At 73.4% G+C, this 56574-nt stretch carries 51 protein-coding genes (2 of these 51 running past the window's edge); 24 read left to right on the forward strand and 27 right to left on the reverse strand.

From position 1 onward, the window contains the following. On the forward strand, positions 1-80 hold the end of the coding sequence (locus tag BMW99_RS00520) for a cold-shock protein (RefSeq protein WP_005486335.1). The gene continues 127 nt to the left of window position 1, outside the view; the window shows 80 of its 207 coding nt (coding positions 128-207); its start codon lies off the left edge, out of view; it ends in the stop codon at positions 78-80. A 298-nt stretch (positions 81-378) separates the two neighbouring features. Continuing rightward, positions 379-2001 (forward strand): chaperonin GroEL, encoded by a 1623-nt coding sequence (gene groL, locus BMW99_RS00525; protein ID WP_069463699.1) that lies wholly within the window; start codon positions 379-381, stop codon positions 1999-2001. A 362-nt stretch (positions 2002-2363) separates the two neighbouring features. Here groL and murQ read toward each other — a convergent pair whose 3' ends face one another. Beyond that, positions 2364-3299, reverse strand: coding sequence for an N-acetylmuramic acid 6-phosphate etherase (gene murQ, locus BMW99_RS00530; protein ID WP_075016032.1), 936 nt, complete (start codon positions 3297-3299; stop codon positions 2364-2366). A gap of 87 nt (positions 3300-3386) precedes the next feature. Then, positions 3387-4355: a MurR/RpiR family transcriptional regulator gene (locus BMW99_RS00535; RefSeq protein WP_079138254.1), complete on the reverse strand. Its 969-nt coding sequence runs from the start codon at positions 4353-4355 to the stop codon at positions 3387-3389. A 96-nt stretch (positions 4356-4451) separates the two neighbouring features. Here BMW99_RS00535 and BMW99_RS00540 point away from each other — a divergent pair, with 96 nt between their 5' ends. After that, positions 4452-4823, forward strand: coding sequence for a hypothetical protein (locus BMW99_RS00540; RefSeq protein ID WP_069462566.1), 372 nt, complete (start codon positions 4452-4454; stop codon positions 4821-4823). A 1-nt stretch (position 4824) separates the two neighbouring features. Further along, positions 4825-5121: a DUF4031 domain-containing protein gene (locus tag BMW99_RS00545; protein ID WP_069462565.1), complete on the forward strand. Its 297-nt coding sequence runs from the start codon at positions 4825-4827 to the stop codon at positions 5119-5121. Positions 5122-5253: 132 nt separating this feature from the next. Here BMW99_RS00545 and BMW99_RS00550 read toward each other — a convergent pair whose 3' ends face one another. The 3 genes from BMW99_RS00550 to BMW99_RS00560 all read right to left on the reverse strand — a co-directional run bounded on the left by BMW99_RS00550 (position 5254) and on the right by BMW99_RS00560 (position 7565). Next, positions 5254-6165, reverse strand: a complete 912-nt coding sequence (locus BMW99_RS00550) for a hypothetical protein (protein ID WP_107451485.1) — start codon at positions 6163-6165, stop codon at positions 5254-5256. After that, positions 6162-6809: an RNA polymerase sigma factor gene (locus BMW99_RS00555; protein ID WP_069462564.1), complete on the reverse strand. Its 648-nt coding sequence runs from the start codon at positions 6807-6809 to the stop codon at positions 6162-6164. Before BMW99_RS00555 ends, BMW99_RS00550 begins: the two co-directional genes overlap by 4 nt. Positions 6810-6890: 81 nt before the next feature. Beyond that, complete coding sequence (locus BMW99_RS00560) at positions 6891-7565, reverse strand: HD domain-containing protein (protein WP_107451486.1); 675 nt, start codon at positions 7563-7565, stop codon at positions 6891-6893. 61 nt (positions 7566-7626) lie between these two features. Between BMW99_RS00560 and BMW99_RS00565 the strand changes: the two genes are divergently transcribed. Further along, positions 7627-8337, forward strand: coding sequence for a copper homeostasis protein CutC (locus BMW99_RS00565; RefSeq protein WP_075016033.1), 711 nt, complete (start codon positions 7627-7629; stop codon positions 8335-8337). A gap of 113 nt (positions 8338-8450) precedes the next feature. Here the strand turns inward: BMW99_RS00565 and BMW99_RS00570 are convergent, their stop codons facing one another. Next, entirely contained in the window at positions 8451-10517 is a 2067-nt protein-coding gene (locus tag BMW99_RS00570) for a HelD family protein (protein WP_075016034.1), read from the reverse strand. 317 nt (positions 10518-10834) lie between these two features. On the opposite strand from BMW99_RS00570, the gene BMW99_RS41065 reads away from it, so the two are divergent. Then, on the forward strand, positions 10835-11005 hold the full coding sequence (locus BMW99_RS41065; protein WP_176735771.1) for a hypothetical protein: 171 nt from the start codon (positions 10835-10837) through the stop codon (positions 11003-11005). Positions 11006-11018: 13 nt separating this feature from the next. On the opposite strand, the gene BMW99_RS00575 is transcribed toward BMW99_RS41065, so the two are convergent. Beyond that, positions 11019-12671: a DNA repair helicase XPB gene (locus tag BMW99_RS00575; protein ID WP_075016035.1), complete on the reverse strand. Its 1653-nt coding sequence runs from the start codon at positions 12669-12671 to the stop codon at positions 11019-11021. Positions 12672-12923: 252 nt separating this feature from the next. On the opposite strand from BMW99_RS00575, the gene BMW99_RS00580 reads away from it, so the two are divergent. Then, positions 12924-13622, forward strand: a complete 699-nt coding sequence (locus BMW99_RS00580) for an LPXTG cell wall anchor domain-containing protein (RefSeq protein WP_075016036.1) — start codon at positions 12924-12926, stop codon at positions 13620-13622. Positions 13623-13734: 112 nt separating this feature from the next. Beyond that, a complete protein-coding gene (locus BMW99_RS43045; protein WP_107451646.1) occupies positions 13735-14820 on the forward strand; it encodes a VanZ family protein in 1086 nt (361 codons plus the stop codon). On the opposite strand, the gene BMW99_RS00595 is transcribed toward BMW99_RS43045, so the two are convergent. Next, complete coding sequence (locus tag BMW99_RS00595; RefSeq protein ID WP_075016038.1) at positions 14783-17308, reverse strand: helicase-associated domain-containing protein; 2526 nt, start codon at positions 17306-17308, stop codon at positions 14783-14785. The genes BMW99_RS43045 and BMW99_RS00595 overlap by 38 nt on opposite strands. 110 nt (positions 17309-17418) lie before the next feature. Here BMW99_RS00595 and BMW99_RS41070 point away from each other — a divergent pair, with 110 nt between their 5' ends. Beyond that, on the forward strand, positions 17419-18504 hold the full coding sequence (locus BMW99_RS41070) for a hypothetical protein (protein ID WP_075016039.1): 1086 nt from the start codon (positions 17419-17421) through the stop codon (positions 18502-18504). Positions 18505-18669: 165 nt separating this feature from the next. After that, entirely contained in the window at positions 18670-19332 is a 663-nt protein-coding gene (locus BMW99_RS00605; protein WP_069466779.1) for an HAD family hydrolase, read from the forward strand. A gap of 7 nt (positions 19333-19339) precedes the next feature. Here the strand turns inward: BMW99_RS00605 and BMW99_RS00610 are convergent, their stop codons facing one another. Then, positions 19340-19606, reverse strand: a complete 267-nt coding sequence (locus BMW99_RS00610; RefSeq protein ID WP_245791114.1) for a hypothetical protein — start codon at positions 19604-19606, stop codon at positions 19340-19342. 155 nt (positions 19607-19761) lie between these two features. On the opposite strand from BMW99_RS00610, the gene BMW99_RS42850 reads away from it, so the two are divergent. Next, positions 19762-20145 carry a cold-shock protein gene (locus BMW99_RS42850; protein ID WP_033173507.1) on the forward strand — a complete coding sequence of 128 codons (384 nt, stop codon included), beginning with the start codon at positions 19762-19764 and terminating at the stop codon, positions 20143-20145. Between the two features lie 159 nt (positions 20146-20304). Here BMW99_RS42850 and BMW99_RS00620 read toward each other — a convergent pair whose 3' ends face one another. The 4 genes from BMW99_RS00620 to BMW99_RS00635 all read right to left on the reverse strand — a co-directional run bounded on the left by BMW99_RS00620 (position 20305) and on the right by BMW99_RS00635 (position 24025). Then, positions 20305-21210, reverse strand: coding sequence for a 1,4-dihydroxy-6-naphthoate synthase (locus BMW99_RS00620; protein ID WP_069466781.1), 906 nt, complete (start codon positions 21208-21210; stop codon positions 20305-20307). Then, positions 21203-21892 carry a futalosine hydrolase gene (locus tag BMW99_RS00625; RefSeq protein ID WP_069466782.1) on the reverse strand — a complete coding sequence of 230 codons (690 nt, stop codon included), beginning with the start codon at positions 21890-21892 and terminating at the stop codon, positions 21203-21205. The genes BMW99_RS00620 and BMW99_RS00625 overlap by 8 nt, the downstream gene beginning before the upstream one ends. Further along, positions 21889-22380, reverse strand: coding sequence for a hypothetical protein (locus tag BMW99_RS00630; protein WP_069466783.1), 492 nt, complete (start codon positions 22378-22380; stop codon positions 21889-21891). Before BMW99_RS00630 ends, BMW99_RS00625 begins: the two co-directional genes overlap by 4 nt. Positions 22381-22642: 262 nt before the next feature. Beyond that, a complete protein-coding gene (locus BMW99_RS00635) occupies positions 22643-24025 on the reverse strand; it encodes an MFS transporter (protein WP_069466784.1) in 1383 nt (460 codons plus the stop codon). A 259-nt stretch (positions 24026-24284) separates the two neighbouring features. Between BMW99_RS00635 and BMW99_RS00640 the strand changes: the two genes are divergently transcribed. Together BMW99_RS00640 and BMW99_RS00645 are read left to right on the forward strand one after the other, a co-directional pair. Beyond that, on the forward strand, positions 24285-25301 hold the full coding sequence (locus BMW99_RS00640) for a DUF3027 domain-containing protein (RefSeq protein ID WP_075016040.1): 1017 nt from the start codon (positions 24285-24287) through the stop codon (positions 25299-25301). Between the two features lie 234 nt (positions 25302-25535). Further along, a complete protein-coding gene (locus tag BMW99_RS00645) occupies positions 25536-28790 on the forward strand; it encodes a sacsin N-terminal ATP-binding-like domain-containing protein (protein ID WP_075016041.1) in 3255 nt (1084 codons plus the stop codon). Between the two features lie 42 nt (positions 28791-28832). On the opposite strand, the gene BMW99_RS00650 is transcribed toward BMW99_RS00645, so the two are convergent. Next, positions 28833-31229 (reverse strand): HAD-IC family P-type ATPase, encoded by a 2397-nt coding sequence (locus BMW99_RS00650; protein ID WP_069465360.1) that lies wholly within the window; start codon positions 31227-31229, stop codon positions 28833-28835. A gap of 30 nt (positions 31230-31259) precedes the next feature. After that, positions 31260-31541 carry a DUF2530 domain-containing protein gene (locus BMW99_RS00655; RefSeq protein WP_075016042.1) on the reverse strand — a complete coding sequence of 94 codons (282 nt, stop codon included), beginning with the start codon at positions 31539-31541 and terminating at the stop codon, positions 31260-31262. Between the two features lie 141 nt (positions 31542-31682). Between BMW99_RS00655 and BMW99_RS00660 the strand changes: the two genes are divergently transcribed. The 4 genes from BMW99_RS00660 to thpR all read left to right on the forward strand — a co-directional run bounded on the left by BMW99_RS00660 (position 31683) and on the right by thpR (position 36235). Next, complete coding sequence (locus BMW99_RS00660; protein ID WP_069465362.1) at positions 31683-33137, forward strand: NCS2 family permease; 1455 nt, start codon at positions 31683-31685, stop codon at positions 33135-33137. Between the two features lie 416 nt (positions 33138-33553). Then, complete coding sequence (locus tag BMW99_RS00670) at positions 33554-33931, forward strand: MarR family winged helix-turn-helix transcriptional regulator (RefSeq protein WP_079138705.1); 378 nt, start codon at positions 33554-33556, stop codon at positions 33929-33931. Positions 33932-34025: 94 nt separating this feature from the next. Next, a complete protein-coding gene (locus tag BMW99_RS00675; protein WP_079175881.1) occupies positions 34026-35525 on the forward strand; it encodes an MFS transporter in 1500 nt (499 codons plus the stop codon). Further along, positions 35522-36235 (forward strand): RNA 2',3'-cyclic phosphodiesterase, encoded by a 714-nt coding sequence (gene thpR / locus BMW99_RS00680; protein ID WP_075016044.1) that lies wholly within the window; start codon positions 35522-35524, stop codon positions 36233-36235. Before BMW99_RS00675 ends, thpR begins: the two co-directional genes overlap by 4 nt. 124 nt (positions 36236-36359) lie before the next feature. On the opposite strand, the gene BMW99_RS00685 is transcribed toward thpR, so the two are convergent. Next, positions 36360-37355 carry an aldo/keto reductase gene (locus BMW99_RS00685; RefSeq protein WP_069466125.1) on the reverse strand — a complete coding sequence of 332 codons (996 nt, stop codon included), beginning with the start codon at positions 37353-37355 and terminating at the stop codon, positions 36360-36362. Positions 37356-37505: 150 nt separating this feature from the next. Continuing rightward, the gene (locus tag BMW99_RS00690; protein ID WP_069466127.1) at positions 37506-38186 is read right to left on the reverse strand and encodes a GDSL-type esterase/lipase family protein; all 681 of its coding nucleotides are present in this window, start codon (positions 38184-38186) and stop codon (positions 37506-37508) included. Between the two features lie 47 nt (positions 38187-38233). On the opposite strand from BMW99_RS00690, the gene BMW99_RS00695 reads away from it, so the two are divergent. Beyond that, positions 38234-39256 carry a hypothetical protein gene (locus tag BMW99_RS00695; protein ID WP_069466124.1) on the forward strand — a complete coding sequence of 341 codons (1023 nt, stop codon included), beginning with the start codon at positions 38234-38236 and terminating at the stop codon, positions 39254-39256. A 303-nt stretch (positions 39257-39559) separates the two neighbouring features. Here the strand turns inward: BMW99_RS00695 and serC are convergent, their stop codons facing one another. Further along, entirely contained in the window at positions 39560-40678 is a 1119-nt protein-coding gene (serC, locus tag BMW99_RS00700; RefSeq protein WP_069466123.1) for a phosphoserine transaminase, read from the reverse strand. A gap of 309 nt (positions 40679-40987) precedes the next feature. Here serC and BMW99_RS00705 point away from each other — a divergent pair, with 309 nt between their 5' ends. Beyond that, a complete protein-coding gene (locus BMW99_RS00705; RefSeq protein WP_069466122.1) occupies positions 40988-43954 on the forward strand; it encodes an FAD-binding and (Fe-S)-binding domain-containing protein in 2967 nt (988 codons plus the stop codon). Positions 43955-44131: 177 nt separating this feature from the next. On the opposite strand, the gene BMW99_RS00710 is transcribed toward BMW99_RS00705, so the two are convergent. After that, positions 44132-45232 (reverse strand): citrate synthase 2, encoded by a 1101-nt coding sequence (locus tag BMW99_RS00710; RefSeq protein ID WP_069466121.1) that lies wholly within the window; start codon positions 45230-45232, stop codon positions 44132-44134. Between the two features lie 250 nt (positions 45233-45482). Between BMW99_RS00710 and pdxH the strand changes: the two genes are divergently transcribed. Both pdxH and BMW99_RS00720 read left to right on the forward strand, forming a co-directional pair. After that, complete coding sequence (gene pdxH / locus BMW99_RS00715; RefSeq protein WP_069466126.1) at positions 45483-46121, forward strand: pyridoxamine 5'-phosphate oxidase; 639 nt, start codon at positions 45483-45485, stop codon at positions 46119-46121. Positions 46122-46454: 333 nt separating this feature from the next. Next, positions 46455-47951, forward strand: coding sequence for a PAS domain-containing protein (locus tag BMW99_RS00720; RefSeq protein ID WP_075016045.1), 1497 nt, complete (start codon positions 46455-46457; stop codon positions 47949-47951). 156 nt (positions 47952-48107) lie between these two features. Here BMW99_RS00720 and BMW99_RS00725 read toward each other — a convergent pair whose 3' ends face one another. Then, a complete protein-coding gene (locus BMW99_RS00725; RefSeq protein WP_107451571.1) occupies positions 48108-48869 on the reverse strand; it encodes an SIS domain-containing protein in 762 nt (253 codons plus the stop codon). 141 nt (positions 48870-49010) lie between these two features. On the opposite strand from BMW99_RS00725, the gene BMW99_RS00730 reads away from it, so the two are divergent. Then, positions 49011-49703, forward strand: a complete 693-nt coding sequence (locus tag BMW99_RS00730) for a metal-dependent transcriptional regulator (protein WP_069463787.1) — start codon at positions 49011-49013, stop codon at positions 49701-49703. Positions 49704-50033: 330 nt separating this feature from the next. Beyond that, entirely contained in the window at positions 50034-50987 is a 954-nt protein-coding gene (locus BMW99_RS00735) for an alpha/beta fold hydrolase (protein ID WP_069463786.1), read from the forward strand. Between the two features lie 24 nt (positions 50988-51011). Here the strand turns inward: BMW99_RS00735 and BMW99_RS00740 are convergent, their stop codons facing one another. From BMW99_RS00740 to BMW99_RS00765, 6 genes are all read right to left on the reverse strand, one after another. Next, complete coding sequence (locus BMW99_RS00740) at positions 51012-51773, reverse strand: hypothetical protein (protein WP_069463785.1); 762 nt, start codon at positions 51771-51773, stop codon at positions 51012-51014. Next, positions 51773-52552: a hypothetical protein gene (locus BMW99_RS00745; RefSeq protein WP_069463784.1), complete on the reverse strand. Its 780-nt coding sequence runs from the start codon at positions 52550-52552 to the stop codon at positions 51773-51775. Before BMW99_RS00745 ends, BMW99_RS00740 begins: the two co-directional genes overlap by 1 nt. Before the next feature lie 12 nt (positions 52553-52564). Continuing rightward, positions 52565-53449 (reverse strand): hypothetical protein, encoded by an 885-nt coding sequence (locus tag BMW99_RS41075; RefSeq protein WP_069463783.1) that lies wholly within the window; start codon positions 53447-53449, stop codon positions 52565-52567. Between the two features lie 56 nt (positions 53450-53505). Further along, positions 53506-54846, reverse strand: a complete 1341-nt coding sequence (locus tag BMW99_RS00755) for a putative T7SS-secreted protein (RefSeq protein WP_069463782.1) — start codon at positions 54844-54846, stop codon at positions 53506-53508. 6 nt (positions 54847-54852) lie between these two features. Next, entirely contained in the window at positions 54853-55149 is a 297-nt protein-coding gene (locus BMW99_RS00760; protein WP_069463781.1) for a hypothetical protein, read from the reverse strand. Positions 55150-55372: 223 nt separating this feature from the next. Then, a complete protein-coding gene (locus BMW99_RS00765) occupies positions 55373-55630 on the reverse strand; it encodes a hypothetical protein (RefSeq protein WP_069463780.1) in 258 nt (85 codons plus the stop codon). Here BMW99_RS00765 and BMW99_RS00770 point away from each other — a divergent pair. Next, positions 55623-55874: a hypothetical protein gene (locus tag BMW99_RS00770; RefSeq protein WP_069463779.1), complete on the forward strand. Its 252-nt coding sequence runs from the start codon at positions 55623-55625 to the stop codon at positions 55872-55874. The two genes, BMW99_RS00765 and BMW99_RS00770, sit on opposite strands and share 8 nt — an antisense overlap. Positions 55875-55959: 85 nt before the next feature. Here the strand turns inward: BMW99_RS00770 and BMW99_RS00775 are convergent, their stop codons facing one another. Beyond that, on the reverse strand, positions 55960-56574 hold the 3' portion of the coding sequence (locus BMW99_RS00775) for an FtsK/SpoIIIE domain-containing protein (protein WP_069463778.1). The gene runs 3921 nt beyond the window's last position; 615 of the gene's 4536 nt are visible here — the last part of the coding sequence; its start codon lies beyond the right edge, outside the window — the gene reads right to left on this strand; its stop codon occupies positions 55960-55962.

The following is a 56574-nucleotide window of genomic DNA, read 5'->3' on the forward strand; positions in this document are numbered from 1 at the left end:
AAGGCCAGCGGGTCGAGTTCGAGATCTCGCAGGGTCAGAAGGGACCGCAGGCGGACATGGTCCGGCTGGCAGCAGGCTGAACATCCCGGCGCGCTCGGCCATCGACGCGACGCTCGTACGCCGAAGGGTCCGCTTCCGTCACGGAAGCGGACCCTTCGTGCGTCCGCGACTCCGTGCCGCGGGTGCCCGACTCGCTTGCACTCGCCTGGGGGGAGTGCTAATCATTGGCGTTAGCACTCTCCGAGTGAGAGTGACAGCAGGACCGGGTCGGCGAGGCCGGTCGGGCGCCGGAAAGGAACCGGCGGCCGGTAGGCCGTCCGTCGCGGGCGCCACGCGGTCCGAGCGCAACTCCACGCCTGTCCGGGAGGACCACTTCACATGGCCAAGATCATCGCGTTCGACGAGGAGGCGCGGCGCGGTCTCGAGCGCGGGATGAACCAGCTCGCCGACGCCGTCAAGGTCACCCTCGGCCCCAAGGGGCGGAACGTCGTCCTGGAGAAGAAGTGGGGCGCCCCCACGATCACCAACGACGGCGTCTCCATCGCCAAGGAGATCGAGCTGGAGGACCCGTACGAGAAGATCGGCGCCGAGCTGGTCAAGGAGGTCGCGAAGAAGACGGACGACGTCGCCGGTGACGGCACGACGACCGCGACCGTCCTCGCCCAGGCGCTGGTCAAGGAAGGCCTCCGCAACGTCGCCGCGGGCGCCAACCCGATGGCCCTCAAGCGGGGCATCGAGAAGGCCGTCGAGGCCGTCTCCGCCGCGCTGCTGGAGCAGGCCAAGGACGTGGAGACCAAGGAGCAGATCGCCTCCACCGCCTCCATCTCCGCCGCCGACACCCAGATCGGCGAGCTGATCGCCGAGGCCATGGACAAGGTCGGCAAGGAAGGCGTCATCACCGTCGAGGAGTCGCAGACCTTCGGGCTCGAGCTCGAGCTCACCGAGGGCATGCGCTTCGACAAGGGCTTCATCTCCGCCTACTTCGCCACCGACCTGGAGCGGATGGAGGCGTCGCTCGACGACCCCTACATCCTGATCGTCAACTCCAAGGTCTCCGCGGTGAAGGACCTGCTCCCGCTGCTGGAGAAGGTCATGCAGTCCGGCAAGCCGCTGCTGATCATCGCCGAGGACGTCGAGGGCGAGGCGCTCTCCACCCTCGTCGTCAACAAGATCCGCGGCACCTTCAAGTCCGTGGCCGTCAAGGCCCCGGGCTTCGGCGACCGCCGCAAGGCGATGCTCGGCGACATCGCGATCCTCACCGGCGGCACGGTCATCTCCGAGGAGGTCGGCCTGAAGCTGGAGAACGCGGGCCTCGACCTGCTCGGCCGCGCCCGCAAGGTGGTCATCACCAAGGACGAGACCACCATCGTGGACGGCTCCGGCGACAGCGACCAGGTCAACGGCCGGGTCAACCAGATCCGCGCGGAGATCGAGAACAGCGACTCCGACTACGACCGCGAGAAGCTCCAGGAGCGCCTCGCCAAGCTGGCCGGCGGCGTGGCCGTCATCAAGGCCGGCGCGGCGACCGAGGTCGAGCTCAAGGAGCGCAAGCACCGCATCGAGGACGCGGTGCGCAACGCCAAGGCCGCCGTCGAGGAGGGCATCGTCGCCGGTGGTGGCGTGGCCCTGCTCCAGGCGTCCGCGGTGTTCGAGAAGCTGGAGCTGGAGGGTGACGAGGCGACCGGTGCGGCCGCCGTCAAGCTCGCCCTGGAGGCCCCGCTGAAGCAGATCGCCATCAACGCCGGCCTCGAGGGTGGCGTCGTGGTGGAGAAGGTCCGCAACCTCACCCCGGGTCACGGCCTCAACGCCGCGACCGGCGAGTACGTGGACCTCGTGGCCGAGGGCATCATCGACCCGGCCAAGGTCACCCGCTCCGCCCTGCAGAACGCGGCGTCGATCGCCGCGCTCTTCCTGACGACGGAAGCGGTCATCGCCGACAAGCCGGAGAAGGCGGCTGCCGCCGCTCCGGGCGGCATGCCCGGCGGGGACATGGACTTCTGAGTCCTGCTCTTCGGCACGGAACACGGCGCCCTGCTCCCTCCGGGAGCGGGGCGCCGCTCCGTTTCCCGGGTCCCGCCCTTTCCGGGCGGGGGTTCGCCCTGTGCGGGCGGAGCTCAGCCGTCAGGGGCGCGGGGTGCAGCGCGCTCAGCGCGCGCGGTGGCGCGGGTCGTCACCGCCCCGAAGGGGCCGTTGCTGTCGTGCCCGGACCACCGGCCGGTGGCCGGTTGCTCGCGCAGTTCCCCGCGCCCCTGTAGGTGACCCCTCGCCCGTGCAGGGCGAACCCCCCGGGCACAGGGCGAACCCCGTGCCCGGGCAGGGGGAAACCGCGCCCGGGCAACTGGGGCCCGACCGGGGGCGGGTGGCTAGGAGGGGTGGGAGGGGTTGAGCGCGGCGCGGAGGTGGCCGCGGGAGTCGGCGAGAAGCCGCCCCGCCGTGGCCGCGTCGACGCCCGCGAGCAACGTCAGGATCGCCTGCTTGACCTCACCGTCCGTCGCGGTGAGCGCCGCCTCGATCGCCGCGTCGTCCGCCCCCGTGGCCTGCGCCACGATCCTCCGCGACCGCGCCCGCAGCTTCTCGTTGGACGCCCGCACGTCCACCATCAGGTTCCCGAACGTCTTGCCGAGCCTGATCATCGTGATCGTCGACAGCATGTTCAGCACGAGCTTCTGCGCCGTCCCGGACTTCAGGCGGGTCGACCCGGACACCAGCTCCGGCCCGACCACCACCTCGATCCCGTGGTCCGCGGCCGCGGCCAGCTGCGAGCCGGCGTTGCACGACAGCCCGATGGTCAGCGCCCCGACCGTCCGCGCGTGCTCCACCGCGCCCACCGCGTACGGGGTGCGGCCCGACGCCGAGATGCCCACCACCGCGTCCAGGGCCGTCACCCGCAGCGCCGACAGATCGGCCGCCGCCAGCTCCTTGCTGTCCTCCGCGCCCTCGATCGAGGTGACCATCGCGTCCGGACCGCCCGCGATCAGCCCCACGACCTCACACCCGGGCGTGGTGTTGAACGTCGGCGGGCACTCGCTGGCGTCGAGCACGCCGAGCCGCCCCGCGGTGCCCGCCCCGGCGTAGACGAGACGGCCGCCGCGCTCCATCCGCGCCGCGATCCCGTCGATCGCCGCGGCGATCGCGGGCAGCTGGCCGGCGACGGCGGCCGGCACCGTGGCGTCCTCGCCGTTCATGATCCGGGCGATCTCCAGCGTCGGCATGCGGTCGATCTCGGCGAGCTCGGGCCGGAACGCCTCGGTGGTCAGCGTCTCCAACTCGCGGCGCAGCTCGGTGTACTGGTGGGTCATATGCGGCTCGTTCATCCTTATCGCATGAAGTGACGTGCGGTGGGGGGATCGGGGCGGTGCGTGCGGAGGGCCGCCGCGGCACGCCGCTCAGGCGCGGTGCGCCCGCGGGCTGTGCCGGTGCGCCAGGGCCTCGTAGGAGGCCGACAGCGCGGGTGCCGCGTCCTCGTACGTGCGCTGCGCGACGCCTATGAACAGGCAGTCCACCACCAGCAGTTGGCTGGTCCTGCTGGACATCGCGGCGGGGCGCAGCTCGCTCTCCCGGGAGCTGGACGTGGTGAGCACCAGGTCGGCGTACTGCGTCACCGGCCCGTCGGCGCGGCCGGAGATGGCGATGGTGGTCGCGCCGCGGTCGAACGCGGCGCGCAGCGGCTCGATCACGTCGTGCGTGCCGCCGGAGTGCGTGATGGCCAGCGCCACGTCCCCGGGGCGCAGCTGGACGGCGTTGGTGACGGCCAGGTGCGGGTCGGCGTGGGCGTGCGCGATCATCCCGATCCGCAGCAGCTTCTGCACGAGGTCCTGGGCGACGAGGCCGGACGCGGCGATCCCGTAGACGTCGATCCGGCGGGCCGAGGCCAGCGCGCTGACCGCCGCCTCCAGCTGGGCGGTGTCCAGCTGCGCCGCGGTGTCGGCGAGGGTCTGCTGCTCCTCCATCGCGAGCTTGGTGATCACGTCGGCCATCGGGTCGTCGACGGCGATGTCGGCGGTGACGGCGGGCGGCGCACCGGTGGCCTGCTGGGCGGCCAGCGCGGCGAGGGCGAGACGCAGGTCACGGTAGCCGGGGTAGCCCAGCAGCCGGGCCGTGCGCACGACGGTGGCCTCGCTGGTGCCGGTGCGGACGGCGAGGGCGGTCACGGTGAGGTGGGCGCAGCCGGCCGGGTCTCCCGCCACGGCCTCGGCGACACGCTGCATCGAGCGGGTCATCGAGGGGGCGAGGGTGCGGACCTTGGCGGCGAGGGCCCCCGGGTCGGGGGGCGCGACAGGCAGGGCGGGCGCGCCGGGCACGCCGCGGAGGGCGCGGACGCTCGGGGAGAAAGTTTCCTTCACGCTATAGGTCACCTTGTGAAAGGTATTTTCAGGCAGGACCGGCGTCAAGACCACGGAAGGGGGACGCGGCCCGCGGAGGCGGCCGCCGCGTCGGGCGACAATGGGGGCATGGACGCAACCGACCCTTCCCGCGACGCGGACCTGGAGGCCGTGGTGCACGGCGCCCGCGCGCTGGTCCTCGCCGACCTCACCGCCCGCGACGTCGCCGAGGCCACCGTCGTCTCGCTGCTGGAGGAGGCGGTGAGCAAGCGCCGGTGGTGGCTGCAGCAGTGGCCCGACGGCGCGGACTTCGTCACGGGCCTGCTCGCCCAGGACGTGCAGGACGCGCTCATGGAGGCGTACGGCCGCTGGCCGCTGTGCCCGCACTGCGAGGAGCCGCACGCGCTGACCGTGGAACCCGAACTGGGGGCGGACCCGCAGTGGGTCTGCGAGGCGCGCGGCGAGGCGGTCGCCGCGGTGGGATCGCTCGGGGCGGCCTGAGGTGGCGGTGTACATCGACCCGCCCACCTGGCCCGGCCACGGCCGCTACTGGTCGCACCTGGTCAGCGACGAGTCGTTCGCCGAACTCCACGCCTTCGCCGAGCGGTTGGGCGCTCCCGCGCGCGCCTTCGAGCGGGACCACTACGACATCCCGGCCGCCCGCTACGGCGACGCGGTGCGGCTCGGCGCGATCCAGGTCGGCAGCAAGGAGATCGTCGCCCGGCTGCACGCCGCCGGGCTGCGGCGGCGCAAGCACGCGGCGCCGGACACTGAGCCCGACCCCGGCGTGAGCCGCTGACCGCTGCCCCGGCGACGGCGCCGGGGCAGCGGTGAGAGCGGTCGGGAGCGTGATGATGAGCGTGGTGATGAGCGCGGCCGTGAGACCGGCCGTACTAGGGCGAGCGGTCGTGAGGGCCGGTGTGCGGCCGGACTACTTGCCGGTGCCGGTGAACCGCGGGTCCTTCGTCTGGTCGTAGATCTCCTTGCCGGCGGCGTCGTAGGCATGGACGTACGGTGCCGTCGCGGCGGAGAAGGGCGTGTGGGCGGAGGCGGTGCCGGAGAAGGCCGCCGCGTAGAAGAACGCGCCGCCCCCGAGGACCGCCGGGTACTCCGTCCGGTCTTCGCCGTAGCTGATGGTGACCTTGGCGGCCTTCGACGTGACGTGCCCGGCGCCGAGCGAGAGGTACTTCCCGGGGCCGGCCTGCCCGCCCGTGGAGTCGAAGTACTCGACGAGGTGACCGGTGCCCCACAGGCGGTCGTTGATGAACGTCGGCGGGACGTCCTGGCTGGTGCCCCGGTCGCCCTTGGTCTCGCACTGCACGTACCGGCCGCCCGAGTCGACGGCGACGACCGCGCCGTCCCAGTCGCGTGTGGCGACCGGGGTGCGGACCGCGATCACCGCGTGGTACCGCGACGCGTCCGACCCCAGGCACGAGGCCAGGATCCTGGCGACGGTCCCGGCGTCGATGGGAGTCGTCGTCGTGCTCGTCACCGTGAACGAGCCAGGGGTCGCGGGGGCGGTGCGGGTACCCGCCGAACCGGTCCCGGCCGACGGCGAGACGTGCGTCTGGCTCGGGGACGCGGCGGGGCTCGTCGCGCTTCCGCCCGCGCCGGCGCCGGCCCGGACGGGCGCGGCGGCCCCCTCCCCGCCGAAGACCGCCACGGCCCCGATGCTCATGGCCGCGACACCGGCGGCGATGCCGAGCGGCACGCCCCACCTGCGCGCCGTCGACGTGTGCTTGTCGTCTGGATCGATCTTCATCATCAGGTCCTCTCGGATCCGCCGGTGGTCCGGCAGATCGCGATCGGGGGGAGGCGCGGGAACACCCTGCGTGTCATTCATCGAGCGACCTCCTCCGCGGTGACGGGTTTCCTGGGACTGGACGACGTCAGGACCGGTGGCCCTCCGGCGAGGTCGGCCCCCAGCCGTCGGCGGGCCCGGTGCAGCCGGGACTTCACGGTTCCGACCGCCACCCCCAGCGCCACCGCGGCCGCCTGCTGGTCCAGGCCCGACCACACGCACAGCTCGACGACCTCGCGCTCGTGGCGCGGGAGCCGGGCCAGCGCCCGGTGGATCCGCGACATCCGGCGCGCGTCGTCGACCAGGCCGGCGACGCGCTCCGCGTGGTCGGCCACCGGCTCCTCGTGGGAGACGAGCCGGTGGAACAGGGCCTCGGCGCGCCGCAGCCGCCGCCTGGTGTTCGACACCAGCCGGTCGGCGATGCCGAGCAGCCACGGCAGGGCCGAGTCGCGGTCCAGCACGGTCTCGGACCGCCGGCGCCACGCGTGGAGGAAGACCGCCGAGGTCAGGTCCTCGGCCTCGGACCAGTCGGCCGTGCGCCGGAACAGGTGGTTGTAGACGGTCTTCGCATGACGGTCGAAGATCCGGCCGAACGCCTCCCGGTCGCCGTCGACGGCCCGCGCCCACAACTCCCGGTCGGATATCCCTCCCACGGATGCGGTGGGACCGGCGTCGTTCAGTTCCATGCCCTGTTCGTGTCCGGCACCGGGGCGAAGGTTCCCGTCGTGCACGACCTTTTACCGGCCACCCGCCGGCCCGGGGCCGGTTCAGGCCTCCAGCAACTCCAGTTCGGTGGTGAGGTTGCGGCGGGCCACGGCCTCCCACTGGTCGTGCCCGTAGGAGGTGCGGAACAGCCGGGGGAGGGCGAGCAGCCGGCGCAGGATGTCCGCGCGCCCGGTGCGGAACAGGTCGTCCGGCACGAAGCCGTACTCCTCGCGCACCGCGGCCGCGTACGCGGCGTACGCCGCCGGATCGCCGGCCAGCACCGCCAGGTCCGCGTCGCACAGCACCTCCCCGTCGCGGTCCCCCTCCGCCGGGTCGTGCGTCACCGTCAGCCGCACCAGCCGCGCCACCTCCGCGATCCGGGCGCCGTCCACGCCCGCCTCGCGCAGTGCCCGCTCGGCCAGATGCGCGCTGCGCTCCTCGTTCTCGCTGCGGTCCGGCCGGTACACCGCGTCGTGGAACCACGCGGCCAGCGCGACGGTGTCCGGATCGTCGGCGTACGCGGTCAGTTCGGTCGCGCGCGCGAGCACCGCGACCAGGTGATCGAGCGTGTGGTAGCGGCGCTGCGGCTCGGCCCAGCGTTCGAGCAGGTCGCGTCCGTAGGGTGCGGGGTCCACGGGATCGTCGCGGTCACCGGCCTGGCAGCGGCGCAGCAGCTCGTTCCATTCGGCGAGCAGGGCGTTGTAGCGGGGGTGGGCGTCGGCCGGGAACGAAGACATGCGGGCCATTGTGCGCTACCCGCTCTCGCGTGGAAGTGACGGGTGTGGCACCCTTGCTCATATGTCTAGACCAATATTCGAGGTGATCGCCCTCGGCGCGGACGACGCCGTAGCGGCCCAGGACGGCGGCGCCGACCGCCTCGAACTGGTCACCGACATGGCCGCGGACGGACTGACGCCGTCGCGGGCCACGTTCGGTGCGATCCGGAATGCCGTCACCATTCCCCTGCGGGTCATGCTGCGGCTCTCGGACGGGTTCAGCGCCGGCGGGCCCGCCGAGCTCGACGCGCTCTGCGAGGCCGCGCAGGGTCTGCGGGCGGAAGGCGCCGAGGAGTTCGTCCTGGGCTTCCTCGACGGGCGGGGACGGGCGGACCTCGACGCGGTCCACGCGCTCGTCGACGTGCTCGACGGATGCCGGTGGACGTTCCACCGGGCCATCGACCGGGCCGCCGATCGCGACGGCGTGCGGCTGGAGTTGGCCGGGCTGCCCGGCCTCGACACCTATCTGACCGCCGGGTCGGCGGCGGGGGTCGGTGCCGGTCTCGACGTGCTGTGCGCGGAGGCGGCGAGGACGGGGGAGCCGGGGTACGAGCCGCGCCTCCTGGTCGGCGGCGGGCTCCTCCTCGGCCACGTGCCCGCCCTGCGCGCGGCCGGGCTCGACGCGTTCCACGTCGGCGGGGCGGTGCGCCCCGCGGGCTGGGCCGGACCCGTCGACGCGGACGCCGTCCGCACCTGGCGCGCGGCCCTCGACACCCCCGTCCCCGTCCCCTGAAGCGCCCCCAACAGGGGGGGGAGCGCCGAACAGGGTTCCCCTGGAGGGACGTTGCGCCCCTGATGCGTGCCCTTCGCCCGCGCGGGGCGAGCCGCCGCCCGGGCCGGGGGCCTTCAGAGGAGGGGCGTCGGGAGAGGGGCGGTGTGCAGGCAGGTGAGGCCGGAGACGGCTCGGGTGAGGCAGACGTAGAGCCGGCGCAGTCCGGTCCGCTCGTCCGGCTCGCCGGACACGATCGCCGCGGGCTCGTCCAGCACGACGTAGTCGTACTCCAGACCCTTGGCCAGCGAAGCCGGCACGAGCGTCACGCGCACGGCCGCGGACGTCTCCTCGCCCGGGGCGAGGTACCCGACGCCCGCCGCGTCGAGCGCCGCCCCCACTGCGGCGACCCGCGCATCCGCGACGATCAGCCCGACCGAGCCCTCGTTGCCCAACGCCGCCTCGCACGCGGCGAGCAGCGCCTCGTCCCGCTCCTCCACCGGCACCTGCCGGATCTCCAGCGCCCCCGCCGACTCCCGCACGGACGTGGCCGGCGCCAGCCCCGGCGCGATCGACGGCAGCAGCCGCGACGCGTACGCGATCACCTCGCGCGGCACGCGGAACCCGCGGGTCAGCTCCTCGATCCGCGCCTCGGGCTTGCCGAGGTGCGCGAGCGCCTCCTCCCACGCTCCCGTCGCCCACGGCGTCGTGCCCTGCGCGAGGTCGCCGAGGATCGTCGCCGAGCCGGTCGTGCAGCGGCGGCCCACCGCCCGGTACTGCATCGGCGACAGGTCCTGCGCCTCGTCCAGCACCACGTGCCCGAGCGAACTCGTGCGCTGCACGAGGTCGTACGCCTCGTCGACGAGCACCGCGTCCGCCGCCGACCAGCGCGCGGAACCCAGCCCGCGGGCCGGCTTCTCCCACAGCAGCGCCTTCTGCTCGTCCTCGTCGAACAGCCCGTCCGCGCACCGCGCGAGGAACTCCGGCTCGGACAGCAGCCGCAGCACCGTCTTCGCCGGATCGACCGGCGGCCAGCACTCCTTCACGGCCGCTTTCACCGCGGGGTTGCGGGCCACCGCGTCCTGCACCCGGTCGTCCGGCGCCTCGCCGGACCGCTCCATCTGCACCAGCACCGCGTGCGCGATCCGCTGCGGCAGCGCGTCGCGGGCGGCGCCGTAGCGGATGTCCCGCTGGGCCAACTCCTTGACGATCTCCTCCAGTTCGTACGCCGGCACGCGCCAGCGCCGGGACCCGCGGACCACGACCACCGGATCCGCCGGCATCCGGATGCCGGACCGCACCGCGCGCCGCAGCACCTGCGCCATGCGCGCGTCGCCCTTGAGCGTCGCGGTCCGCGCCGAGTCCGTGCCGCGGACGGGGACATGGGCCACCAGGTCGTCCACCGTGGCCTGCTTGACCTGCAGTTCGCCCAGCGCGGGCAGCACCTGCTCGATGTACTGGAGGAAGGACGCGTTCGGTCCGATGACGAGGGTGCCGGTGCGCGCCAGCCGCTCGCGGTGCGCGTACAGCAGGTACGCCACCCGGTGCAGGCCCACCGCGGTCTTCCCGGTGCCGGGTGCCCCCTGCACGCACACCGTGCCGGTGACGCCGGCCCGGACGATCTCGTCCTGCTCGGGCTGGATGGTGGCCACGATGTCGCGCATCGGGCCGACACGCGGCCGCTCGATCTCGGCCTGCAGCAGCCTGCTGGTCGTCGTGGTCTCGGTCGCGTCGGTGAGGTGCTCGTCCTCGTAGGCGGTCAGGTCGCCGCCGGTGTACCCGAACCTGCGGCGCAGCCGCACGTCCATCGGCTCCTTGCGGGACGCGCGGTAGAAGGGCTGCGAGACCGGCGCGCGCCAGTCGACGACCATCGGGTCGCCGTCCCCGTCGTGGACGTGCCGGCGCCCGATGTAGAAGTTCTCCCCGCCCGCGCCCTCGGCCAGGTCCGCGCCGGGCGCGTGCAGGTAGTCGAGGCGGCCGAAGAACAGCGGGGTGTCCGCCAGGTCGGCCAGCGCCTTGATCCGGTCCTCGATCTGCCGGCCGAGGATCTGGGCGTTCACCCAGTTGCCGGTCACGTCCGAGATGTCGAGGGCCTCGACGTCGTGGCGCATGGCCCGCAGCGCCGCCCGGGACGCGGACAGGTGGTCCCGTTCCCGTCGCAGCGGCTCGGGTGTCGGTTCCTGGATCTGGACGTGCGAGGGCACGACATCGCCTCCGGCTGGTACGTGCACGCGCGGACGCGCCCCGGCGGCGCGCGTGCGTGGACTGCTGTCACGAAGGCCGGCCGGTTTCCGTCCGGGCGGCGGCACTCCCGTTCACCGGGAGGCGGCAAGACGGGCGATCATACGCCGCCTTCCGTTGGCCCGCGAACGCATTTTCCGGCGCCCGCGGCCGGGCTTCTCGGGGTCGACCCCGAGGCGGGGCTCAGGGTCCGGGGTCAGCCTGGGGTCGGAGATCGGGGCGCCGGTTTTGCGACCTCGGTCCGACGTACTCCGAACGCCTGATTTCGTACCGTGGAGACATGACCTCCACCACCGTTCCCCCAGGTCCCACCGTCCACGGCGGCACCGCGATCGGGCCGCGGGAGGGACACCCGCGGCACCGGATCGGCGACGCGCTGCACGCGCTGCGCGTCTTCGCCGTCACCGCCGTCGAGATCGTCATCCTCGGCGCCGACGACAAGCGCTACTGACCCTCCGCGCGCCTCAGCTGTCCTCGTCCGCGCCCGCCAGCAGGTCGTCGGCGTCCACGATCCGGTACGCGTAGCCCTGCTCGGCCAGGAAGCGCTGCCGGTGGGCGGCGAAGTCCTGGTCGATGGTGTCGCGGGCGACGACCGAGTAGAACCGGGCCTCGTGCCCGTCGGCCTTCGGCCGCAGGACCCGGCCCAGGCGCTGCGCCTCCTCCTGCCGGGAGCCGAACGTGCCGGAGACCTGGATGGCCACCGTCGCCTCCGGCAGGTCGATGGAGAAGTTCGCGACCTTCGACACCACCAGCACCGAGAGCTCGCCGTTGCGGAACGCGTCGAAGAGCTTCTCGCGCTGCGCGTTGCTGGTCTCGCCCTTGATCACCGGGGCGTTCAGGTGCTCGCCCAGCTCGTCGAGCTGGTCGATGTACTGCCCGATCACCAGCGTCTGCTGGCCGCGGTGCTTGGCCACCAGCGCCTCGGTGACCTTCCGCTTGGTCGCGGTGGTCGCGCAGTAGCGGTACTTCTCCTCGGCCTCCGCGGTGGCGTACGCCAGCCGCTCGCTGTCGGTGAGGTTGACCCGCACCTCCACGCAGTCGGCCGGCGCGATGTAGCCCTGCGCCTCGATCTCCTTCCAGGGCGCGTCGAACCGCTTCGGCCCGATCAGCGAGAACACGTCCGACTCGCGGCCGTCCTCGCGCACCAGCGTCGCCGTCAGGCCGAGCCGGCGGCGCGCCTGGAGGTCCGCGGTGAACTTGAAGACCGGCGCGGGCAGCAGGTGCACCTCGTCGTAGAGGATCAGGCCCCAGTCCCGCGAGTCGAACAGCTCCAGGTGCGGATAGACGCCCTTCCGCTTCGTCGTCAGCACCTGGTACGTCGCGATCGTGACCGGGCGGATCTCCTTGCGGGTGCCGCTGTACTCACCGATCTCGTCCTCGGTCAGCGACGTCCGCTTCACCAGCTCGTGCTTCCACTGCCGGGCCGAGACGGTGTTCGTGACCAGGATCAGCGTGGTCGCCTTCGCCTCCGCCATCGCGCCCGCGCCGACCAGCGTCTTGCCGGCACCGCAGGGCAGCACGACCACGCCGGAGCCGCCGTGCCAGAAGCCCTCGACCGCCTGCTTCTGGTACGGCCGCAGCGACCAGCCGTCCTCACGCAGCTCGATCGGGTGCGCCTCGCCGTCCACGTACCCGGCGAGGTCCTCGGCCGGCCAGCCCAGCTTCAGCAGCACCTGCTTGATCTGCCCGCGCTCCGAGGGGTGCACGGCGACCGTGTCGTCGTCGATCCGCGCGCCCACCAGCGGCTGGACCCGCTTGGACCGCAGGATCTCCTCCAGCACGGGCCGGTCGGTGCTGGTCAGCACCAGGCCGTGCGTGGGGTGCTTGCTCAGCCGCAGCCGCCCGTACCGGGCCATGGTCTCGGCGACGTCGACCAGCAGTGCGTGCGGCACCGGGTAGCGCGAGTACTCCATGAGCGCGTCGATGACCTGCTCGGCGTCGTGCCCGGCGGCCCGCGCGTTCCACAGGCCGAGCGGCGTCAGGCGGTAGGTGTGGATGTGCTCGGGCGCGCGTTCCAGCTCGGCGAACGGGGCGATGGCACGGCGGCAGGCGTCGGCCTGCTCATGGTCGACTTCCAGCAGGAGGGTCTTGTCGCTCTGGACGATCAGGCAGGACACGCAGGGACCTCCGCGGTCGGGGAAACGCGGTCGGGGAAACAGACAACTGTACTGCGGACGGGGGACCCGACCGGGTGACGGCGGCCACGGGCCCGGTGCCGCGGTCGCCGGTGCCCGCGGGGGCGGGCCGGGCCGGCCGGCGTTGTCGCAGGTCACCCCTGTGGCGGGGGAGGCATACCCATCCGTGGGAATCTGCGTGGCCGGTGATCGTGGCGAAGGGATTGAAAGTCATATTTGATGTTTTCTGCCCCCATGGATCACCAGCAGACGCATCCCCCCGCCGAGCCGCGCCGGCAGGGGACGTTCCGAGCCGTCGCGGCGTCCACGGCAGTCGTCGGCGCGGCAGTCCTGGCCGCGGCCGGCCTGCTGCTCCCCGGCTCCGCATCGGGCGCCTCCGCGGACGACGGCGGCGGCAGCTCGTCGTACACGGACACGGGTTGGCCCTCCCAGAGCCCACCCGACACGGGCTGGCCGTCGCCCAGCGCGAGCGAGAGCTGCTCGCCCACCCACACGCCGCCGACGCATCCGACCCACACCCCGCCGACGCATCCGACCCACACACCCCCGACCCACCCCACGCACACGCCGCCGACGCATCCGACCCACACCCCGCCGACGCATCCGACGCACACGCCGCCGACCCACCCCACGCACACGCCTCCCACGTACCCGACGCACACGCCGCCGACCCACCCGACCCACACGCCTCCCACGTACCCGACGCACACGCCCCCGACCCACCCCACGCACACCCCGCCCACCCACACCCACACGCCGCCGACCCACACCCCGCCTACCTATCCGACGCACACGCCCCCGACCCACCCCGGCGGGCACCTGCCCCACACCGGTGCCGACGGCATCGGCTGGACGGCCGCGGCGGCGGCCGGCGTCCTCGCCGCGGGCGGCGCGCTCGTCGTCTTCACCCGCAGGCGCGGCCGGCACGGCTGACCCACCCGTCCGTCTGATCCCTTCCACCCCGTGCCCCCGCGCGTGGCGTACGGCGGCCGGCCCCGGGTAGACGACCCGGGACCGGCCGCCGAGGCGAGGGGGAAGAGGAGAGATGGCGTTACGCGTGGGGCTGCTCCGCCCGGCGCCGCAGCAGCGTCAGGGCGCCAGACGCCAGGACCGTGCGAAGGGCCGGAAGCAGACGCCGAAGCAGGAACCCGAGGACACGCAGAAGCCGCGGAGCCCGAAAGGCGCCACCGCGGCACCCCCGGACACCCCGTGGTACCGCCGCGCGTTCGGCGCGGCGGGCACGAGGGCGGCCGGGACCGATGGGGAGGGGAAGGCCACGGCCACGGCCAAGCAGAAGACGGCACCGAAACCGCCACCGGCGTCAGGACCGAAGCCGGGTCCGCTGTCCGCGGTGAAGGCCGCCCTCACGACCAGGGGCGGCGCGAAGGCCGGGACCGGGGACACCTCCAAGGCCGCGGCCAGGACCACCGCGAAGCCGAGGACCACCGCGAAGCCGAAGACCACCGGCAAGCCCAGGACGACCGCGAAACCGAAGACGGGTGCCAAGCCGAAGTCGGGTGCCAAGCCGAAGACCGGCGCGAAGGCCGGGACCGCCGCCAGGATCCGGGCCGGCACGGTGCCCCGCAGCCGCGAGCCCGAAGCGCCGGTGCTGCAACGGCACAGCCTGTGGCCGGTGCTGGCCAGGGCCGCCGTCATGGCCGTCGCCCTGGTCTGCATGGTCGGGTTCGCGGTCGCGCTGGCCAAGGTGACGCTGGTGCCGTCGCCCGCCTCCGACAGCCTGGTGCACACCAACCTCAGGCCGGGCGCGTCCATCCGCGCCTACCTCGACCAGCCCGCGCTGCGCGACAGCGTCAAGCAGGTCGGCGGCAACGTGGTGCTCGGTGTCCCGTTCGGCGTGCTGCTGCCGATGCTGTTCCCCCGCGCCCGCGGCCTGGTGCGGGTGGCCGTCGTCACGGCGCTCGTGATGGTGCTGGTCGAGTCGGCGCAGGGCGCGATCGTCGAGGGCCGGGCGTTCGACATCGACGACGTCATCCTCAACACCACGGGCGCCCTGATCGGCTACCTGCTGCTGGGCCGCAGGCTCGGCCGGGCCCTGCACCCGCGGCGCGACCACTGGTGGCACCGCTACGGCGTCAGGCGGGATCGTCCGCCAGCTCGGACACCCCGGTGATGCGGTGCAGCGCGAAGGTGCGGACCTCGTCGGTGGTGTGGTCGTACGCGGTCACATAGCCGCCCTCGACCCGGACCGGTGCGATGACCCGCTGGCTCGCCGAGCCCTCGGCGTTGACGTAGCCGATCCACAGCGACTCGCCGGCCAGCGCCGCGGCCTGCACCGTGGCGAGCGTGTCGGCGGCCGGCGTGCGCGGCAGCCCGTCGGCCGCCGGCGCGGGCGCGCGGCGCACCGCCGTCGCCGCCCGGTCGCCGGCCCGGATCGCCTTCACCGCGGCGCCGAGCAGCTTGTCGTCGGGCACCGGCGGGCCGTCGGTCACCGGCAGCGGCGGGGTGCGCGGCGGGGTGCGGCGGGCGTCGGCCCGGGTGATCAGCACGTCGCCGTCCGCGGACTCGGCCGCCGGGGCCAGGCCCATCGCCCGCAGCCGCTCCAGCAGCGTCGCCGGGTCGCTCTGCGCGGCCAGCACCGTCGGCGCCAGGCGCCGCAGGCCCAGACCCGAGGCGCGGCGGTCCGCGAGCAGTTCGGTCAGCACCGCGTCGTCGTCGCACCGCAGGTACGCGGACGCGGCCCCCACCCGCAGCGCACCGTGCCGGCGGGCCACGTCGTCGACGAGGTAGCTCAGCGGCTGCGGTACCGGCGTGCGCGAGTGCGCGGCCAGGAACGTCTGGAGCTCCGCCGCGCTGCGCCCCGCGTCCAGCGCCCGCCGCACCGACGCCGGCGTGAACCGGTAGACGGTGGCACCGCCCTTGGACTCCACGTCCGCGAGCACGTTCAGGGTCTCCGCGAGCGCCGCGATCAGCGGGCCCGGCGCCACGGCCGTCAGATCGGCCTGCAGCAGCACGTGGTCCAGCGGTTCGGGCAGCAGCGGCGCGAGCAGCGCCGCCGCCCTGCCCGCGTCCGGCGGCGACTCCAGCAGCGCGCGGGCGTGCCCGGCGAGCGCCCCGCGGCCCGTCACGCCGAGCGTCTCCGCCTCCTCCAGCGTCCAGCCGAGCAGATCGGTGCGCAGCGCGTCCGCGCTGCCGCGCAGCGGCCGCTGCCAGCGCAGCCGGGCCAGCAGCGCGTCCTTCACGACGGTGCCGCCGGCCGGCAGGTCCGCCAGCACGCGCAGCGCCGCGCGGCGCACCCGCGGAGTGAGCGAGCGGTCCAGCTCCGGGCCCAGCGCGGACAGCGCCCGCCCCTTGGCGTCGCGGCTGCCGACCAGCCCGGGCGTGCGGGTCGCGGCGAGCCACGCGGTGGCCAGCACCGTCCACTGCCGCTCCGGCGGCAACTGCCGCCACTCGTCCGCCGCGGGCGTCGGCGCGTACCTCTCGTCGGCCTCGCCGTCGGACGCGATCAGCCCGGCGGCATAGGCGAGTTCGAGCCAGAAAGCGGCCTGCGGCTCCGTCAGGTCCAGGGCGGCGGCGGTGCGCTTGAGATCGCGCACGCTCAGGCCGCCGCTGCGCAGCACCGGCGGACCGCCCGTCTGCCACTCGGTGAGCAGCTCGACGACCGTGCGGATCGCGGTGAACGCCTGCCCGCCCGCCGTCATGTCGACGGTCCGCTCGGGACGGGTGACCGGATCCACCGCCGGCGGCGCCGGCTCGGGCACGCGGTGGGCGCGGCCGCCGCGCAGCGTCAGGGCCGCCTCCCGGGGCAGCACGACCGTGTGCTGGCCGGCCGGCAGCAGCAGGCCGCGGGCCAGCAGCCACTGCACGGGCGTCACCGGCCGGTCGCCGGCGTCCGCGCGCACCGGCGCCGTCGCGTCCCGCACCTCGCCGTACGGCGGGCCCCACAGCAGCCGCTCCAGCACCTCCGGCACCCCGTCGGGGGCCTGCGCGAGCAGCGCGCCCAGCCGGCCGGCGTCCCCGAACAGGCCGGTCAGCGCGGTGATCGCGCTGGTCGGGTCGTGGGTGCCCGGCAGGCCCGCGTCGGCCACGATCTCCTGCAGCCGGGACGGCGACATGCCCGCGGTCGCCTCCCCGACGGACGGGCCGAGGCCGGTCGCCGACGCCGCCGACGGCGAGGGCGCCAGCAGGTCCTTGGCCGTCCGCACCAGCCGCAGCCGGTCCTCCCCGCCCCACAGCACCCCGCACTCCCGCAGCGTCCGCACGGCCCGCGGCAGCGCCTCGGCGGCGGCCGCCGCCAGCTCCGGCGCCAGCGGCTCGCCGCCGGGCAGGAGCGCGCCGCCCTGTTCCGACGTGCGCCGGGCGCGGGCCGGGCGGGCACCTGCGCCGGCCCCGGTCATCAGGATGCGGAGCGTGTCCTCGTCGCACGGGTCGGGCGCGACGGCCAGCGCCTCGGCCACCTGGTGGGTGAACGCGTCCAGCCGGTCCAGCGTGCGTACCACCGAACTGCGGGTGGCGGCCCGGGTGGCGAGCTGGGTGAGGTCGTTGGGGACCGGCGACAGCAGGTCGGGGCGGGCGCGCAGCAGCAGCGCCAGCGCGTCGTCGTCACGTGCGCGCAGGTCCTCCGCGAGCGTGCGCGGTACGGCGGCGTCCCCGGTCGTCATCCGTCCCACAGTAGCCGTACCGGCCGAATCCCCGGCCCCGGCCGCCGGGTGAGGACAGCCGCCGTGACAGGCGGGTACCTTCGGGGCAGCGCGGTGGAAGGGGGTCGGCGGTGGGCGTCGAGAGTGACCGGCTGGTGTTCGACTACCTGAGCCGGGTCGGCGACCTGGCCCAGACCGCCATGCCCGCCGCCGAGCGCATGCAGCTCGTCGCGCAGCTCCGCAACGACATCGACCGCCAGCGCGACGGCACCAGCGGCGACAGCCCCGCCGCGGTCCGCCGGATCCTCGGGAGGATCGGCACGCCCGACGAGGTGGTGGAGGCGGCGTCCGGCTCCGGCGAGGGCTCCGGCTCGCGGTCGGGTGCCGGCTCCGGTTCCGGCTCGCGGTCGGGTGCCGGCTCGGGCTCCGGCCCGGGCGAGCCCCCGGCCGGCTCGTACGGGCCCTACGCCAAGCGCGGCCCCCAGGTCCCGGTGGGCCGTTCGGGCGCGGACGGCGGGCGCGGCGGCTCCGGCGGCACCAAGCCCGGCGACGGCACCGGCACCACCGGCCCGGCCCGGGGGCGCGGCCGCGACCGCGACCGTGACGGCCTCGAATGGTGGCAGGGCTCGCCCCGCGGCGGCGGCCCGCTGCGCGCCGGCGAGGAACTGGCCGGGCTGCCGGGCATGACCGGCGGCGTCTTCATCCCCGTCGACGACGAGGAGCTGGACGAGGAGGACCCGCCGCCGTCCACCCGTCGCAGGGCGGGCGCCGCACCGGCCGCCGTGGAGGAGGAGCCCGCGGGCGGCGCCGCCTACGAGGAGGAGGCACCCGCCGGGCGGCAGCGCCGCCCCCTGCTGCCCGCACTGCGCCGGGTGCGGTCCGGCTGGGGCAGCCCCAGCCTGTTGCTGGCCGCCCTGCTGCTGCTCGGCGGCGCCGCCCTCGGGTCGCTCATCCCGCTCGGCCTGGGCTGGCTGCTCGCCTACCTCTCGCGCGCCATGAGCCGCACGCAGGCGAAGTTCGCGGTGCTCGGCATCCCGGGAGCCGCCGCGGCCGCCATGGTCGTGTGGGTGTGGGGGCGCGACGTCGGGAAGTGGGGCAAGCCCATCGCCCAGGGGCAGGTGGGCCACGCCTTCCAGGACGTGTACCCGGTGACGATCCGGCTGGCCGCCGTCGGCACGGCGCTGTACCTGCTGTGGCGCAGCCGCAGGAGCGCGTGACCCAGGGCGGGGCGACGGCCCCCGCCGAGAGGGACGGCGGCGGGTGACCGGGCGCCGCCTCATGCCCGGCCGGGCCCGCGCGGCGGCGGTGGGACGAGGGCGGGACGGCGGCAGGACGAGGCCGGGACGAGGGCGGCCGGATCGCGCTTGACGGCCCGGGTGAGAATGGGTGCTGTGACCAACGACCTCGCGCCCGCGACCTCCGCCCCCGGCACCGGCCCGCTGACCGTCGGTTTCGACCTCGACATGACGCTCATCGACTCCCGGCCCGGCATCAAGGCCGTCTACGACGCGCTGGTCGCCGAGACCGGCATCCACATCGACACCGACCTGGTCGTCACCCGCCTCGGGCCGCCGCTGGACGAGGAGCTGGCCAACTGGATGCCCGCCGAGCGCATCCCCGCGATGGGCGAGCGCTACCGCGCCCTCTACCCCGACCACGCCATCGTGCCCACCCCGGCCATGCCCGGCGCGCTCGACGCCGTCGCGGCGGTCCGCGCGGCCGGCGGCCGGCCCGTCGTCGTCACCGCGAAGTACGAGCCGAACGCCCGGCTGCACCTGGACCACGTCGGCATCGACGCCGAGGTGCGCGGCTGGCTGTGGGCCGAGGCCAAGGCCGAGGCGCTGATCGAGTGGGGCGCGAGCATCTACGTCGGCGACCACGTCGGCGACGTGCGCGGCGCCCGCAAGGCCGGCGCGCTGTCCGTCGCGGTGGCGACCGGCCCGTGCGCCGCCCAGCAGTTGCGGGACGCGGGCGCCGACGTCGTCCTCGACGACCTCACGCAGTTCCCCGCGTGGCTCGCCGCCCACCGCCTGACGGCCGCCTGACCCGGCCCTAGCGTTCGACGGCGGCCCGGCCCGCGGCGTCCTCCTGGCCGTGTGCCGGGTGACGCTGCGCGAGGGCGGCCTTCAGCAGCCCGCACAGCGCGACCGCCAGCCCGACGCCCATCAGCATGGAGACGAAGTACGCCGGAGTCGGCAGCCGGCTGGTGCCCAGCAGCAGCGGCGCGACCGTCGCCAGCGTGCCGACGGCGCCCACGAGGAACAGAATCGCGCCGACCCGCACGAGCAGGTCACCGGGGCCCATGGTTTGTTTGCTCACCGGACAAGGGTAGGTCCGTGTCGTGGACGCCGTGGAACGGGACCTCGGCGTCTTGTCACACAGCGGCAGGCCATTAGCCTGGTGCCAGCGGGTCTCAGGTGGGCCCGCTGCAGTCGTATGCAGAGCAGTTCCGAGCAATGAGGACGAGGTCGGACGTGCCTACCGGCAAGGTCAAGTGGTTCAACAGCGAGAAGGGCTTCGGCTTTCTCTCCCGCGATGACGGCGGCGACGTCTTCGTGCATTCCTCGGTGCTGCCCGACGGCGTGGCGGCCCTCAAGCCCGGACAGCGCGTGGAATTCGGCGTGGTCGCCGGTCAGCGCGGTGACCAGGCGCTCTCGGTCACGCTGCTCGACCCCGCCCCCTCCGTCGCGGCCGCCCAGCGCCGCAAGCCGGACGAACTGCTGCCGATCGTCCAGGACCTCACCACCCTGCTGGAGGACGTCGCGCGTTCCCTTCAGCGCGGCCGCTATCCCGACAAGGCCCACGGCCACAAGATCGCCTCCGTGCTGCGCGTCGTCGCCGACCAGCTCGACGTATAGCCCGCACGGCCCGCTATTGCGGCGCTTTTCCGGAGGTCGATACTCCGGCTAAAGCGCCGCACAGCATTTCCCGGGGCGTTTTCCGGCCGGAGCACCGGCCCGGTCGCGCCCTTCCGGCTGAGCCGTGCCCGGGTACGGCTCAGGGGGCCTCAGAGGGCCTCAGAAGGCCAGTGCGTCCTCGGCGAGCGGCGGTACCAGGCCCTGCTCCGCGGCGCGCGTCAGCAGCCCGCGGACCGCCGCGTAGCCGTCCTCGCCGAGATCGGCCGTGAACTCGTTGACGTACAGCGCGATGTGCTGGTCGGCGACCGCCGGGTCCATCTCCTGGGAGTGCGCCAGCACGTACGCGCGGGACGCCCGCGGGTCGTCCCAGGCCCGGCGCACCGAGTCGCGGGCGGCGGCGGCCAGTTCCTGCAGCCGCTCCTTGCCCAGCGACCGCCGGGCGATGATCGCGCCCAGCGGGATCGGCAGCCCCGTGGTGGCCTCCCAGTGCTCGCCCATGTCCGCGAGCTTGTGCAGGCCGTAGTTCCGGTACGTGAAGCGGGCCTCGTGGATGACGAGTCCGGCGTCCACCCGGCCGTCCCGCACCGCGGGCATGATCTCGTGGAACGGCATCACGACGACCTCGCCGACACCGCCCGGCACCTCGGCCGCCGCCCACAGGCGGAACAGCAGGTACGCCGTGGAGCGCTCGCTGGGCACCGCGACGGTCTTCCCCGCCAGGTCCGCCCCCGGCTCGCGGGTGAGCACCAGCGGCCCGCAGCCGCGGCCCAGCGCACCCCCGCAGGGCAGCAGGGTGTACTCGTCCAGCACCCAGGGCAGCACCGCGTAGGACACCTTCAGCACGTCGCCCTCGCCGCGCTCGGCCATCCCGTTGGTGATGTCGATGTCGGCGAACGTGACGTCCAGCGGCGGTGCGCCCGGCACCTGGCCGTGCGCCCATGCGTGGAAGACGAACGTGTCGTTGGGGCAGGGGGAGTAGGCGATCCGCAGGGCGGAGCCGCCGCCCGTGCCGCCGCTGCTGCCGGTCCTGCCGCCGGGAGTGCCGCCGTTCGCGTCGTCAGTCATGTTCCGGGTCAACCTCCAATGCCGCCGGGAGCTTCCCGAAGGCCGCTGTGAGCGCCGCCAGCGCGTCACCGATGCGCCAGGCCGCGCGGTCCCGGGGGCCCACCGCGTTCGACACCGCCCGGATCTCCAGGACGGGCAGGCCCGCGGCGGCCGCGGCCTCCGCCACGCCGAAGCCCTCCATCGCCTCGGCCACGGCCGCGGGGTGACGCCGCATCAGAGTGCCGGCGCGCTCGGCCGTGCCGGTGACCGTGGAGACGGTCAGCACCGGGCCGTAGGACGCGCCCAGGACGTCCGCCAGGCGCCGGGACAGAGCCGCGGGCGGGCGGTGCTCGGAAGTGCCGAAGCCGAGTTCGGCCACCGGGGTGAAGCCCGCGCTCGTCTCGGCCCCGAGGTCGGCCGCCACGATCGCGTCGGCGACGGCCAGGGAACCCACCGGGGCGGCCGGGGCGAACCCGCCGGCGATGCCCGCGGAGACGACGAGCGCGTACGGGGTTCCGGCGGCCTGCGCGCGGGCCAGGGCGGTCGCCGTCGCCGCGGCGGCGGCCGCGGGGCCCACGCCCCCGGCGACGACGTCCACGGCCGCCTGGGCGCCCGCGGAGCGGCCGCGCGCGAGGCCCGCGAGGACCGCGTCGCGCTCCGCGGCCACCGCGGTCACCACCAGGAGGCGGCCGGATCCCGTCACTTGGACTTGATCAGCTTGATCTTCCACACGCCGTAGGTCTCGGCGCCGGTGGTGTCGGCGGACTCGACGATGTTGAGGGTCACCGAGTCGACCTGCGTGGTCTGGCCGGTGGTCGGGTCCTGCTGCGTGAACAGCGTGGAGGAGTCCAGCGTCCAGTAGGTCTTGTTGGTCAGCGGCTCCGGGGTGAGCAGCTGGGTGCCGGAGGCCAGCAGCCAGCCCTTCTTCGCGATCTTCGGCTCCACGCCCACGCGCACCGTGTCGCCCAGGCCCACGGTGATGTGGTGCTTGGGCTCGGCGCTCAGGCACGCCTGGAAGATCGTCGACGGCAGCTTCTTGCCGTTGGCGTAGCACTTGTCGACGGCTTCGGCGGTCACCGACTTGGTGCCCACGGTCACCGTCGCCAGCGGGGTGGGCTTGTCGCAGGCGGTGAGGGCGACCAGCCCGAGGGAGATGGCACCAACGGTGGTGGCAGCGCGGCGAATGCTCATGGGGGTGAGGCTACCGGGCGGTTGCTCCAGGTCTGCGCGGGGGTGCGCCCGTGTCCCGCGGGCCCGCGGGCACCGGCGCGACGCCCGGCCGGGGCGGTCCGGCCGCGCGCCGGACGCGCGCCGCGTGCGGGCCCTCCGGCCCGGAACGTGGTCCGGAGCCCGGGCCGGAACGGGGGTCGGAGCCGGCGCGGGGCCCGCGCGGCGCGGGCCCGGGACCGCGGCCCTGGGACCGCGGCCCTGGAGTGCTGCCGCCCCGGAAGCCTCAGGCGACGCGGGCGCGGGCCGTCCCGCCGCCACCGCGCCGGGCCGCGCCCAGCAGCCCGCGTATCGACACCGAGAACGCCAGCAGCACCAGGCCGGCGGCCACCGCCATGCCGAGCGAACCGTTGAGCGGCAGGACTATGCCGATGCCGCCGCCGATCACCCACGACAGCTGCAGCGTCGTCTCCGAGCGGGCGAAGGCGGAGGTGCGGACCTCCTCCGGCACGTCCCGCTGGATCAGGGCGTCCAGCGAAAGCTTCGACAACGCCTGCGAGATACCGGCCACCGCCGTCACCGCCGCCACCGTGAACAGGCCGAACCAGCTCGCCGCGACCGTGGCGGTCGCCAGCGCGAACACCAGCATCGTCGCGATGATCACCTCGGGCCCGCGGGCCTTCAGGAACGAGCCCAGGGCGGTGCCGAGCGCGTTGCCGACACCCGCCGCCACGACGGCCACGCCCAGTGACAGGGCAGGGGTCAGCCCTCCGAGCGGGTGCTCGCGCAACATGAACGCCAGGAACATCGTCAGGAAGCCCGACAGGGCGCGCAGCCCCGCGTTGCCCTGCAGCGCGTGCAGCACCGAGGAGCCGACGCCCAGCAGACCGGGCTTCTTGCCCGGGATGCCCGCGGGCTCCGGCGACGCCTCCTCGTCGGCCGACAGCCGCGCCCGGTTCTCGCCGCGCGACGAGTCCACCTTCGGATCCAGCGACATCGACAGGAGGGCGCCCGCCAGATAGATCACGAACGCGCCGTACAGCGGCCAGGGCGGGCCGATGGCATGCAGCCCGGCGCCGACCGGCGCCGCCACCGCGGTCGACAGCAGGCCGGCCAGGGTGACCCGCGAGTTCGCCTTCACCAGCGTCGTGCGGCCCGGTAGCAGCCGCGGCACCACCGCACTGCGGAGCACCCCGTAGGCCTTCGAGGCGACCAGCACCCCCAGAGCCGCCGGATACAGGCCCAGGCCGGCCGTCGACACGACCCCGGCCATCGTCCAGGCCAGCACCGCGCGGGCCATCATCGACGCGGCCATCGCCACGCGGCGGCCGTGCCCCGCGCGGTCGAGCAGCGGGCCGACGACCGGCGCGAGGATCGCGAACGGCGCCATCGTGATCAGCAGGTACAGGGCCACCCGGCCCCGCGCCTCACCGGTCGGCACCGAGAAGAACACCGTGCTCGCCAGCGCGATGGTCACCATCATGTCGCCCGCGGAGTTCACCGCGTGCAGTTCGATCAGTTTCGCCAGGCCCGACTCGCCCGCGCCGCCGGAGTGGGTGGAACGCCGGACCCTGCGCACGACGGCACCGCCGGAGCGCCCCACCCCGCTGGCAAGGGTGCGTCCGGCCTTGCGCACGGGTCCAGGACCCGATGTCACAGTTCGTGCCACGTTCGCAATCCTGCCCCAAATGGAAGTTCGCGCACCCCCTCCTTTGCGGTCGTTGTGCACACCGGTAGCGTGCGATCGCGCAGAATGGTGGCAACAGGTGCGCCCGAGGACGTTCGGGCAGACCGGAAAGTTCGGGGAACCAAGGCGTTGACGCGGTCCACAGGTCCGCTCCGCCGCCGCTCCCCGTGTCCGGTCGGCCCGCCCGAGAGCGCACACGTGAGACGGCGTAGAAAGAGAAACGATTTCTGTGAGCCCTGCGATGCGAAGCCGCACCCCTGACCGCCTGTGCGCCGAGGCGGTGGACGTCGCGTTCGCTGTCACCGAGGAAGCCGCGGGGCGCGACTCCGTGGGCGAGCACCTCGGCGTCGTCGCGGAGGGCGACCGCGTCGTGACGCATCTGTTCGCCTGCCGCGAGCCCGCCTACCGGGGCTGGCGCTGGGCCACCACCCTCGCGCGCGCCTCCCGCGCCAAGGTCGTCACCATTGACGAGACGGTGCTGCTGCCCGGCCCCGACGCGGTGCTCGCGCCCGAGTGGGTGCCGTGGAGCGAGCGGCTCCGTCCCGGTGACCTGGGCCCCGGCGACCTGCTGCCGACCGAGTCCGACGACCTGCGGCTCGAACCCGGCTGGACGGGTGGTCCCGAGGAGCCCGAGGACGCCGACGTGGCCGGTGAGGCCGCTGGGGCGGACGGGACCACCGGAACGGGCGCGGCCGAAACGGCGGGGACGGCCGGCGCCGCCGCGGTGGCGGTCGAGGCGGTCCAGGCCGGCGAGACGGTGGCGGAAGCGGCCGGGCGGGCTGCCGGAGGTGACGGGGGCGCCGACGCGGTCGCCGAGGTCATCGTGTCCGGGCCGAGCCTGTCCACCATCGGCGCCGTCGCCCAGCAGCTCGGCCTCGGCCGGCAGCGGGTGCTGTCCCGGTACGGGCTGCACAGCGCGGCCGATCGCTGGGAGGAGCAGTTCGGGCCGAAGACGCCCATGGCGCAGGCGGCCCCCGCGAACTGCGCGAGCTGCGGCTTCCTGGTGCCGATCGCCGGGTCCCTCAGCCAGGCCTTCGGGGTGTGCGCGAACGAGTTCGCCCCGGCCGACGGCCACCTGGTCTCGCTCGGCTACGGCTGCGGCGCCCACTCCGAGGCGGCCGTGATGCCCAAGACCCCGCAGCCGGCCCCGATGGTCCTCGACGACCTCCACGACACCGATCCGCTGCCGCTGCACCCCGACCGCCACTCCTCGGTCGAGGACGGCGAGCCCTCGGAGGACGACCTCGGCCACGGCTGACGGCGGCGGGGGTGCCCCGCCCGGAGCGGCCCGGGAGCGGCCCGGCCCAGGCCCGGAACGGGCCGCCAGGTCCGCGCAGCCCGGCGTCACCCGTACGAGTGCTCCGCGGGCGGGACCGGCACCGCGCTGACGTCCACGGCATACAGTGCGGCTTCCGGCGAGCCGGCGCCCGCCGCGCGGGTGACGGCCGGATGGCGGTACGGTCACCGTGCAGGGCCCGCACGGGCCGAGACCATGGGACGGAAGGGCCGTACGTTGACCCGCGCAGGAGTGATCCGAACGGCCCCGGAAGGCCACCCCGACCCCTTCCGCACCGCGACCCTGCGCCGGGCGGTCCTCACCGCGTGGACCTCCTCCGCCGCCCGGTTCCGTGAGGACGCCAACGCCGAGGAGGACCTGGCCCTCGGCGGCTACCGCGACCGCCTGGTCGTCGAGCTGGCCCAGAACGCCGCCGACGCGGCCGTCCGCGCCGGCGTCCCCGGCCGGCTCCGGCTGACCCTCCACGAGGCCGAGGACGGCGCTCCCGCGCTCCTCGCCGCGGCCAACACCGGCGCCGCTCTCGACGCGGCCGCCGTCGAGTCCCTGTCCACGCTGCGCGCCTCCGCCAAGCGTGACGACGGCCCCGGTGCCGTCGGCCGCTTCGGTGTCGGCTTCGCCGCGGTGCTCGCGGTCAGCGACGAGCCGGCCATCGTCAGCCGCACCGGCGGCGTCCGCTGGTCGCTCGCCGAGGCCCGCGACCTGGCCGCGCACCTCCCGGACCTCAGCGACGAGTTGCGGCGCCGGGACGGCCATGTCCCGCTGCTGCGACTGCCGTTCCCCGCCGAGGGCAGCGCGCCCGAGACGTACGACACCGCCGTGGTCCTGCCGCTGCGCGACGGCTCCGCCGAAGATCTGACGAGCCGTCTTCTCGCGGGCGTGGACGACGCGTTGCTGCTCGCCCTGCCGGCCCTGTCCGAAGTGGTCGTCGAAACCCCCTCCGGGGTACGGACGATGACGCGTCGTCAACTCGACGGCGGCGACGTGCTGATCGAGGACTCGGCCCGAACCGCCCCCACCCGCTGGCGCGTCGACGCCGCCGCCGGGTCGCTGGACCCCGAACTCCTCGCCGACCGGCCCGTGGAGGAGCGGCTCCGCCCGGTCTGGTCGGTCACCTGGGCCGTTCCCGTCGACGACGAGGGTGCCCCGGCCGCGCCCGGCACCGCGTCCGTCGTGCACGCCCCGACGCCCACCGACGAACCGCTCGGCCTGCCCGCCCTGCTGCTCGCCAGCTTCCCGCTCGACCCCAGCCGCCGGCACGCCGCGCCCGGCCCGCTCACCGACTTCCTGATGGCCCGCGCCGCCGAGGCCTACGTGCGGCTGATGGACGGGTGGCGGCCGGTCGGGACCGGTGTCGTCGACCTGGTGCCCGGCCCGCTGGGCACCGGCGAACTGGACGCCGAGCTCCGCCGCCGCATCCTGGCCGCGCTGCCCCGCACCCCGTTCCTGCCGCGCGCGGCGGAGGTGCCGGCCGCGCCGTCCCCTCGGGGCGGCGGCCTTGTCGAGAGCGACCGTGTCGAGCGCGGTGACGGTGCCGCCGAGGACGACGCCGACGGGCCGCTCGCCGGGGAGGCGCACGCGCTGCGCCCGGTCGACGCCGAAGTGGTCGAGGGCGCCACGGCCGAGGCCGTCCGGGTGCTCGCCGAGGTGCTGCCCACCCTCGTCCCCTCGACGCTCGAACGGCGCCCCGCCCTACGTCAGTTGGGCGTCGCCCGGCTCTCGCTCGCCGAGGCCGTCGACCGGCTGTCCGGCACCGAGCGCCCCGCCGGATGGTGGTACCGGCTCTACGACGCCCTCGCCGGCACCGACGCCGACGTGCTCAGCGGCCTGCCCGTGCCGCTCGCCGACGGCCGCACCGCCGTCGGCCCGCGCCAGATCCTGATGCCGCTGCCCGGCGCCGACGGCGAGGAGTCCGTCGACGCCGCGCTGCTGTCCCGGCTCGGCCTGCGCGTCGCCCACGCCGACGCCGCGCACCCGCTGCTGGAGAAGCTGGGCGCGCTGCCCGCCACGCCCCGGGCCATCCTCACCTCGCCGCAGGTGCGGGCCGCCGTCGCCGCCTCCCTGGACGGCGACCGCCCCGGCTGGGACGAGGAACCCGGTCTGGACGCCGAGGAGTTGGCCGAGGCCGTGCTGGGCCTGGTGCGCGCCGCCGGCCTCGCGCCGGGCGACGAGCCGTGGCTGTCCGCCCTCGCCCTGCCCGACGAGGACGGCGAACTCGCCCCCGCCGGCGAGCTGGTGCTCCCCGGCAGTGAGCTGGAGTCGGTGCTCCGCGAGGGCGAACTCGCCGCCGTGGACGCCGATCTCGCCGACCGCTGGGGCGAACAGGCCCTGACCGCCGTGGGCGTGCTCGCCACGTTCGCCCTGGTGCGTGCCGAGGACGTCGTCCTCGACCCCGACGACCTCGACCCCCGCGACAGCGACTGGGCCGAGCCCGACGACGTCGGCCTGCTCGACGCGGTCGACGTGTGGTGCGAGGACGTCCTCGACCAGCTCCCGGACACCGACGTGCCGCCCGTCGCCACCGAGGTGGTGGGCGTGCGGGACCTCGACCTCGTCGACGACGACGCCTGGCCGCAGGCCCTGGCGCTGCTCTCCCGGCCGCCGCTGCGCGAGGCGGTCACCGCCCCGGTGCGGGTCCTGCTGCCCGACGGCACCACCGAGTCCGTGCGGCCGTACGCCGCCTGGTGGCTGCGCGACCACCCCGTGCTCGACGGGCGCCACCCCGTGGGCCTGCGCACGGCCGGCGGCGACCGGCTGCTCGCCGGGCTCTACGACGAGGCCGAGACCGACACCGACGTCGACGATCAGGTCCTGCGGGCGCTCGGGGTGCGCACCACGGTCGCCGCGCTGCTCTCCGAACCCGGCGGTGCCGCCGAACTCCTGGGCCGCCTCGCCGACCCGGACCGTGGCGTGACCCCGGCCCAGCTCCACAGCCTGTACGCGGCGCTGGCCGAACTCGACCCCGAACAGGTCACGCTGCCCGACGAGGTGCGGGCCGTCGTCGACGGCGAACCGGTCGTCGTGGACGCCGCCGACGCGCTGGTCGCCGACGCCCCCGACCTGCTGCCGCTGGCCGCCGGCCGTGCGCTGCTGCCCGTGCCGCCGCGGCTGGCGGGGGAGTTGGCCGAGCTGTTCCAGGTGCGGCGGCTCAGCGAGGCGGTCGAGGCGCGGGTGCTCTCCGAGGGCGAGCCGCACGACGTCCTGCCCGCCGTCCACGACCTGGTGCCGGGCGCGCCCACCACGTATGTCGAGCACGAGGAACTGCTCGTCACCGGCGACGTCGAGGTCGACTGGCGCTACGTCGACGGCGTGCTGCACGCCTCCACCGTGGAGGGCGTCGCCGCCGGGCTCGCCTGGGCCACCGGCCACTGGCAGCGCAGGTTCGAGCTGGCCGCGCTGCTGGAGGACCCGACGCGCACCGGCGAGCTCGCCGAGGCCCGCTGGTTCGACTGACCCGCGGCGGGAGCGCCGCCCGGGACCAGGCGTCGCCGGGGCTCAGGCCGTCGCGAGAGCGCGGTCCTCGCGGCGGCGTACCCACGCCCAGGAGACCTCCAGGACCACCCCGCCCACCGCCGCGATCGCCACGCACGCCCACGGCACCGAGGTCCCGACCAGCCGCAGCGCGAAGAACGTCTGCAGCGACGGTGTGACCAGCACGATCAGGAAAGCCACCACCATCCCGAGCACCAGGACCACCCGCCACCAGGTGTAGGGCCGGGCCACGATCGCCAGCACCCATATCTCCATCAGGAACAGCGTCAGCGTGGCGGCGCTGGTCTCCGCGTCCAGCGAGCCCGAGCCGGTGTACGCGTGCCGCGCCAGCAGGTACGCGAGGAAGGCCGCCAGACCGCAGATGATCCCGGCGGGCGTGGAGTAGCGCATCACCCGCTTCACGAAGTGCGGCCTGGCCCGCTCCTTGTTGGGCGCGAGCGCGAGGAAGAAGGCCGGCACGCCGATCGTCAGGGTCGACAGCAGCGTCAGGTGCCGCGGCAGGAACGGGTACGGGATCTGCCAGAACACCACCAGCAGGGCCAGCAGCACCGAGTACACGGTCTTGGTGAGGAACAGCGTCGCGACCCGGGTGATGTTGCCGATCACCCGGCGGCCCTCGGCCACCACCGAGGGGAGCGTCGCGAAGCTGTTGTTCAGCAGCACGATCTGCGCCACCGCCCGCGTCGCCTCGGAACCCGAGCCCATCGAGACGCCGATGTCCGCGTCCTTGAGCGCCAGGACGTCGTTGACGCCGTCGCCGGTCATCGCCACGTTGTGGCCGCGGGACTGCAGCGCACCCACCATGTCCCGCTTCTGCTGCGGGGTCACCCGCCCGAAGACCGAGCCGTCCTCCAGCACCCGGGCCATCGCGTCCCGGTCGGCGGGCAGATGCCGGGCGTCCACCGGCCGGTCCGCGCCGGGCAGCCCCAGCGTGCCGGCGACCGCGCCGACCGACACGGCGTTGTCCCCGGAGATCACCTTGGCGTGCACGCCCTGGTCGGCGAAGTACCGCAGGGTGTCACCGGCGTCGGGCCGCAGGCGCTGCTCCAGCACGACCAGGGCCCGCGGCCGGACGTCCGAGGCGGCCCGCGGGTCGTCCAGGTCCCGTCCGGTGCGGGCCAGCAGCAGCACCCGCAGGCCCTGGTCGTTGAGGCGGTCCACGTCGGCCAGCGCGGCGTGCCCGGCCGGCAGCAGGACGTCGGGCGCGCCCAGGAGCCACGCGCTCGCGGTGCCGTCCGGTGCGGTCAGCGCGGCTCCGGAGTACTTGCGGGCCGAGCTGAACGCGAGGGTGTCCGTGCGGTGCCAGCCGTCCGCCCCCGAACCCGGGTACGCGTCGATGATCGCCTGGAGGCTGGCGTTGGGATGGGGGTCGGCGGCGCCGAGCGCGGCCAGCACCTGCGCCACGTAGGGCTGTTCCGCGCCGTCGAGCAGGTGCAGGGCGCGGACGTCCATGCCGCCTTCGGTGAGGGTGCCCGTCTTGTCGAGGCACACCGTGTCCACCCGGGCCAGGCCCTCGATCGCCGGCAGTTCCTGGACGAGGCACTGCTTGCGGCCCAGCCGGACCACGCCGATCGCGAACGCCACCGACGTCAGCAGCACCAGGCCCTCGGGCACCATCGGCACGATCCCGCCGACGGTCCGGCGCACCGCCTCGCGCGCGTCGTGGCTCTCCACCGTGAACTGGCTGATGATCAGGCCCACCGCGGTCGGCACCATCATCCACGTCACGTACTTGAGGATCTGGCTGATGCCGTTGCGCAGCTCGGAGTTGACCAGGGTGAAGCGCGACGCCTCCTCCGCGAGCTGCGCCGCGTACGCCTGCCGGCCCACCTTGGTGGCGGTGAACGCGCCCCCGCCGGCCACCACGAAGCTGCCCGACATCACCTGCTCCCCGGGCCGTTTCACCACCGGGTCCGGCTCGCCCGTCAGCAGCGACTCGTCGATCTCCAGGTTGTCGGCCTCGGCGACGTCGCCGTCGACCACGACCTTGTCGCCCGGCCCGAGCTCGATCAGCTCGCCGAGCACGATGCCGGAGGTGGGGATCTCGACGGCCGCGCCGTCCCTGCGGACCGTCGGTCTGGCCTCGCCGATGACCGCCAGGCTGTCCAGGGTCCGCTTGGCCCGCATCTCCTGAACGATGCCGATCGCCGTGTTGGCGATGATCACGAAGCCGAACAGGCCGTCCTGGATGGGCCCCACCACCAGGATGATCAGGAAGAGCACGCCGATGATCGCGTTGAACCGGGTGAAGACGTTCGCCCGGACGATCTCGGCGGTGGAGCGGGACGACCGCAGCGGGACGTCGTTGACCTCACCGCGCTCCACGCGTCGCGCGACCTCGTCGGAGCTGAGCCCGGGGTTGCGGGCGGTGACGATGTCGGTGCCGGCGCGTTCCGTCATGGCTCCGACGGTACGTGGCGTGTGGCGCTTCTACCCGTTGTGCCCGTCCTGGGCGGCGGCCCGGGCCCGCTGGATCGCGTCACGGCGGGCCCGCACGTACTTCAGGCCCACCAGCCCCAGGCACCCGCCGGCCAGGCAGGTCCAGATCCACCAGGTGTGGCCGTGGTCGGAGTACCAGCCGTAGAAGGGGAGCTGCACCAGGAAGAGCACGAACCAGATGGTCGTGCCGACGACGACGGTGGCGACGTCGTTGGCCTCCAGCGGCTCTGGCGCCTCGCGCAGGGGTCCCCGCTCCTTGCTCATGAGGCTCATCGTATGCCGTGGCCGCAAGGGTCTACGCGCGAAGATAGCGTTTGGTTTGTTGTTTGTTCATACTGAAACAGTCACTCGTTGACTTAAATCATTCGTACGATCGCCCAAGGCTGGCGAGAACCGACCCCGTGAAGGACCCACATGTCCACCTCGGCCCCCGCTCCGGTCGACGCGCGCACGCCCACCGGCCGTCCGCCCGTCTCCGGCCTGGACCGCTACTTCCGTATCTCCGAACGCGGCTCCTCGATCCCGCGCGAGATCCGGGGTGGTCTCGCGACCTTCTTCGCCATGGCCTACATCATCGTGCTGAACCCGATCATCCTCGGGTCCGCGGTGGACAAGTTCGGGCACCACCTCGACAGCGGCCAGCTGGTCACCGCCACCGCGATCACCGCCGCCTTCACCACGCTGCTCATGGGCGTGATCGGCAACGTCCCGGTCGCGCTGGCCGCCGGCCTCGGCGTCAACACGGTGGTCGCCCTCCAGCTGGCTCCCAAGATGAGCTGGCCCGACGCGATGGGCATGGTCGTCCTCGCCGGCTTCGCGATCATGATCCTGGTCGCCACCGGCCTGCGGGAGCGCGTGATGAGCGCCGTGCCGCTCGGCCTGCGCAAGGGCATCGCCATCGGCATCGGCCTGTTCATCATGCTGATCGGCCTGGTCGACTCCGGGTTCGTCAGTCGTATCCCGGACGCCGCGCACACCACCGTGCCGCTCCAGCTCGGCACCGGCGGTCACCTCACGGGCTGGCCCGTGCTGATCTTCATCCTCGGCACGCTGCTCACCCTGGGCCTGATCATCCGCAAGGTGTCGGGCGCCATCCTGATCTCGATCGTCAGCATGACCGTGCTGGCCGTCATCATCGACGCCGCCGCCAGCATCCCCGCCGCGCAGTGGGGCCTGACCGTGCCCAAGTGGCCCGGCAACCCGGTGTCCTCCCCGGACTTCGGGCTGGTCGGCAAGGTGAGCCTGTTCGGCGGCTTCCACCAGGTCGGCATCCTCACCGGCATCCTGTTCGTCTTCACCGTCCTGCTGTCGTGCTTCTTCGACGCGATGGGCACGATCCTCGGCGTCAGCGACGAGGCCGGCCTGCTCGACAAGAAGGGCGACCTGCCCGGGATGAACAAGGTGCTGATGATCGACGGCATCGCCACCGCCGCCGGCGGCGCGACGTCCTCCTCGGCCAACACCTGCTTCGTGGAGTCCACCGCCGGCGTCGGCGAGGGCGCCAGGACCGGCCTCGCCAGCGTCGTCACCGGCCTGATGTTCGTGCTCGCACTGTTCCTCACGCCGCTGGCGACCATGGTGCCGGCGCAGGCCGCGACCCCCGCCCTGGTGGCGGTCGGCTTCCTGATCCTGTCCGGCTCGATCCGGGAGATCGACTGGAGCGACTACACCATCGCGGTGCCGGCGTTCCTGACCATGGTCCTGATGCCGTTCACGTACTCCATCACCAACGGCATCGGCATCGGCTTCCTGACCTTCTGCCTGCTGCGCGTCGCCGCCGGCCGGTGGCGCGAGGTGCCCGTGGCCCTCTACGTGGTCGGCGCGGTGTTCGCCTTCTACTACCTGATGCCGGCGCTCGGCCTGGTCTGAGCCCCTGGCGTGTCCCTCTGACCGTAGAAGCGGTCAGTCTCCTCGACGGCTGTCTTGAACCGCTCGTCGAAGTCGTCGCGAATGAGCGTCCGGACCACATAGTCCTGGGCGCTCATTCCGCGTTTTGCTGCGTGAGCGCGGATCCGGTCCCACAGGTCTCCGTCTATACGGAGGCTGAGCACTCTCGATGCCATGCGTCCAACGGTCCCCGGATCGGGTGGCCAGCCGCGTCACTTTCCGTCGCTATCTCACCCGTATGGGTGAGATCTGGCCATCGGATGGTTCAATGCGCGGCCGCTTGGGTTCGCTTGGCTCGGCTCAAGTGTACTTAGACTAGGTAATGAGCTAAGCTAACGAACGTGAGTGAACTGTCCGAGGACGACCGTGCGGCCGTCAGTGAGCTGCGCGGCGCCGTGATGAGGCTGTCGCGACGTCTGCGCCACCAGCGCGTCGACGAGTCGCTCAGCCCGACCGAGATGGCCGTGCTGGCCACGCTGGCCCGCTGCGGGTCCGCCACGCCCGGGGAGCTGGCCCGCAAGGAGCACGTCCAGCCCCCGTCCATGACCCGCATCGTCGCCATGCTGGAGGCCAAGGGCCTGGTCCACCGGGAACCCCACCCCGAGGACCGCCGCCAGGTCGTCGTCAGCCGCACCGAGCAGGCCGACGCGATGCTCGCCGAGAGCCGCGTCAAGCGCAACGCCTGGCTCGCCCAGCTCGCGGAAGGACTCACCGACGAGGAGCGCGCCGTCCTGCGCGAGGCCGCACCCGTCCTCGAGAAGCTGGCTCACCTGTGACCCGCCGTCCCCGCTCCGCCGCCCTCCGGGCGGCGGTCTCGCGCTGCGGCAGCGACGTACCCGATCCACCCGACGAAGGGGAGGCGAGTTCCGATTGAGTTCGGCAGCCGGACAACACACCGCAACCGAACCTGACCGTCCCGCGGAAACGAAGACGGGCACCTTCAGCTCGCTCAGGATCCGCAACTACCGGCTCTTCGCGACCGGTGCCGTGGTCTCCAACACCGGCACCTGGATGTCGCGGATCGCCCAGGACTGGCTGGTGCTCAGCATCACCGGCTCGTCCTTCGCCGTCGGCATCACCACGGCACTGCAGTTCCTGCCGATGCTGCTGTTCGGCCTCTACGGGGGCGTCCTCGCGGACCGCTACCCCAAGCGCCGGACCCTGCTGGGCACCCAGGCCGCCCTCGGCGTCCTCGGCCTGACCCTGGCCGCCCTCACCCTCAGCGGCGTCGTCCAGGTGTGGCACGTCTACACCATCGCCTTCCTGCTCGGTGTGGTCACCGTCGTCGACAACCCCACCCGGCAGACCTTCGTCATGGAGATGGTCGGGCCCTCCCAGGTCCGCAACGCCGTCTCCCTGAACTCGGCGAACTTCCAGGCCGCCCGGCTCGTCGGTCCCGCCGTCGCCGGTGTGCTGATCACCGCCGTGGGCAGCGGCTGGGCCTTCCTGATCAACGGCCTGTCCTTCCTCGCGCCGCTCACCGGCCTGCTGCTCATGCGGACGTCCGAGCTGCACAAGATCGAGCGGGTCCCCCGCGGCAAGGGCCAGCTGCGCGAGGGCCTGCGCTACGTGGCGGGCAAGCCCGAACTGATCTGGCCGATCGTCCTCGTCGGCTTCATCGGCACCTTCGGCTTCAACTTCCCGATCTGGCTCTCCGCCTTCGTCGGCAAGGTGTTCCACAGCGGCGCCGGCACCTACGGCCTGCTCAACACCCTGCTGGCCGCGGGCTCCCTGATCGGCGCACTGCTCGCCGCACGCCGCAGCCGCACCCGGTTGCGCATGCTGGTGGCCGCCGCCCTGGTCTTCGGGCTCCTGGAGGCCGCCGCCGCGGTCGCGCCGCAGTTCTGGGTCTTCGCGGCCCTGCTGGTGCCGATCGGGGTCTTCAGCCTGACCTTCAACACCACCGCGAACGCCAGCGTCCAGCTCGCCACCGACCCGGTGATGCGCGGACGCGTCATGAGCCTGTACATGATGGTGTTCGTGGGCGGCACCCCGATCGGCGGCCCGATCATGGGCTGGGTGACCGACACCTACGGCGCCCGGGTCGGCTTCCTGTCCGGCGGCCTGATCGCCGCCGCCGGCGCGGCGGCCGTCGGCTTCGCCCTCGCCCGGGCGGGCGGCCTGCGCCTGCGGGTCAGTCTGCGACGCGGCGGCGACCGCCCACTGGTCGCCTTCGTCCCCAGGGACGGCGCCCTGATCGCCGCGGGCGCCGGCACCGCCGGCCCGCTGGGGACGGCGGCAGACGCGAGTGCGGGCACAGGCGCCGGTGCCGACGCGATCACCGGTGCTGACGCGATCACCGGTGGTGACGCGGGCGCCGGTGCGGGGAACGGTTCCGAGAGGAGCGCCACGAGGATGACCGCGGCGTGAGGCTGTTCGCGGCGCTCGTCCCGCCGCCCGCCGCGGCCGGGGAACTGGCCGCGGCGCTGGGCCCGGTGCGCCGCATGCCCGGTGCCTCGGAGATCCGCTGGACCGCACCCGAGGGCTGGCACTTCACCCTCGCCTTCCTCGGCGAGGTGCCCGACGAGATCCGCCCCGGACTCGACGAGCGCCTCGCCAGGGCCGCCCGCCGCCACGGCCCGTTCGAGCTCAGGCTCGCCGGCGCCGGGCACTTCGGCGACCGCACCCTGTGGACCGGAGCCGAAGGGGACCTGCGGGGCCTGTCGCACTGTGCCGACTCTGTGCGGGCCGCCGCCCGGCGCGCCGGGGCGCCACCGGCCGAGGAGCACGGCTTCCGCGCCCACCTGACCCTCGCCCGGACCCCGCGCGGGCACTCCGCCCACCTGGGGCCCTACGCCGACGCCCTCGCCGCCTTCCGCGGGACGCCCTGGACCGCCGCCGACCTCAGCCTGGTCGCCAGCTTCCTGCCGCGCTCGGGCGTCCGCGGGGAGCAGCCCCGCTACGAGACCGTCGCGCGCTTCCCGTTCGGCGCGGCCGGCCCCACGACCGGGCCCACGGCAGGCGCCACGGCGGGCGACGAGCCGCCCGGCCGAGGCAGCGCATCCGTCGACCCGGACGGGACGGGTGAGCCAGGCCACCCGGGCCACCCGGGAGACGAAGCACCTCCGGCGGCCGGTTAACCTCGAAGCGTGGACCCCAAGACCCGTACCCGCGTGATGACCGCCGCCTTCGTGCTGATGATCGTCGTGGTGGTCGTCGCCGCCGCGGTCCGCTGACGCGCGGCGGCGACGCCCGCACCGCGTCCTACCAGGCGAACGCCTCGGGGGACGGGCCCGGACCCGGGAAGATCTCGTCCAGGGCCGCCAGGAACTCCTCCGACAGCTCGGTCTCCACCGCTCGCAGCGCCGAGTCCAGCTGCTCCCGCGTGCGCGGGCCGACGATCGGTCCGGTCACCCCGGGACGGGTCAGCAGCCACGCCAGGCCGACGTCACCGGGCTGCAGACCGTGCTTGTCGCACAGGTCCTCGTACGCCTGGACCTGGTCGCGCTGCTCCTGGGACTTCAGGGTGTCCGCCGACCGCCCGCTCGTCGAACGGGCCCCGCCGCCCTCGCGCTGCTTGCGCAGCGCGCCGCCGAGCACACCACCGTGCAGCGGCGACCACGGGATGACACCCAGGCCGTAGTGCTGCGACGCCGGGATGACCTCCATCTCGGCCCGCCGCTCCATCAGGTTGTACAGGCACTGCTCGCTCACCAGACCGAGCGAACCGCGCCGCGCCGCGGCCTCGTTGGCCTGCGCGATGTGCCAGCCGGCGAAGTTGCTGGAACCGGCGTAGAGGATCTTGCCCTGCTGGACCAGGACGTCGATCGCCTGCCAGATCTCCTCCCACGGGGTGGCCCGGTCCACGTGGTGGAACTGGTACACGTCGATGTGGTCCGTGCCGAGCCGCTTCAGGCTGGCCTCGACCGCGCGGCGGATGTTGAGCGCCGACAGCTTGTCGTAGTTCGGCCACTCCTCGCCCTCGCCGGCCATGTTGCCGTAGACCTTGGTGGCCAGCACCGTCTTGTCGCGGCGGCCGCCGCCTTGGGCGAACCAGCTGCCGATGATCTCCTCGGTACGGCCCTTGTTCTCGCCCCAGCCGTAGACGTTCGCGGTGTCGAAGTAGTTGATGCCCGCGGCCTGGGCCGCGTCCATGATCGCGTGGCTGTCCGCCTCCTCGGTCTGCGGACCGAAGTTCATCGTCCCCAGGACCAGGCGGCTGACCTTGAGCCCCGTGCGTCCGAGCTGCGTGAATTCCATACCCACCAGCCAAGCTCTTCGAGCGCGCTCGAATCAAGAGCCGATGTGAGCGATCCCACCGGGCCGGGCGGGTCCTGGAAGGGACCGCCGGGCGGTCCCGCTCGGCCGTCCCGCTCGGTCGTTCTGTGCAACCCGTCCCGCGGGCCCCGGTCAGGCCGCCTCGTAGGGCACGCCGAGGTCCCACGCCTGGTGCATCGCGTCGGCGAAGGCCGCCGCCAGCTTGTGCTCCCCGGACTCGTTGGGGTGCGTGCCGTCGTACGTGTCGAGGTGGATGTCCCAGCCCTGCGGGCGGGACGCCATCAGCAGCGGGGACGCGGGGGAATCGTGATCCACGACCGCCTTCGCCATCCGCTCGTTGAGCTCCGCGCACTCATCGGCGAACCCCGGGTCCAGCTCCGCGCGGGTGTTCGCTATCACCGGCAGCAGCACCATGCGCAGCCGCGGCCCCGCCGACCGGGCCTGCGCGATGAAGCGCTCCACGTTCGCCGCGGTCTGCTCGGCGTTGGTGTAGAAGCCGAGGTCGATCAGGCCGAGCGAGATCAGCAGCACGTCCGGGCGGTGCTCGCGCACCTCGTCGGCGATCAGCGGCGCCATGTGCAGCCATCCCTCGCCCCACCCCGCCAGATGGCGGCGGGCGTGCTGCGGGAACCCCGGATCGGCGTAGTCCACGGACACCGCGTCGTCGAGCGCCTTGTCGTACAGCGTCACCCTCGGACCGACCACGGAGAACCGCTCCCCGAGACCGCACAGGTGCTGCCACATCCGGTAGCGCCAGGTGTAGTCGCCGGCGGAACCGACGGTCATGGAGTCACCGACGAAGAGGTAGCGCATGCGGGGCATCATCCACGACGGAACGGCCACCATGGACACTGGGGTGCATGCGTCCTTCTCTGCCGGTGGCCGCCGCCTGCGCCGCCCTCGCCCTGGCCTGTGGTGCGGCGGTCCCCGCCGCGGCCGACAGCGGCCCGTCCGTGGCGTTCCGGATGACCGATCCGCGGATCATCGAGTCCAGCGGCCTGGCCGCCAGCCGCCTGCACCCCGGGGTGTACTGGACCCACAACGACAGCGGCGACGGCCCGTACGTGTACGCGGTGGACTCCGCCACCGGCAAGACCCTGGCCCGGATCACCATGCGCGGCGTCCCCGCCCGGGACATGGAGGCGATCTCCCTCGGCCCCGACGGCGACCTGTACCTCGGCGACACCGGTGACAACCTCGGTGGCAAGTGGCCCGAGGTGTGGATCTACCGCTTCGCCGAGCCGAAGCAGCTGAAGGACGAGAGCATCGACGTCACCCGCTTCACGGTGCGCTACTCCGACGGCCCGCGCGACGCCGAGGCCCTGATGGTGCACCCGAAGACCGGGCGGGTCTACATCGCCAGCAAGAACGACAAAGGCGGCCACCTTTACGCCGGCCCCGCCAAGCTCAGCACCAGCGGCGTCAACGTCTTCCACCCCGTCGCCGACGTGCCCTGGGTCACCGACGGCGCGTTCTCCCCCGACGGCAGCCGGCTGGTGCTGCGCGGCTACTTCTGGTCTGCCGCCTACCGCTGGACGGACGGCACCCCGCGCAAGATCGACGACCTCGACGTCCCCATGCAGCCGCAGGGCGAGGGCGTCACCTTCACCACCGACGGCCGCGCGCTGATGTACTCCAGCGAGGGCAGGAACAGCCAGGTCTGGAAGGCACCGCTGAGCGGCGCGGCCCTCCCCGACAACGTGGCCACGTCCCCTGCCACCACGGAGTCCGGCCGGCCCCAGGGCGGTCCCGCCGAGAGCGCGACGAAGGACACCGGTTCCAAGCACGCGGGCAAGAAGGCCGTCGGCATCGCGGTCCTCGCCGCCTTCGGCGGGCTCGGCTACCTCGCGAGCAAGGGGCTGAGGCGGCGCCGCCGGCATTGACGGCCCCGGGCCGGACGGAGAGGCCCGGAATTCGGGATCGCCCTGGTCCGGCGTTCGGATCGTCCCCGTCCGGCCGAGCGGTTTGGCCGAACGGGCGGGTGCGGCGGCGAGGCGCGCGGGAGGGCTCGGCTCAGTAGAGCAGACCTCGGCCGACGCCTCGCCGGTCTGTGCGCGGCGGGGGAGCGGGCGCCAGGGACACGGACCCGGGCCCTCTCCCGCCGTCGTGAACGGGTCACAGGGTCCGGCCGGGCCGCACCGCTGGTGCGGGCGGTCCGGCCGCGGGGACCGCTTGTGCGCGAGAGGTCAGAGCTGGCCGATCACGTAGTCGATGCACGCGGTGAGCGCCTCGACGTCCGACGGCTCGACCGCCGGGAACATCGCGACCCGCAGCTGGTTGCGGCCCAGCTTGCGGTACGGCTCGGTGTCCACGATGCCGTTCGCCCGCAGCACCTTGGCCACGGCGGAGGCGTCGACCCCGTCCTCGAAGTCGATCGTGCCGACGACCTGGGAACGCTTCGCCGGGTCGGACACGAACGGCTCCGCGTACGACGCCTTCTCCGCCCAGCCGTACAGCCGCGACGACGAGTCGGCGGTGCGCTTGACCGCCCAGTCCAGACCACCCTGGCCGTTGATCCACTCCAGCTGGTCGTTCAGCAGGAACAGCGTTGCCAGCGCGGGGGTGTTGTACGTCTGGTTCTTCTGCGAGTTGTCGATGGCGGTCGGCAGGTCGAAGAACGCCGGGATGTGGCGGCCGGACGCGGCCACCTGCGCGGCGCGCTCCAGAGCCGCGGGGGAGAACGCCGCGAGCCACAGGCCGCCGTCGGCGGCGAAGGACTTCTGGGGCGCGAAGTAGTACACGTCGGTCTCGGCGATGTCGACCGGCAGACCGCCCGCACCGGAGGTGGCGTCCACCAGGACCAGGGCGCCCTCGTCGGCGCCCGCGACGCGGCGCAGCGGCATGGCCACACCCGTGGACGTCTCGTTGTGGGTGAAGGCGTACACGTCGACGCCCGCCTCGGCGACCGGCTCGGGGTGCGTGCCCGGGTCGGACTTCACGACCGTCGGGTCCGCCAGCCAGGGCGCCATCTGCGCGGCCTTGGCGAACTTCGAGGAGAACTCGCCGAACGAGAGGTGCAGCGACTTCGCGGTGATCAGGCCGTGGGTGGCGATGTCCCAGAACGCGGTGGAACCGCCGTTGCCGAGCACCACCTCGTAGCCGTCGGGCAGGGAGAACAGCTGCCGCACGCCCTCGCGGACCTGTCCCACCAGGTTCTTGACCGGAGCCTGGCGGTGGGAGGTGCCGAGCAGCGACGTCCCTGTGGCGGCCAGGGCGTCGAGCGCCTCGGTCCGCACCTTGGAGGGGCCCGACCCGAACCGTCCGTCGGCGGGCTTGATGTCAGCGGGGATCTGGATATCGGCCACGCCCGCAGCGTAGTGCGTAATCGGCCGGTTGCGGACGGCGTTCCATCGGATGAGACGCCCCACCACGAACCTACGCCGATGGGGTCCGCCGGCCCTGACGGCGGACCGCCGTGCCCGCGGGCCGCCCTGCTGCGACCCCGCACCTGGGCCGTCGGCACCCGCGAGACGGCACCCAGCCCACGGCACCCCCGCGAGACGGCACCCGGGACACGTTCCCCTTGCGCGACCGCGACGCGCATCGCCCGGGCGCGCCCCGCCCGGCGAGGGCGGAAGCGATGAACACCGCCTTCCCCTGGGCAAGCTGGGCACATGACGGTGGATCTCACAGAGGTGGAACACGTGCTCCGCGGCGCGGTCCGGGGCACGGTCGCCTTCGACGCCGGGTCGCGTGCCCTGATGACCATGGACGCCTCGAACTACCGGAGGGTGCCCGCGGGCGTCGTGGCCCCCGCGGACGCCGACGACGTGGCCGCCGCGCTCGCCGTGTGCCGCCGGTTCGGGCTGCCCGTCGTGCCGCGCGGCGGCGGGACGTCCATCGCCGGCCAGGCCACCGGAACCGGAATCGTCCTGGATTTCACCCGCTCCATGAACGCGGTCGTTGACGTCGACCCCGAGGCGCGGACCGCCCGCGTCCAGCCCGGAGCCGTCCTGGACGACCTGCGCGCCGAAGCCGCGCGGCACGGGCTGACCTTCGGCCCCGATCCGTCCACGCACAGCCGCTGCACGCTGGGCGGGATGATCGGCAACAACGCCTGCGGGTCGCACTCGGTGGCCTGGGGCACCACCGCGGACAACGTCCTCGCCCTGGACGTCCTGACCTACCGCGGCGAGCAGGTCCGGCTGGACGGGGGCCTGCCCGGGGCCGGTTCACCCCGCCTGCGCGACGGGCTCAGGGAACTCGCCGACCGGAACCTGTCCCCGCTGCGCACCGGCTTCCCCCAACTCCCGCGCCGTATCTCGGGATACGCCCTCGACAGCCTCCTTCCGGAACGCGGTCGCAACACCGCCCGGGCCTTCACCGGAAGCGAGGGCACCCTCGGTGTGCTCACCGAGGCGACCGTCCGCCTGGTCCCCCTGCCTGCCGCACGCGTGCTGCTCGTGCTCGGCTACCACGACGAGTCGGCCGCCGCGGAGGCCGCCCATCTCCTGTTGCCGCACGGCCCGTTGACCGTTGAGGGCATGGCCGCCGACCTCGTCGGCGACGCGGCCGGCACGCTGCCGGCCGGCGGTGCCTGGTTGTTCGTCGAGGTCGGCGGCGACGACCCCGGCGACGCGCAGGCCCGCGCCCGCGACATGTGCCGTGCGGCGGGCGACGCCGTGACCGGTCACGCCGTCGTCGCCGAGCCCGCGAGGCAGCGCGCCCTGTGGCGGATCCGGGAGGACGCGGCCGGAACCGCCACGCGCATGCCCGACGGCAGCGAGGCATGGCCCGGCTGGGAGGACTGCGCGGTCCCTCCCAGCCGGCTCGGCGCCTACCTGCGGGACTTCCGGGCCCTGCTGGCCGATCACGGGCTGCGGGGCGCGCCCTACGGCCACTTCGGCGACGGATGCGTCCATGTCCGCATCGACTTCGACCTCATGGACAAGGCCGGTGTCGGGCGGTTCCGCCGATTCTCCGAAGCCGCCGCCGACCTGGTGGTGTCGTACGGCGGTTCGCTCTCCGGTGAGCACGGCGACGGGCAGGCGCGCGCCGAAATGCTGCCGAAGATGTACGGCCCGGAGCTGATGGCACTCTTTTCAGATTTCAAGGAACTCTGGGATCCCGACCGCGGAATGAATCCGGGGATGCTCGTGCGTCCCGAGGAAATTGATAGCAATCTGCGGTTCGCCGTGCTTCCCGCCCCGGGATCGTCCGCGGTCGACGTGGAATTCACCTATCCGGATGACCGCGGTGATTTCTCCGCCGCGGTCCGCCGGTGCGTCGGGGTTGCCAAGTGCCGTACCGCGGCGGCCCACGACAGCGGCCCCGGTGTCATGTGCCCGTCGTTCCGGGCGACGGGCGAGGAGCAGCACTCCACCCGCGGCCGGGCCCGGCTGCTGCACGAGATGCTCGCCGGTGAGGTGGTGGCCGACGGCTGGCGTTCCACCGAGGTCCGCGATGCCCTTGACCTCTGCCTTTCCTGCAAGGGCTGCCGCTCCGACTGCCCGGTCGGAGTGGACGTGGCGACCTACAAGGCCGAGTTCCTGCACCACCACTACCGGCGCCGGCTCCGGCCCCGCGCCCACTACGCGATGGGCTGGCTGCCGCTGTGGTTGCGCGCGGCGGCGCCGATGGCCAAGCCCCTCGACGCACTTGGCAGAACTCGGTCAATCGCCTGGCTGGTGAAGCGTTTCGCCGGGCTCGCTCAGGAACGCGAACTGCCCGAACTGGCATCCGAGACATTCACTCGATGGTGGGACGGAAGAGCGGCGAACGAGGGATATCGGGGAGGGCCGACCGCGGCCGGACCGGCCGTCGTGCTCTGGCCGGACACGTTCACCGACCACCTCTCGCCGGCCGCCGGCCGTGCCGCCGTGCGCGTGCTGGAGGCGGCCGGACTGCGGGTCAGCCTCCCGCCGTCCGCGGTGTGCTGCGGCCTCACCTGGGTCTCCACCGGCCAACTCACCCGCGCCAAAGCCGTCATGCGCCGCACCCTCGACCGGCTCGGACCGCTGCTGGACGCCGGGCTCCCGCTGGTCGTCCTCGAACCCAGCTGCGCCGCCGCGCTCCGCACCGACCTGCCCGAACTTCTCGGCCCGGCGGACCCGCGGGCCGCCCGCCTCGCCGCGTCCGTACGGACGTTCGCCGAAGCCCTGGAGGAGTACGCACCCGACTGGGAACCGCCGCGCCTGGACCGTCACGTCGTCGGCCAGACCCACTGCCACCAGCACGCGGTGCTCGGCGACGCGGCGGACCGGCGGCTGCGCGAGCGGGCCGGCCTCACCGGCGAGCTGACCGGCGGATGCTGCGGACTCGCCGGCAACTTCGGCTTCGAGGAGGGGCACTTCGAGGTGTCCAGGGCCTGTGCGGAGGAGGCCCTGCTGCCGGCCGTACGCGCGGCCGCACCCGGCACGGCCGTCCTCGCGGACGGTTTCTCCTGCCGCACCCAGCTCGCCCAGCTCGGCGGCGTCCGCGCGCGGCACCTCGCCGAACTCCTCGCCGAGGGACTTCCCGGGGGACTTCCTGAAGGACTTCCCGAGGGAGATTCCGGGGGACTTACCGAAGGCACGGCACAGGGCGGCGGGGAGGACGCCGCGGAGGGCGGCGACGCGGACGACACCCGCCGCCGCCGGTGAGTCGTCGGTAAGCCGCCGGTAAGGGGCGCCGATCAAGAGTCGACGCCGCTTACCCGCAACGTGACGGTGGGGCCCGCGAAGGGGCCCCACCGTCACCTCAGGCTGCTCGCCCTGCAGCCGTGCCGCCGTCGTCGTCCGGGTCCGCCCGGGCCCCTCAGTGCCGGCGTCCTGCCGGGGTCAGCGCGCGATCCCGTCGTAGCCCTGGATGTCCTGCGGGCCGCGCGAGCCGGGGCCCACGTAGCGCGCCGACGGCCTGACCAGGCGGCCCGTGCGCTTCTGCTCCAGGATGTGGGCGGACCAGCCGGCCGTGCGGGCGCAGGTGAACATCGCGGTGAACATGTGCGCCGGCACCTCCGCGAAGTCCAGCATGATCGCCGCCCAGAACTCGACGTTCGTGGCGAGGACGCGGTCCGGCCGGCGCGCGTGCAGCTCGGCCAGCGCGGCCTTCTCCAGGGCCTCCGCCACCTCGAAGCGCGGGGCGCCCAGCTCGCGCGCGGTGCGGCGCAGCACGCGCGCCCGAGGGTCCTCGGCCCGGTACACCCGGTGCCCGAAGCCCATGAGGCGCTCGCCGCGGTCCAGCGCCGCCTTCACGTAGCCCTCGGCGTCCCCGGTCCGCTCGATCTCCTCGATCATGCCCAGGACCCGGGAGGGGGCGCCGCCGTGCAGCGGGCCGGACATCGCGCCGACCGCGCCGGACAGGGCCGCGGCGACGTCCGCGCCGGTGGACGCGATGACCCGGGCGGTGAACGTCGACGCGTTCATGCCGTGCTCGGCGGCCGACGTCCAGTAGGCGTCCACGGCCGCGACGTGCTTGGGGTCGGGCTCGCCGCGCCAGCGGATCATGAAACGCTCGGTGATCGTCTGGGCCTTGTCGATCTCGCTCTGCGGCACCATCGGCCGTCCCTGGCCGCGGGCGGACTGGGCGACGTAGGAGAGCGCCATGACGGCCGCGCGGGCGAGACCGTCCCTGGCCTCGGCCTCGTCGATGTCCAGCAGCGGTTTCAGGCCCCAGACCGGGGCGAGCATGGCCAGCGCGGACTGGACGTCGACGCGGATGTCACCGGAGTGGACCGGGATCGGGAACGGCTCGGCCGGCGGCAGCCCGGGATTGAACTTCCCGTCGACCAGCAGGCCCCACACGTTCCCGAAGCTCACCTTGCCGACGAGGTCCTCGATGTCGACCCCGCGGTAGCGCAGTGAGCCGCCTTCCTTGTCCGGCTCGGCGATCTCGGTCTCGAACGCGACGACTCCTTCGAGTCCCGGCACGAAATCGGACATGAGGCGGCTCCTCTGGGCGGTTGATCTCGACGGTCCCTTGGTGGGTTGTGTCTCCGGTCCTGGGCCGCCCAAACGACGGTCGCCCCGATGCGGCGGGCCGGGCCGGACCGTCAATTCTCTCGGTCGGCGGACCCACCGGTAAGGGTGAGATGCCGCACATCCCCTGGCGCCGGTGCGGCCGGACTCCGCGGTCCTGGAAGATGTGCGCGTGCGAGAACCACAAGAGGTGCGTGAGGACGACCCCGCGGCCATGCGCAAGCAGTACCGCGCGGCGGGGCTGGACGAGGCCGGTCTGGCGGACGACCCGTACGAGCAGTTCGCCCGGTGGTTCGCGGACGCCGTGCGCGCCACCGGGACCGGGGCCCTCACCGAACCCAACGCCATGGTGGTCTCCACCGCCGGCCCCGGCGCCGTCCCCAGCTCCCGGACCGTGCTGCTGAAGGGCTACGACCAGCGCGGATTCGTGTTCTTCAGCAACTACGGGTCGCGCAAGGGACGGGAACTCGCGGCCAACCCGCACGTCTCGCTGCTGTTCCCCTGGCACCCCATCGCCCGCCAGGTGATCGTCGGCGGCCTGGCACACCGCGTCTCGGAGGAGGAGACCGCGGCCTACTTCCACAGCCGGCCGCACGGCTCCCAGCTGGGCGCGTGGTCCAGCGACCAGTCGAGCGTCGTCCAGGACCGCGCGGCCCTGGAGGAGCGGTACGCCGAGTTCGCCGCACGCTGGCCCGAGGGCACCCATGTGCCGGTCCCGCCGTACTGGGGCGGCTTCCGGGTCGAGGCCAGCACCGTGGAGTTCTGGCAGGGCCGGGAAAACCGGCTGCACGACCGCCTGCGGTACGTGCTGCGAAGGGGCGGCACCTGGGCCGTCGACCGGCTCGCGCCTTAGCCGAACCGCCGCACCTCAGGTGGTGGGAAGTACCGGGAAGTGCCGGGAAAACGAACGACCCGCGGGCTGCTCCCCGGAGCCGGGTGGCTCCGAGCACCGGCCGGACAATTCCGACGAGCCCGCGGGTCGGGTGAACTGCGTGGGATTGGCGCGCAACGCGCACGCCGGGTGCGCGGAGCTAGCCCGCAGTCACCTCACGTGTCCGAGTGCAACTCATGCTTCAGACCACCTCCCTTCGTGTGTGATGCAACCCTAAGAAGAGATCCGGATCCAGACAAGGGATTTATGTGAACCAGGTGTGATGCAGCGCACACAAGAGTTGAATAGTGAGACGTGCAGCCTTCCGATGCGCAACCCCGAAGCGACGAGCAACTGCTCGCGGCACTGCTCGACGGGATGGAGGCGGGTCTGTGTGCCTTCGACCGTGACGGCGTCATCACCCACTGGAACGCCGAGGCGGCCCGCATACTCGGCTGGAGCGCGGACGACGCGATCGGCAAGCACGGTTTCGAGGGCTGGGCGGCGCGAAGCGCCGACGCCAGGGAGGCCGAGCGCCGGCTGCTGGCGGTGATGGACGCACCCGGGCGCCAGGTCAACGAATTCGCGCTGCTCACCAAGGACGGCCGCCGGGTCCTGGTCAGGACCCAGGCCGCGGCCGTGTCCAGCGCCTCGGGTGAGCCCGCCGGCGTCTACTGCGCGTTCTCCGAGGTGCACGCGCAGATCGACCTCGAGCGGTCCATCGCGCTCAGCGAGGCCCTGTTCGCGGACGCCACCTGGGGCGTCGTCCTCATCGACGCGGACCTGCGCCCGGCGGTCGCCAACGACCGCGCCGCCAAGATGCTGGCCACGGGCCGTGACGCGCTCCTCGGGCGTCCCCTGGGCGACCTGCTCTCCCAGGGCGCGGAGGAGCTGGAGAGCGCCCTGCAGCACGTTCTCGCGGAGGGCGCGCCGCCCGGGGTCAGCGACCTGTGGGTCAAGCCCCGCAGCGAGTCCGGCGCCCGGCGCTGCTGGCGCAGCGGGTTCGTCCGCCTGGGATCGCCGCTCGGCGAGGAACCCGTGCCCTTGGGTGTCGGCTGGCTGTTCAGCGACGTCACCCGCCAGAAGACCGCCGAGCAGCAGAGCGCTCAGGTGCGTTTCCGGTACCAGCAGCTGCACCGAGCCGACCGGGCCGCCGGCGAGTGCGAGGACCCGCTCGAGGCCGTGGCCCTGCACATGGACTTCGCGCTCGCCGGGTTCGCCGACCACGCGCTCGTGGACGCGCTGGACGAGGCGGGGCGGCCGGTCAGGGTCGTCGCCACACCTGAGGGAGAGCAGGCCGCTCCCGGCCCCTGCCAGCCGGTGGAGGGCAACACGATCCCCGTGGGGTACGGGGCCGGCCACCCCGTCGTGCAGGCGATGGAGCGGCTCGGCACGGTGCGCACCACCTTCACCGCACCTGGCGGCGGGGAACCCGGCCCGCGGGCCCGCATCGACGCGTGGGCGGCGGCCAGGCTCTGGCCGGCCGGCACCGTGCACGGCCTGTCCGTGGTGCTGCGCAGCCGGGCCCGCACGGTCGGCGCCGTCACCTTCCTGCGGGGAACGGGCCGCCGTCCGTTCGACCCCGCGGACGCGGCGTACGCCGAGGACGTCGCGGCACGCGTCGCCACGGCCCTGGACCTCGCCGGCCTGGGAGGACCGGTCGGCGACGGATCACGGCACGCCGACGACGCCGGTGACGGCGGTGGTGGCGCCGGTGACCCGACCGACGGTGGGCCCGGCTTCGGCGGCTACGGCGCCGGTGGCGGGGACCGCGGTGACCCGACCGACGGTGGGCCTGGGCCCGGCGCCTAGGACCAGGGATCTCCGCACTGGTTCAGCGCACCCGGCGGATCTCCGCACTGATTCAGTGCGTGCGGGAGATACCCCGCACTGGACCAGTGCGGGCTATCGCCGGGACCCGGCCCAGCGCCCGGGGGATCCGGTTCGGCGTTCCGGAGACCGACCGGCTCAGTGCCGGAAGAAGATCCGGTCCCGGTACTCGTCGAAGACGCGGCCGTTCCACTCGTGGCCTCCGTCGACGTTGCCCGAGCGGATCATCGGCGGAGTGACGCCGCGGGCCGCCAGATCGGACGCCGCGGTGGCCATCACGGCCTGCATCAGCGCACTGGTGACGACGGTCGAGGCGGGGGCGAACGGTGCCGGGATGGCGTCGTTCGTCAACTCGCCGTCGCCGACCGCGATCTTGGAGTCCAGGACGATCTGGCAGTGGTCCTTCAGGAACGTGCCGGAGGCGTGCCGGGAGCGGGTCTCCGCGGCGTAGACGACCGACGTGACGGCGATCACCGTCATGCCCAGGGCGCGGGCGTTCTGGGCCATCTCGACGGGCAGGGTGTTCCGGCCGGAGAGCGAGATCACGAAGAGCACGTCGCCGCCGCGGGCGGGGCTGGTGTCCAGCGCCGCGCCCGCCAGTCCCTCCACCCGCTCCAGCGCGCTGCCGAGCGTGGCGGGCATCACGTCGACGCCGACGACCCCGGGAACGGCCAGCAGGTTGATCAGGGCGAGCCCGCCGGCCCGGTACACCACGTCCTGGGCCGGCAGCGAGGAGTGGCCGGCGCCGAAGACGAACACCCGGTTGCCGCCGGCGATCGCGTCGGCCACGGCGGCGGCCGCTTCCCTGATGCCCTCCCGCTCCTCGTCGCGTACCCGCCGCAGGAGTGCGACGGCGGCGTCGAAGTACCGGTCGGACAGGTGCTCGGAGGGCTCAGTCATGCGGATCACCGTGCTGCCACGGCGCTCCCGGTGTCAAGAAAGACGGAGGTAGGGGGCCGGCACTGCCGCGCCGGGAACGGTTGTCGGCGCGATGCGTCAGAATTGCTCTCAGGGCCACGCACGATTTACACGAGGGGCGCGATGTCCGGACTGATCGACACGACGGAGATGTATCTCCGCACCATCCTGGAGCTCGAGGAGGAGGGTGTGGTCCCCATGCGCGCCCGAATCGCGGAGCGGCTCGACCAGAGCGGCCCGACGGTCTCCCAGACGGTGGCGCGGATGGAACGCGACGGGCTGCTGCACGTCGCCGGTGACCGGCACCTGGAACTGACCGAGGAGGGCCGCCGCACGGCGACCCGGGTCATGCGCAAGCACCGCATCGCCGAGTGCCTGCTGGTCGACGTGATCGGCCTCGAATGGGAGCAGGTGCATGCTGAGGCGTGCCGCTGGGAGCACGTGATGAGCGAGGCGGTGGAGCGGCGGGTTCTGGAGCTGCTGCAGCACCCCACCGAGTCGCCGTACGGCAACCCGATCCCGGGCCTGGAGGAGCTGGGCGAGACGGGCGAGGCCGACCCGTTCCTGGAAGAGGGCATGGTCAGCCTGACCGAACTGCGTCCCGGGCCGGCCGGGGCGAGCGTGGTGGTCCGCAGGATCGGCGAGCCGATCCAGACCGACGCGCAGGTCATGTACACGCTGCGGCGGGCCGGTGTGCAGCCGGGCGCCGTGATCAGCGTGACGGAGGCCTCCCGCGGGGTGCTGGTCGGCAGCGGCGGCGAGGCGGCGGAGCTCGACGAGGAGATCGCCTCCCACGTCTTCGTGGCCAAGCGCTGACCCTTCGGGCCGCCGCGGCCCCGGAGCGCCTTCTCCCCGACAACCGAACAGCTTGCGTATCCGGCCCCGGCGCCGCCTTCACGGCGCCGGGGCCTTTCCCTCCCCTGTGCCCCTCCCCAGAGGTTTCCCCGCGGAGGACTCAGGACCCCGAGCTTCCCGAGTGCCTCCCCGCGACCCGCTTCCCCTTCGCGCCGCGTCCCGCTGAAGATCTCCCCTCGGCCCGTGCGGCCAATCCTTGAGCGCCGTCACTCGAACGAGGGGTGTTGGCCGCGTGAGCCCCTTGTTCGAATAAAAGTTCGATAGCGTGTGCTTCGAAGGGAGGTGCGGGAGATGATCAAGCGACACGAGGTGACGGGAGCGGGCGGCGTGCGGCTCGCGGCCTGGGAGTACACGCCCGAGCCCGCCGTGGCGCCCGAGATCCCGGGGGTGCCGATCGTTCCCGGGGTTCCGGTCGTCCCGGTGGTCCCCGAACCCGCCGACATGCCGGGCCGCCCCGGCGTGCTGCTGCTGCACGGCCTGCTGGGCCGCGCCACGCACTGGGTCCCGACCGCCCGCCGGCTCGCCCCCCGGTACCGGGCGGTCGCGCTCGACCAGCGCGGCCACGGCGGCAGTGGCAAGCCCGCGGGGCCCTACACCCCCGAGGCCTACACGGCGGACGCGATCGCCACCCTCGAACAGCTCGGCCTGGGGCCCGCGGTCCTGATCGGTCACTCGACAGGGGCGCTCACGGCATGGCGGTGCGCGGTCGCCCGGCCCGATCTCGTGTCGGCCGTGGTCATCTGCGACATGCGGGCCTCGGCGCTCGGCGAGGCGAGCCAGCGCGAGTGGCAGGACTGGCTGGCGTCCTGGCCGGTGCCCTTCGCGTCCCTCGCGGACGCACGCCGGTGGTTCTCCGTGTTCGACCCCTGGGCGGCCCCGCCGAACGCCGTCAGGGGCGAGTTCCTCGCCGAGACGCTGGAGGAGCGGGAGGACGGCTGGTATCCGGTGCAGGCGCCCGAACACCTGCTGGCCTCCCGCGAGCCCTGGATACGCGACGCGCACTGGGACGAACTCGCGCAGGTCGGCTGCCCGGTGCTCGTGGTCCGTGGGGTCGACGGCGAACTCGGCCGCGCGGAGGCGCAGGAGATGGTCCGGGTCCTGCCCCGCGGCCACTACGCGGAGATCGCCGACGCGGGCCACCTCGTGCCCTGGGACCAGCCCGAAAAGTGGTCCCGCGTGCTGGAGCGGTTCCTGCGGGTCGTGCAGGCGCAGGGACAGAAGTCATGCTCCGCGCGCGGACGTTGATCCGGCGGGCTCCCTGACGGACGGTCAGTCGGAGTCCGCCGAGGAGCGGGAGCCGTACTCCGGGGACGCCAGACGGCGCGGGTAGTAGCCCGGGTTGGGCCGCTCGGCAGGGCTCGGGGTGCCCGCCAGACGGCTGCGCTCCCCACGGGCGGTGGCCCGCACAAGGGTCACCGTCAGCAGCAGGAAGGCCGCCCCGACCACGCCGGGCAGGACGGGCGAGCCATGGGTGCGGTCGCCGAACGCCGGGGCGGCGAGCCCGGTCGGGTCCTGGGTGACCGTGACCCGCTCGCCGACCGACGGCCGGTCGCAGCGGATCTGGCGGCTCACGTACGAGCCGTCGTCGAGCCGCACCCGGCAGGCGTCCCACGAGGTGCGCAGCGTCGTGCGGTGGGTGAACGCGGCGATGGTGCCGTCGGACACCTCGCCCCGCGCCGTGAACACCGCGTTCGACACGGCGAACCCGCCGGCCAGCATGCAGAACAGCAGCAGGAGGAATCCGGAGAGGACCTGACCGATGGAACCGTGCAGCCAGTACAGCATCAGCACCATCGTGACCGACGCGGCGAGGACCACCACCGCCAGCCCGGCCACGGCGAACGCCCCCGCGTACGTCGCGTGCGACCACCCGACCGCGATCCCGGCCGTGGCCACCAGCGTGACCACGAACGTCACCGCGCAACGGGCCCACGCCGCACCGCGGGTGGGCGCTCCGATCCGCCCCGCCTCCCAGACGCGGGCGAACCCGGTGGGGCGTGCCGGGTCCGCAGAGGCCGGAGCCGCCGCCATCAGCCCGCCGTCTCCGTGGTCTCCGCCCTCTCCGGCGTCTCCTCGGCGGTCGTCGAGGACCCGGCGACGGCGCCGGGCGCCGCCCCCGCATCGTCGTCGCTGTCGGCGAAGCTGATGGTGCGCAGCACGGCCATCATCATCTCGCTGAACTCGCCCCAGTAGTCGACGGCGGCGGTGTCCATGGTGAACACCGCCGTGTACGGGCCCGTCGAGAAGGGCACGTACACCTGCACCTGCCCCATGTGCAGCCGGGCCTCCTCGCCGCTGGCCGTCAGTTCCGGGCTGATGGTGATCTGGCGGAGCGTCACGCAGGACACGGCCGGACCGCACGGCAGGTCGATCCAGCGCGCGTCGTTGTTCTCGTCGCGGACGAGGATCTCGCGGATGCCGTTGGCGGCGACGTCGACCGACGGGTGGTCCGACTCGATCGCGGCGACGGTGAACGAGCAGTGCGCGATGCCTTCGGGAATCGAGAACAGGCCCATCGCCGCGTACGCCAGGCCCTGGTCACCCATGGTCTCGCCGAGCGCGGCGTAGTACGGGGCGGCCGGGGTCCACAGGTCGTCGTCGCCGTTGGGATAGAGGTCCCGCACGAACTCCTCGGCCAGCGCGGCACGATGCTCGGGCGTGATCGCGATGGGCAGCGCGTGGAAGGACTCGGGGACGTCGAAGGTCAGCGGGGGTATGTCCGGGAGGAGGATCTCCTCCGTCGTCGTGGCGTCGTCGGACGCCACGGGGGCCGAGGGGCCCTGCAGCGTGTCGGAAGGGGGAGTGGTCATCGCAGTTGTCGCCTAGAGATCGCCGGGCTGGGGGCGTGCCGGCTCGCCGGTCTCCCCCATGAAGATGGAATGGGTTTCCGACAGGCCGCGGCCGACCTTGGCGGGGGCCTGGGCCTCCACGAGCACGGCGCCACTGGCCAGCCGGTAGAAGCGGGGTGCCTGCGCGGCCGCGGGGAGTTCGGCGACGAAGCGGGCCACGCGCTCGCGCTGCGCGGGGGTGAGCGCCGACTCCGGCAGCAGCTTGCGGTGGTCCGAGAGCAGCCCGACCAGCTTCTGGGAGTCGCCCGAGGCCAGCCGGGTCCAGGAGTCGTCCGTGAAGCGGATCCGCAGGTCGTTGCCGCCTTCGCTGAACGCGAGGTGCTCGGCCCCGGCGATCGCGTCGCGCGGGGTCTCCCACAGCACGTCCGCCGCGGCCGTCATGTCGGAGCCGACGCCGAGCAGCACCAGCCGCCGTTCGGTGACCGCGGCGTCGACGCGGTAGCGGTCGGGCCGGCGCCCCGGGTCCAGCTGCCAGGGCAGCGAGCGGGCACGGGTGCCCGGGGCGGCCCACAGGACGGGGAAGTCCTCGACCTCGTCCGCCGGGTACTGCGCCTTGCCACTGGCCTTGGAGGCGCCGCTGACCGTGGTCGCGTTGCCGGTGACCGCGTCCATGCCCGCCTTGAGCGCCGTGGCCAGCCCGCCGAGCAGTCCGCCGCCCACCCGGTTGGCGGCTTGCGTGGCCGGTGCGTGCAGCCGGTACTCCGGGCCGGCCGGCCAGCCGGGCAGCTCGCCCTGGATGTCACGACGCGAGGTGTCCCGGAACCAGCGCGAGCCCGCCACGGGCGGGGCGTAACCGGTGGCGAAGCGGATCGGCGTACGCACGAGGGTGGATTCGTCCGGCTCCGGATACCAGTCCATCGTTCAGCGGCCTTTCGGTGGGGCACCTGCGGTGGGGGAGGAGGCGTCAGCCTATGTCAGTGCGACGTGGCCGACTGGTCGAAACGGTCGCCGAGGTGCACGGCCTCGCCGATGTGCTGCGGGATCGAGTACAGCTTGGGCGCGAGCTTGAGGCCCGCGTCGATTCCGCGTCCGAGGTTGCCCATGGCGTCGATGGCGACCCGGCCCTTCGTCACCAGGTTCAGGCCCTTGGTGCCGAGCAGCTGGCCGGGACGGTAAAGGCCCTCGGAGACCAGTTGCATGCGGTTCATGATCTTGCCGTCGGAGACGATCTTCCCGGCGTATTTCAGTCCGCCGATCTCGAGGGTCTTGCCGAACAGCTTGACCTGCTTGGCGCCGGCCACGAAGTCACCGGACAGACCGACGAAGTTGCGGCCGAGGGTGCCCACGCCCTTGAAGCCCTCGCCGAGTTCGGCGGCCCGGCCCGCGGCGATCGCGCCGTCCGCGACCTTCACGCCCTTCGAGAACGCACCGATGCCCGGGATCGCGCCGAGAGCGTCGAAACCGATGCTGACCCAGCTGACGTCGGCACCGGCCAGCTTGGCGACCAGGTGCGTGATCAGGGCCGCCGCACTCGTCACCACGGCCGCGGCCGCGAAGATGGCGCCGAGCGGTTCGAAGGGGGCGGTGAGGATCGCCAGCATGCCGAGGATGCCGCTGAGGTCGCTGAGGAGGTCGCCGATGAGCTTGATGAGGTCGGCGTGGTCCTTGACCCATTGGACGGTGTCGTTCCAGGCGGATTCGACGCCGTGGACGATGCGGCTGAACAGGCCGGGCTTGTCGGGGGCGATGTCACCGGCCTTGTCGAGGTCGTGGCTGACGGCGGTGGCGGCGTTGGTGTAGCGGGTGTGGAGTTCGTCGGCGCGGTGGCGGACGCCGTCGAGGGCGTTGCCGGCGTCGGTGACGTCCTGCTGCTTCTTCTTCGCGTCCGCGGCGGCCTGCGGGTCCGGGTTGGGTGAGGCCTCGGGCGCCGGGTGGGGGGTGCTGTGGTCGGTGGGGATGCCGGCGGCGGTCTTGGCGTGGTCGAGGGTGCCCTGCTTGGTGGCGGCTTCCCTTTCCAGCGCGTCCGCTTCGCTCTGGAAGCCCTGGAGCTGGTCGGCCCAGCGGGACAGGGCGTCGGAGGCCTTGCCGAAGGAGTCGTGGGCCTTCTTGATCAGCGGGGTGACGTCGCTGTCGATGTGCGCGATGAACGCCTTCGCGGCCTCGCCGCGCCAGTAACCGCATTCGATGCGGTCCAGTTCGCCGACGGTGGTGGTCAGTTCGGTGTGCAGGTCGCCGATCTGCCGGGCCAGCGAGCGGGTCAGGCCCACGTCGCCGGGCGTGGGGTCGAAGCCCAGGTGCGGGAAGCTACGTGTCACGGCCGCTCACTTCTTCCCGTCCGTCTTGAGGGAGTTCGCGAGCTGCAGGTCCGTGTCGTCGAACGTCTTGCCGATCTGGTCGATCATGTGCACCGCGTTGTCCGCGTGCTGGCCTATCTGCTTGATGCCGTAGTGCCAGTCGTCGGCGAAGTCGTGCACGTCGTCGATGAGCTTCGGAGCCCCCACGGATTCGCCGTTGGCGTTACCCATCGCCCGGCTCACTCCGTCCATCCGGCTGGCGATGGTGGAGAACGTCTTGCGCAAGTCCCCCATCACCGTTCCGTTTATCTGCAGGTCCCCCATGAAGAATCATTCCCTTCCCGGCGATTTACGGCATGTGCCAAGGCTGCGCGGCCTGCGGCTGAGTCGTGAGGGCTACTCTATGGGGCGTCTACGGAGCTGCCCCAGGCTCCGCTCGTCACGGTCCTGCGACAGCTGGCCCCCAGGGCCGATCACACGGCGCATTCGCCCCCGACCTGCTGGTAACTTGCGGTTCGCTGGATCCACTTCGCTCGTTGGGGGAACTTCAGATGCGTTGTCGTGGCCGAACACTCACAGGAACAGCGATCGCCGCCGCCGCGGCAGCCGTCGCGCTGGCGCTGAGCGGGTGCAGCAGCGACAGCGGCAGCCAGGGCAAGAAGGCACCCAGTACGAGCGCGTCCTCGTCGGCGGACCAGCCGGCACCCAGCGCCACGACCAGCGCGGCGGCGCCTGCCACCTCGTCCTCCCCGACCGCGAGCGGCGAGACCGACTCGCACAGCGTCGAAGGCGTGTGGATGGCCACACAGGGCGGCACCAAGGTCCAACTCGTCCTCGGCAAGGGCACGGCGGGGCTGACCAGCACCAGCCTCTGCGGCGGCTCCTACACCGGCGAGGACGCCATCGCACTCACGCTGACGTGCATGGACGGCAACAAGCAGCGCACGTCCGGGCACGGCACCCTCGCCGCCGACGGCAAGACGCTCACCGTGCAGTGGACCGGCGGGCTGACCGACTCCTTCACTCGCACCGGGCTGCCGAGCAACTGACCCTCGCCCGGCTGCCGGGAACCGGCCCGCGCCGGACGCCCGCCGGACGCCCGCAGCAGTCCCCGCAGGCGCCCGCCCCATGGCCTCAGTCCGTCAGCGGCACTGTCACCGTCTTCGGCTCGCCGTCGCCCAGGTGCAGCAGGGCCCGGCCCGGCGTCACCTGTCCGCCGACGGTGCTGCGGCTCAGCCGCGTGCCGATCAGTTCACCGCTCATCGTCTGCTGCGGCGACAGCAGCACACCGCGGCGCGCCTTCTTGGCGTCCACCTGCCAGCCGGAGAAGCCGGAGCAGATGTCCTCCTCGCCGCCGGCGATCACCACCGCCCTGCCGTGGTCGGAACCGCGCGCGATGATGTCCTTCAGGATGTCCTTCGCCTCGCAGTCCTTGAGCAGCTCGGCGTCGTCGACCAGGACCACCACCGGGCTGCCCTCCGCCTCCTCCAGCGCCTTGGACATCTCGTCCGCGGGAATGTCGCTGTCGGTGAACGTGCGCAGCACGCCCGGGCCGCCGGCCAGCCCGCGCAGCGGTGAGGGGCGCGGGGTGGCGATCACCAGCTTGACGCCCTGCTGCTGGTAGCTGCGGGCCAGCGTCATCAGCAGCGTGGAGCGGCCGGACTTGCCGGGGCCGCCGATCACGAACGCGGGCAGCCCGTCGGAGAGGTTCGGGCCGTAGCCGGTCAGCTCGTCGCCGCCGACACCGAC

The sequence above is a fragment of the Actinacidiphila rubida genome (genome assembly GCF_900110255.1).
GTDB lineage: Bacteria > Actinomycetota > Actinomycetes > Streptomycetales > Streptomycetaceae > Actinacidiphila > Actinacidiphila rubida.

Coding starts and splice junctions, on each gene's coding strand:
- BMW99_RS00670 (WP_079138705.1), top strand. CDS start 33,554: ATGAGGCTGTCGCGACGTCTGCGCCACCAGCGCGTCGACGAGTCGCTC.
- BMW99_RS00640 (WP_075016040.1), top strand. CDS start 24,285: ATGCGAAGCCGCACCCCTGACCGCCTGTGCGCCGAGGCGGTGGACGTC.
- BMW99_RS00660 (WP_069465362.1), top strand. CDS start 31,683: ATGTCCACCTCGGCCCCCGCTCCGGTCGACGCGCGCACGCCCACCGGC.
- BMW99_RS00555 (WP_069462564.1), bottom strand. CDS start 6,809: ATGGAACTGAACGACGCCGGTCCCACCGCATCCGTGGGAGGGATATCC.
- BMW99_RS00735 (WP_069463786.1), top strand. CDS start 50,034: ATGATCAAGCGACACGAGGTGACGGGAGCGGGCGGCGTGCGGCTCGCG.
- BMW99_RS00740 (WP_069463785.1), bottom strand. CDS start 51,773: ATGGCGGCGGCTCCGGCCTCTGCGGACCCGGCACGCCCCACCGGGTTC.
- BMW99_RS00685 (WP_069466125.1), bottom strand. CDS start 37,355: ATGGAATTCACGCAGCTCGGACGCACGGGGCTCAAGGTCAGCCGCCTG.
- BMW99_RS00605 (WP_069466779.1), top strand. CDS start 18,670: ATGGGTGCTGTGACCAACGACCTCGCGCCCGCGACCTCCGCCCCCGGC.
- BMW99_RS00695 (WP_069466124.1), top strand. CDS start 38,234: ATGCGTCCTTCTCTGCCGGTGGCCGCCGCCTGCGCCGCCCTCGCCCTG.
- BMW99_RS00725 (WP_107451571.1), bottom strand. CDS start 48,869: ATGACTGAGCCCTCCGAGCACCTGTCCGACCGGTACTTCGACGCCGCC.
- BMW99_RS00760 (WP_069463781.1), bottom strand. CDS start 55,149: ATGGGGGACCTGCAGATAAACGGAACGGTGATGGGGGACTTGCGCAAG.
- murQ (WP_075016032.1), bottom strand. CDS start 3,299: ATGACCCACCAGTACACCGAGCTGCGCCGCGAGTTGGAGACGCTGACC.
- BMW99_RS00595 (WP_075016038.1), bottom strand. CDS start 17,308: ATGACGACCGGGGACGCCGCCGTACCGCGCACGCTCGCGGAGGACCTG.
- BMW99_RS00565 (WP_075016033.1), top strand. CDS start 7,627: ATGTCTAGACCAATATTCGAGGTGATCGCCCTCGGCGCGGACGACGCC.
- BMW99_RS00560 (WP_107451486.1), bottom strand. CDS start 7,565: ATGTCTTCGTTCCCGGCCGACGCCCACCCCCGCTACAACGCCCTGCTC.
- BMW99_RS43045 (WP_107451646.1), top strand. CDS start 13,735: ATGGCGTTACGCGTGGGGCTGCTCCGCCCGGCGCCGCAGCAGCGTCAG.
- BMW99_RS00550 (WP_107451485.1), bottom strand. CDS start 6,165: ATGAATGACACGCAGGGTGTTCCCGCGCCTCCCCCCGATCGCGATCTG.
- BMW99_RS00745 (WP_069463784.1), bottom strand. CDS start 52,552: ATGACCACTCCCCCTTCCGACACGCTGCAGGGCCCCTCGGCCCCCGTG.
- BMW99_RS00580 (WP_075016036.1), top strand. CDS start 12,924: ATGGATCACCAGCAGACGCATCCCCCCGCCGAGCCGCGCCGGCAGGGG.
- pdxH (WP_069466126.1), top strand. CDS start 45,483: ATGCGCAAGCAGTACCGCGCGGCGGGGCTGGACGAGGCCGGTCTGGCG.
- BMW99_RS00650 (WP_069465360.1), bottom strand. CDS start 31,229: ATGACGGAACGCGCCGGCACCGACATCGTCACCGCCCGCAACCCCGGG.
- BMW99_RS00690 (WP_069466127.1), bottom strand. CDS start 38,186: ATGCGCTACCTCTTCGTCGGTGACTCCATGACCGTCGGTTCCGCCGGC.
- BMW99_RS00705 (WP_069466122.1), top strand. CDS start 40,988: ATGACGGTGGATCTCACAGAGGTGGAACACGTGCTCCGCGGCGCGGTC.
- BMW99_RS41065 (WP_176735771.1), top strand. CDS start 10,835: ATGACCTCCACCACCGTTCCCCCAGGTCCCACCGTCCACGGCGGCACC.
- groL (WP_069463699.1), top strand. CDS start 379: ATGGCCAAGATCATCGCGTTCGACGAGGAGGCGCGGCGCGGTCTCGAG.
- BMW99_RS00710 (WP_069466121.1), bottom strand. CDS start 45,232: ATGTCCGATTTCGTGCCGGGACTCGAAGGAGTCGTCGCGTTCGAGACC.
- BMW99_RS41075 (WP_069463783.1), bottom strand. CDS start 53,449: ATGGACTGGTATCCGGAGCCGGACGAATCCACCCTCGTGCGTACGCCG.
- BMW99_RS00730 (WP_069463787.1), top strand. CDS start 49,011: ATGTCCGGACTGATCGACACGACGGAGATGTATCTCCGCACCATCCTG.
- BMW99_RS00540 (WP_069462566.1), top strand. CDS start 4,452: ATGGACGCAACCGACCCTTCCCGCGACGCGGACCTGGAGGCCGTGGTG.
- BMW99_RS00770 (WP_069463779.1), top strand. CDS start 55,623: ATGGCCACACAGGGCGGCACCAAGGTCCAACTCGTCCTCGGCAAGGGC.
- BMW99_RS00620 (WP_069466781.1), bottom strand. CDS start 21,210: ATGACTGACGACGCGAACGGCGGCACTCCCGGCGGCAGGACCGGCAGC.
- BMW99_RS00630 (WP_069466783.1), bottom strand. CDS start 22,380: ATGAGCATTCGCCGCGCTGCCACCACCGTTGGTGCCATCTCCCTCGGG.
- BMW99_RS00655 (WP_075016042.1), bottom strand. CDS start 31,541: ATGAGCCTCATGAGCAAGGAGCGGGGACCCCTGCGCGAGGCGCCAGAG.
- BMW99_RS00645 (WP_075016041.1), top strand. CDS start 25,536: ATGGGACGGAAGGGCCGTACGTTGACCCGCGCAGGAGTGATCCGAACG.